Annotated in this window: 60 protein-coding genes, 1 tRNA gene and 1 other RNA gene (2 of these 62 running past the window's edge); 39 read left to right on the top strand and 23 right to left on the bottom strand. The window is 69.0% G+C overall.

Annotated elements, in window-relative coordinates; all coding sequences use genetic code 11:
- The 4 genes in view from MLG_RS11435 to MLG_RS11420 are tightly spaced (at most 17 nt apart) and all read right to left on the bottom strand, a layout consistent with a single transcriptional unit that may run on beyond the window.
- Positions 1-260: the 5' end (the start) of a cryptochrome/photolyase family protein gene (locus MLG_RS11435; RefSeq protein ID WP_011629992.1), read on the bottom strand. It extends 1,180 nt beyond the left edge of the window; only the first 260 of its 1,440 coding nucleotides appear in the window; the start codon lies at positions 258-260; its stop codon lies off the left edge, out of view.
- Between the two features lie 17 nt (positions 261-277).
- Positions 278-1,186 carry a MerR family transcriptional regulator gene (locus MLG_RS11430; RefSeq protein WP_011629991.1) on the bottom strand — a complete coding sequence of 303 codons (909 nt, stop codon included), beginning with the start codon at positions 1,184-1,186 and terminating at the stop codon, positions 278-280.
- Positions 1,180-2,433: an SAM-dependent methyltransferase gene (locus tag MLG_RS11425; RefSeq protein ID WP_011629990.1), complete on the bottom strand. Its 1,254-nt coding sequence runs from the start codon at positions 2,431-2,433 to the stop codon at positions 1,180-1,182. The genes MLG_RS11430 and MLG_RS11425 overlap by 7 nt, the downstream gene beginning before the upstream one ends.
- Entirely contained in the window at positions 2,430-3,785 is a 1,356-nt protein-coding gene (locus MLG_RS11420; protein ID WP_011629989.1) for an NAD(P)/FAD-dependent oxidoreductase, read from the bottom strand. Before MLG_RS11420 ends, MLG_RS11425 begins: the two co-directional genes overlap by 4 nt.
- 128 nt (positions 3,786-3,913) lie before the next feature.
- Here MLG_RS11420 and MLG_RS11415 point away from each other — a divergent pair, with 128 nt between their 5' ends.
- From MLG_RS11415 to trpC, 6 genes are all read left to right on the top strand, one after another.
- Complete coding sequence (locus MLG_RS11415) at positions 3,914-4,714, top strand: TerB family tellurite resistance protein (RefSeq protein ID WP_011629988.1); 801 nt, start codon at positions 3,914-3,916, stop codon at positions 4,712-4,714.
- Between the two features lie 108 nt (positions 4,715-4,822).
- A complete protein-coding gene (locus MLG_RS11410) occupies positions 4,823-5,512 on the top strand; it encodes a phosphoglycolate phosphatase (RefSeq protein ID WP_011629987.1) in 690 nt (229 codons plus the stop codon).
- 114 nt (positions 5,513-5,626) lie between these two features.
- Positions 5,627-7,135 carry an anthranilate synthase component I gene (trpE, locus tag MLG_RS11405; RefSeq protein WP_011629986.1) on the top strand — a complete coding sequence of 503 codons (1,509 nt, stop codon included), beginning with the start codon at positions 5,627-5,629 and terminating at the stop codon, positions 7,133-7,135.
- Positions 7,136-7,138: 3 nt separating this feature from the next.
- Complete coding sequence (locus MLG_RS11400) at positions 7,139-7,717, top strand: aminodeoxychorismate/anthranilate synthase component II (protein WP_011629985.1); 579 nt, start codon at positions 7,139-7,141, stop codon at positions 7,715-7,717.
- A 5-nt stretch (positions 7,718-7,722) separates the two neighbouring features.
- Entirely contained in the window at positions 7,723-8,739 is a 1,017-nt protein-coding gene (gene trpD / locus MLG_RS11395) for an anthranilate phosphoribosyltransferase (protein WP_011629984.1), read from the top strand.
- Positions 8,740-8,741: 2 nt separating this feature from the next.
- Positions 8,742-9,545, top strand: coding sequence for an indole-3-glycerol phosphate synthase TrpC (gene trpC, locus MLG_RS11390; protein WP_011629983.1), 804 nt, complete (start codon positions 8,742-8,744; stop codon positions 9,543-9,545).
- A 30-nt stretch (positions 9,546-9,575) separates the two neighbouring features.
- On the opposite strand, the gene crp is transcribed toward trpC, so the two are convergent.
- The gene (gene crp / locus MLG_RS11385) at positions 9,576-10,232 is read right to left on the bottom strand and encodes a cAMP-activated global transcriptional regulator CRP (RefSeq protein ID WP_011629982.1); all 657 of its coding nucleotides are present in this window, start codon (positions 10,230-10,232) and stop codon (positions 9,576-9,578) included.
- A 162-nt stretch (positions 10,233-10,394) separates the two neighbouring features.
- Between crp and MLG_RS11380 the strand changes: the two genes are divergently transcribed.
- The 6 genes from MLG_RS11380 to MLG_RS11355 all read left to right on the top strand — a co-directional run bounded on the left by MLG_RS11380 (position 10,395) and on the right by MLG_RS11355 (position 13,357).
- Complete coding sequence (locus MLG_RS11380; RefSeq protein ID WP_011629981.1) at positions 10,395-10,805, top strand: OsmC family protein; 411 nt, start codon at positions 10,395-10,397, stop codon at positions 10,803-10,805.
- Between the two features lie 121 nt (positions 10,806-10,926).
- Complete coding sequence (gene speD, locus MLG_RS11375) at positions 10,927-11,748, top strand: adenosylmethionine decarboxylase (protein WP_011629980.1); 822 nt, start codon at positions 10,927-10,929, stop codon at positions 11,746-11,748.
- Positions 11,749-11,755: 7 nt separating this feature from the next.
- Positions 11,756-12,067: a (2Fe-2S) ferredoxin domain-containing protein gene (locus MLG_RS11370; protein ID WP_011629979.1), complete on the top strand. Its 312-nt coding sequence runs from the start codon at positions 11,756-11,758 to the stop codon at positions 12,065-12,067.
- A 315-nt stretch (positions 12,068-12,382) separates the two neighbouring features.
- Complete coding sequence (gene rplM, locus MLG_RS11365; protein WP_011629978.1) at positions 12,383-12,811, top strand: 50S ribosomal protein L13; 429 nt, start codon at positions 12,383-12,385, stop codon at positions 12,809-12,811.
- A 23-nt stretch (positions 12,812-12,834) separates the two neighbouring features.
- The gene (gene rpsI, locus MLG_RS11360) at positions 12,835-13,227 is read left to right on the top strand and encodes a 30S ribosomal protein S9 (protein WP_011629977.1); all 393 of its coding nucleotides are present in this window, start codon (positions 12,835-12,837) and stop codon (positions 13,225-13,227) included.
- Positions 13,228-13,283: 56 nt separating this feature from the next.
- Positions 13,284-13,357, top strand: a tRNA-Gln gene (locus tag MLG_RS11355).
- 1,425 nt (positions 13,358-14,782) lie between these two features.
- On the opposite strand, the gene MLG_RS11350 is transcribed toward MLG_RS11355, so the two are convergent.
- Positions 14,783-15,577 carry a class I SAM-dependent methyltransferase gene (locus MLG_RS11350; RefSeq protein WP_011629976.1) on the bottom strand — a complete coding sequence of 265 codons (795 nt, stop codon included), beginning with the start codon at positions 15,575-15,577 and terminating at the stop codon, positions 14,783-14,785.
- Between the two features lie 114 nt (positions 15,578-15,691).
- On the opposite strand from MLG_RS11350, the gene MLG_RS11345 reads away from it, so the two are divergent.
- Positions 15,692-17,500 carry a PHA/PHB synthase family protein gene (locus MLG_RS11345; RefSeq protein ID WP_011629975.1) on the top strand — a complete coding sequence of 603 codons (1,809 nt, stop codon included), beginning with the start codon at positions 15,692-15,694 and terminating at the stop codon, positions 17,498-17,500.
- A 629-nt stretch (positions 17,501-18,129) separates the two neighbouring features.
- Here the strand turns inward: MLG_RS11345 and MLG_RS11340 are convergent.
- Positions 18,130-18,366, bottom strand: coding sequence for a flagellar basal body rod C-terminal domain-containing protein (locus MLG_RS11340; protein ID WP_011629974.1), 237 nt, complete (start codon positions 18,364-18,366; stop codon positions 18,130-18,132).
- A gap of 107 nt (positions 18,367-18,473) precedes the next feature.
- Between MLG_RS11340 and purE the strand changes: the two genes are divergently transcribed.
- Positions 18,474-18,968: a 5-(carboxyamino)imidazole ribonucleotide mutase gene (gene purE / locus MLG_RS11335; RefSeq protein WP_011629973.1), complete on the top strand. Its 495-nt coding sequence runs from the start codon at positions 18,474-18,476 to the stop codon at positions 18,966-18,968.
- Complete coding sequence (locus MLG_RS11330; RefSeq protein WP_011629972.1) at positions 18,965-20,113, top strand: 5-(carboxyamino)imidazole ribonucleotide synthase; 1,149 nt, start codon at positions 18,965-18,967, stop codon at positions 20,111-20,113. The genes purE and MLG_RS11330 overlap by 4 nt, the downstream gene beginning before the upstream one ends.
- A 43-nt stretch (positions 20,114-20,156) precedes the next feature.
- Here the strand turns inward: MLG_RS11330 and MLG_RS11325 are convergent, their stop codons facing one another.
- The 12 genes from MLG_RS11325 to MLG_RS11270 all read right to left on the bottom strand — a co-directional run bounded on the left by MLG_RS11325 (position 20,157) and on the right by MLG_RS11270 (position 28,872).
- A complete protein-coding gene (locus MLG_RS11325) occupies positions 20,157-20,525 on the bottom strand; it encodes a hypothetical protein (protein WP_011629971.1) in 369 nt (122 codons plus the stop codon).
- A 99-nt stretch (positions 20,526-20,624) separates the two neighbouring features.
- Positions 20,625-20,918, bottom strand: a complete 294-nt coding sequence (locus tag MLG_RS11320; RefSeq protein ID WP_049753676.1) for an HPr family phosphocarrier protein — start codon at positions 20,916-20,918, stop codon at positions 20,625-20,627.
- Between the two features lie 62 nt (positions 20,919-20,980).
- Positions 20,981-21,838 (bottom strand): RNase adapter RapZ, encoded by an 858-nt coding sequence (gene rapZ / locus MLG_RS11315; protein WP_041718601.1) that lies wholly within the window; start codon positions 21,836-21,838, stop codon positions 20,981-20,983.
- 54 nt (positions 21,839-21,892) lie between these two features.
- Positions 21,893-22,363, bottom strand: coding sequence for a PTS IIA-like nitrogen regulatory protein PtsN (gene ptsN, locus MLG_RS11310; RefSeq protein WP_041718600.1), 471 nt, complete (start codon positions 22,361-22,363; stop codon positions 21,893-21,895).
- A gap of 60 nt (positions 22,364-22,423) precedes the next feature.
- Complete coding sequence (gene hpf, locus MLG_RS11305; RefSeq protein WP_011629967.1) at positions 22,424-22,765, bottom strand: ribosome hibernation-promoting factor, HPF/YfiA family; 342 nt, start codon at positions 22,763-22,765, stop codon at positions 22,424-22,426.
- Between the two features lie 24 nt (positions 22,766-22,789).
- The gene (locus tag MLG_RS11300; protein WP_041718044.1) at positions 22,790-24,295 is read right to left on the bottom strand and encodes an RNA polymerase factor sigma-54; all 1,506 of its coding nucleotides are present in this window, start codon (positions 24,293-24,295) and stop codon (positions 22,790-22,792) included.
- A gap of 152 nt (positions 24,296-24,447) precedes the next feature.
- Entirely contained in the window at positions 24,448-25,173 is a 726-nt protein-coding gene (gene lptB / locus MLG_RS11295; protein WP_011629965.1) for an LPS export ABC transporter ATP-binding protein, read from the bottom strand.
- Positions 25,170-25,697 (bottom strand): lipopolysaccharide transport periplasmic protein LptA, encoded by a 528-nt coding sequence (gene lptA, locus MLG_RS11290; RefSeq protein WP_011629964.1) that lies wholly within the window; start codon positions 25,695-25,697, stop codon positions 25,170-25,172. Before lptA ends, lptB begins: the two co-directional genes overlap by 4 nt.
- Positions 25,684-26,262 (bottom strand): LPS export ABC transporter periplasmic protein LptC, encoded by a 579-nt coding sequence (lptC, locus tag MLG_RS11285; RefSeq protein ID WP_011629963.1) that lies wholly within the window; start codon positions 26,260-26,262, stop codon positions 25,684-25,686. Before lptC ends, lptA begins: the two co-directional genes overlap by 14 nt.
- Positions 26,246-26,821 (bottom strand): KdsC family phosphatase, encoded by a 576-nt coding sequence (locus MLG_RS11280; RefSeq protein WP_011629962.1) that lies wholly within the window; start codon positions 26,819-26,821, stop codon positions 26,246-26,248. The genes lptC and MLG_RS11280 overlap by 17 nt, the downstream gene beginning before the upstream one ends.
- Before the next feature lie 9 nt (positions 26,822-26,830).
- Positions 26,831-27,856 carry a KpsF/GutQ family sugar-phosphate isomerase gene (locus MLG_RS11275; protein WP_011629961.1) on the bottom strand — a complete coding sequence of 342 codons (1,026 nt, stop codon included), beginning with the start codon at positions 27,854-27,856 and terminating at the stop codon, positions 26,831-26,833.
- A gap of 32 nt (positions 27,857-27,888) precedes the next feature.
- On the bottom strand, positions 27,889-28,872 hold the full coding sequence (locus MLG_RS11270; protein ID WP_011629960.1) for a calcium/sodium antiporter: 984 nt from the start codon (positions 28,870-28,872) through the stop codon (positions 27,889-27,891).
- Between the two features lie 178 nt (positions 28,873-29,050).
- Between MLG_RS11270 and MLG_RS11265 the strand changes: the two genes are divergently transcribed.
- From MLG_RS11265 to hisC, 10 genes are all read left to right on the top strand, one after another.
- Entirely contained in the window at positions 29,051-29,881 is an 831-nt protein-coding gene (locus tag MLG_RS11265; protein WP_011629959.1) for an ABC transporter ATP-binding protein, read from the top strand.
- The gene (gene mlaE / locus MLG_RS11260) at positions 29,878-30,657 is read left to right on the top strand and encodes a lipid asymmetry maintenance ABC transporter permease subunit MlaE (RefSeq protein ID WP_011629958.1); all 780 of its coding nucleotides are present in this window, start codon (positions 29,878-29,880) and stop codon (positions 30,655-30,657) included. Before MLG_RS11265 ends, mlaE begins: the two co-directional genes overlap by 4 nt.
- A gap of 30 nt (positions 30,658-30,687) precedes the next feature.
- Complete coding sequence (mlaD, locus tag MLG_RS11255) at positions 30,688-31,149, top strand: outer membrane lipid asymmetry maintenance protein MlaD (protein WP_011629957.1); 462 nt, start codon at positions 30,688-30,690, stop codon at positions 31,147-31,149.
- Between the two features lie 14 nt (positions 31,150-31,163).
- Complete coding sequence (locus MLG_RS11250) at positions 31,164-31,787, top strand: MlaC/ttg2D family ABC transporter substrate-binding protein (RefSeq protein ID WP_011629956.1); 624 nt, start codon at positions 31,164-31,166, stop codon at positions 31,785-31,787.
- The gene (locus MLG_RS11245; RefSeq protein ID WP_011629955.1) at positions 31,784-32,113 is read left to right on the top strand and encodes an STAS domain-containing protein; all 330 of its coding nucleotides are present in this window, start codon (positions 31,784-31,786) and stop codon (positions 32,111-32,113) included. The genes MLG_RS11250 and MLG_RS11245 overlap by 4 nt, the downstream gene beginning before the upstream one ends.
- 120 nt (positions 32,114-32,233) lie before the next feature.
- Positions 32,234-32,476 (top strand): BolA family protein, encoded by a 243-nt coding sequence (locus MLG_RS11240; protein WP_041718043.1) that lies wholly within the window; start codon positions 32,234-32,236, stop codon positions 32,474-32,476.
- 4 nt (positions 32,477-32,480) lie between these two features.
- Positions 32,481-33,737 (top strand): UDP-N-acetylglucosamine 1-carboxyvinyltransferase, encoded by a 1,257-nt coding sequence (gene murA, locus MLG_RS11235; RefSeq protein WP_011629953.1) that lies wholly within the window; start codon positions 32,481-32,483, stop codon positions 33,735-33,737.
- 30 nt (positions 33,738-33,767) lie between these two features.
- Positions 33,768-34,415, top strand: a complete 648-nt coding sequence (gene hisG, locus MLG_RS11230; protein WP_011629952.1) for an ATP phosphoribosyltransferase — start codon at positions 33,768-33,770, stop codon at positions 34,413-34,415.
- Positions 34,416-34,475: 60 nt separating this feature from the next.
- On the top strand, positions 34,476-35,792 hold the full coding sequence (gene hisD, locus MLG_RS11225; RefSeq protein WP_011629951.1) for a histidinol dehydrogenase: 1,317 nt from the start codon (positions 34,476-34,478) through the stop codon (positions 35,790-35,792).
- On the top strand, positions 35,789-36,886 hold the full coding sequence (gene hisC / locus MLG_RS11220; RefSeq protein ID WP_011629950.1) for a histidinol-phosphate transaminase: 1,098 nt from the start codon (positions 35,789-35,791) through the stop codon (positions 36,884-36,886). The genes hisD and hisC overlap by 4 nt, the downstream gene beginning before the upstream one ends.
- On the opposite strand, the gene MLG_RS11215 is transcribed toward hisC, so the two are convergent.
- Positions 36,878-38,104 carry a S1C family serine protease gene (locus MLG_RS11215; protein ID WP_011629949.1) on the bottom strand — a complete coding sequence of 409 codons (1,227 nt, stop codon included), beginning with the start codon at positions 38,102-38,104 and terminating at the stop codon, positions 36,878-36,880. The genes hisC and MLG_RS11215 overlap by 9 nt on opposite strands.
- A 106-nt stretch (positions 38,105-38,210) precedes the next feature.
- On the opposite strand from MLG_RS11215, the gene MLG_RS11210 reads away from it, so the two are divergent.
- The 6 genes from MLG_RS11210 (at position 38,211) to MLG_RS11185 (ending at position 42,959) form a co-directional block, all read left to right on the top strand.
- A complete protein-coding gene (locus tag MLG_RS11210) occupies positions 38,211-38,969 on the top strand; it encodes a Nif3-like dinuclear metal center hexameric protein (protein WP_041718042.1) in 759 nt (252 codons plus the stop codon).
- Positions 38,970-39,243: 274 nt separating this feature from the next.
- Positions 39,244-39,843, top strand: a complete 600-nt coding sequence (gene petA / locus MLG_RS11205; RefSeq protein WP_011629947.1) for a ubiquinol-cytochrome c reductase iron-sulfur subunit — start codon at positions 39,244-39,246, stop codon at positions 39,841-39,843.
- Complete coding sequence (locus tag MLG_RS11200; RefSeq protein WP_456297483.1) at positions 39,840-41,084, top strand: cytochrome b; 1,245 nt, start codon at positions 39,840-39,842, stop codon at positions 41,082-41,084. Before petA ends, MLG_RS11200 begins: the two co-directional genes overlap by 4 nt.
- Positions 41,084-41,818, top strand: a complete 735-nt coding sequence (locus MLG_RS11195; protein ID WP_011629945.1) for a cytochrome c1 — start codon at positions 41,084-41,086, stop codon at positions 41,816-41,818. The genes MLG_RS11200 and MLG_RS11195 overlap by 1 nt, the downstream gene beginning before the upstream one ends.
- 78 nt (positions 41,819-41,896) lie before the next feature.
- On the top strand, positions 41,897-42,520 hold the full coding sequence (locus MLG_RS11190) for a glutathione S-transferase N-terminal domain-containing protein (RefSeq protein ID WP_011629944.1): 624 nt from the start codon (positions 41,897-41,899) through the stop codon (positions 42,518-42,520).
- A gap of 25 nt (positions 42,521-42,545) precedes the next feature.
- Positions 42,546-42,959 (top strand): ClpXP protease specificity-enhancing factor, encoded by a 414-nt coding sequence (locus MLG_RS11185; RefSeq protein ID WP_011629943.1) that lies wholly within the window; start codon positions 42,546-42,548, stop codon positions 42,957-42,959.
- A 36-nt stretch (positions 42,960-42,995) separates the two neighbouring features.
- On the opposite strand, the gene MLG_RS11180 is transcribed toward MLG_RS11185, so the two are convergent.
- The 3 genes from MLG_RS11180 to MLG_RS11170 form a co-directional block, all read right to left on the bottom strand.
- Complete coding sequence (locus MLG_RS11180) at positions 42,996-43,586, bottom strand: phosphoheptose isomerase (protein ID WP_011629942.1); 591 nt, start codon at positions 43,584-43,586, stop codon at positions 42,996-42,998.
- A gap of 78 nt (positions 43,587-43,664) precedes the next feature.
- Entirely contained in the window at positions 43,665-44,045 is a 381-nt protein-coding gene (locus MLG_RS11175; protein ID WP_011629941.1) for a YraN family protein, read from the bottom strand.
- On the bottom strand, positions 44,042-45,928 hold the full coding sequence (locus MLG_RS11170; protein WP_011629940.1) for a penicillin-binding protein activator: 1,887 nt from the start codon (positions 45,926-45,928) through the stop codon (positions 44,042-44,044). The genes MLG_RS11175 and MLG_RS11170 overlap by 4 nt, the downstream gene beginning before the upstream one ends.
- 128 nt (positions 45,929-46,056) lie before the next feature.
- On the opposite strand from MLG_RS11170, the gene rsmI reads away from it, so the two are divergent.
- The 8 genes from rsmI to MLG_RS11135 form a co-directional block, all read left to right on the top strand.
- The gene (rsmI, locus tag MLG_RS11165; RefSeq protein ID WP_011629939.1) at positions 46,057-46,905 is read left to right on the top strand and encodes a 16S rRNA (cytidine(1402)-2'-O)-methyltransferase; all 849 of its coding nucleotides are present in this window, start codon (positions 46,057-46,059) and stop codon (positions 46,903-46,905) included.
- A 71-nt stretch (positions 46,906-46,976) separates the two neighbouring features.
- An RNA gene (rnpB, locus tag MLG_RS14985) (RNase P RNA component class A) lies at positions 46,977-47,340 on the top strand.
- A gap of 303 nt (positions 47,341-47,643) precedes the next feature.
- On the top strand, positions 47,644-48,096 hold the full coding sequence (mraZ, locus tag MLG_RS11160) for a division/cell wall cluster transcriptional repressor MraZ (protein ID WP_011629938.1): 453 nt from the start codon (positions 47,644-47,646) through the stop codon (positions 48,094-48,096).
- Positions 48,093-49,046, top strand: coding sequence for a 16S rRNA (cytosine(1402)-N(4))-methyltransferase RsmH (rsmH, locus tag MLG_RS11155; protein ID WP_011629937.1), 954 nt, complete (start codon positions 48,093-48,095; stop codon positions 49,044-49,046). The genes mraZ and rsmH overlap by 4 nt, the downstream gene beginning before the upstream one ends.
- Positions 49,043-49,318, top strand: a complete 276-nt coding sequence (gene ftsL / locus MLG_RS11150; RefSeq protein ID WP_011629936.1) for a cell division protein FtsL — start codon at positions 49,043-49,045, stop codon at positions 49,316-49,318. Before rsmH ends, ftsL begins: the two co-directional genes overlap by 4 nt.
- Positions 49,319-49,340: 22 nt before the next feature.
- The gene (locus MLG_RS11145) at positions 49,341-51,077 is read left to right on the top strand and encodes a peptidoglycan D,D-transpeptidase FtsI family protein (protein ID WP_011629935.1); all 1,737 of its coding nucleotides are present in this window, start codon (positions 49,341-49,343) and stop codon (positions 51,075-51,077) included.
- Positions 51,074-52,570, top strand: a complete 1,497-nt coding sequence (locus MLG_RS11140) for a UDP-N-acetylmuramoyl-L-alanyl-D-glutamate--2,6-diaminopimelate ligase (RefSeq protein WP_011629934.1) — start codon at positions 51,074-51,076, stop codon at positions 52,568-52,570. The genes MLG_RS11145 and MLG_RS11140 overlap by 4 nt, the downstream gene beginning before the upstream one ends.
- Positions 52,567-53,911, top strand: the 5' portion of a protein-coding gene (locus MLG_RS11135; protein WP_011629933.1) for a UDP-N-acetylmuramoyl-tripeptide--D-alanyl-D-alanine ligase. Its footprint extends 11 nt past the window's final position; 1,345 of the gene's 1,356 nt are visible here — the first part of the coding sequence; it begins with the start codon at positions 52,567-52,569; its stop codon lies beyond the right edge, outside the window. Before MLG_RS11140 ends, MLG_RS11135 begins: the two co-directional genes overlap by 4 nt.

Here is a 53,911-nt window from a genome sequence, read left to right as displayed (position 1 = left end):
AGCGCCCGCAGGGTCGCCAGGGCCGGGCCGCGGCGCAGCACCAGTGGGATGCCCGCCTGGGCCAGGGCCGGGCCCAGGGCCTTGAGGCTGTGGTGCAGGTACCAGTGGCTGGCGGCTCCGGGCGGGTACTGCGGGGTCTCCTCCGGCGCGTGGAGATAGACCGCGATCACCGGCCCGCCCCGCCGGGCGGCCTGGTCGAGGGCCGGGTTGTCGGTCAGGCGCAGGTCGCGTCGCAGCCAGACCAGGGTGGCATCGCCCATGGGTGTTGTTGCCCCGCTCAGTCGGTGGGGGTGAGCAGAGCCCGGTCCAGGGTCTGGAGCGCCCGGCTGATGTCCGCGGGCAGGGCCTGGATCGGGGCTACCGCCGCCTCCGCGGCACCGGGGCCGGAGAGGAAGAGGCGGTGGGCGGGGGTGTCGGGCAGTCGGCTCAGCACCGCCTGCAGGCTGCCCCGGTCGGCGCGACAGTCGCCGTACAGGAGGGTCGCGGCCAGGTCCTCGCGCCGGGCCGCCCCGGTGACCACCTCCAGCGGTAGCGGCCGGCCGGTGTAGACCACCCGGTAGCCGTGTTCGACCGCGCACAGGGCAAAGAACAGTGTGGGGATCTCGCAAATCTCGCCGGGGAGGCAGGCACTGAGCACCCGCGGGCCGCGGGCCCGCGCGAGCTGGTGGTGGAAGCGGGCGCCGAGCCGGTGGCGCAGGTAGGCCTCGAGAAAGTGGGCCTGAAGCTGGCGCTCACCCCCGGCGGCCGCCCCCGCCCGATAGTCGTCCAGCAGGGGCAGCAGCAACTCCCGGCCCACCAGCTCCAACGGGTAGAGGGACAGGGCCTCGTTGTAGGCGCGGTCCAGGCTCAGGGCGTCGAGTGCGGTGATGCCCTGGCGGAGTTGATCCCGGTACTGCGTCCAGGGGGTCTCGCCGGAGGGGGCGGCTGTCGCCCCTGCCGGGGCGTTCAGCCCGGCCTCACGGTCCAGCACCTCGCGGGTGCGGCTGATGGGGATGCCTTGCTCCAGCAGTTCCAGGATGCGTTTGATGCGGGCAATGTCCGCCTCGGTGTAGAGCCGGTGGCCCTTGGGGGTGCGCTGGGGCCGGATCAGCCCGTACCGGCGCTCCCAGGCGCGCAGGGTCACGGGGTTGACCCCGGTGAGGGCCGTGGCGGTGCGGATGGGGTATAGACCGTCTACCGTCAGCATGGTGTCTCGGCGATCAAACGCGGTTGCGGTGGGGAGGGAGAGACCTGCATGACCAGTCGCTGCAGGTCAATGTGCCCGGACCGGAAGCCTGCCTCGCAGTATGCCAGATAATAGTGCCACATACGGCGGAAACGGAGGTCGAAGCCCAATGCCTCCAGGGCGGGTGTCGCCGCCTGGAAGCGGGCGTCCCAGTCGGCCAGGGTGCGCGCGTAGTGGGTGCCACTCGCGGCCATGGTGGCCACTTCCAGCCCCGCCGCCCGGGCGTGGCTTCGCAGGTGGCTGCGGCTGGGCAGCATGCCGCCGGGGAAGATGTAGCGCTGGATGAAATCCGGGTGGGCGCGGTAGCTCTCGAAGGCGTCCTCGCGGATGGTGATGATCTGCGCCAGCGCCCGCCCCCCCGGCCGTAGGCAGCGGTGCACCGTTTCGAACCAGGTCTGCCAGTGGGCCTCGCCCACGGCCTCGAACATCTCGATCGAGACCACGTGGTCGTACTGCCCGCTCAGGGCCCGGTAGTCCTGCAGACGCAGCACCACGCGGTCCTCCAGCCCGGCCTTTCGGATGCGCTCCCGGGCCCACGCCAGTTGGTTGGGTGAGAGGGTGACGCCGGTGACGCGCAGGCCGGCCCGGGCGGCCGCCTCCGCGAACCCGCCCCAGCCGCAGCCGATCTCCAGCACGTGCTCCCCCGGCCGGGCCGCCAGCGTCTGCAGGATGGCGGTGTATTTGGCGTCCTGGGCCTGTGCCAGGTCCATGGCCGGGGCCGCGTACCAGGCGCCGGAGTAGGTCATGCCGGGGTCCAGCCAGAGCCGGTAAAAGGCATTGCCCAAGTCGTAGTGGGCCATGATGTTACGCCGCGCGCCGCGCCGGGTGTTGGCCCGGGCGCGATGAAACAGCCACAGGGTCAGGCGGGTTAGCCAGCGGCCACGCAGCCGGTAGTTGTAGGCGCTGTGGTTGGCGTTGAGCAGCTCCAGCAGGCGGGCGGTCTGCGGGCTGTCCCAGTCACCGGCTATGTAGCTCTCCGCCAGGCCCAGGTCGCCGCGGTGCAGCAGGCAGCGGATGAGTCGCAGCGGCCGGTGCAGCACCCAGGTGGCCTCCGGGCCGGGCGCCGGCGCGGTGACGGTGATGGATTCGCCCCCGGGCAGGCGCAGGTGCAGGGTGCCCGCCGCCAGCCGCCGCAGCCAGCGGCCCATGGGCCGCACGCTGCGGGGCAGCGGTGCGCTCAGCCGGGCGCCGCGGCCAAGTTCCGTCATCGCCGCTCCTCCCCCGCGCAGGCGACGGCCCAGTCGGGCGTGCCCTCGGGGCCGATATCGGTTGCGGTGTCGGCGGTCGTGGTCGTCGCCCAGGGCGCGGCGACGCCCAGCCCCCAGGCCACCCGGACGGCGGACTGCACTCCGTCCTCATGGAAACCATAGCCGAAATAGCTGCCGCAGAACCAAGTGTGCCGCCGGCCCTGGAGACGGGGCAGCCCCTGTTGTGCGCGGTGGGTATCACGGTCGAACACCGGGTGACTGTAATGCATCCGCCGCAGCACCTGCTCCTCCCGGACCGGGATGGCGGGGTTGAGGGTGACGAACAGATCACGATGGGTGGTGAGCCCTTGCAGGCGGTTCATCCAATAGGTGACCGAGACCGGTTGCCGGCCCGCCTCGTCCCGCCGCGTCAGGTGGTTCCAGCTGGCCCAGATCGCGCGGCGGCGGGGCATCAGGGCTGGATCGGTGTGCAGCACGGCCTCGTTGCTCTGGTAACGGAAACGGCCGAGCAGTGCGGCCTCGTCGTCACTGGGCTGGGCCAGCATGGCCAGGCTCTCGTCGGCGTGCCCGCCCAGGACCACCTGGTCGAAGTGGCCGAGACACCCGCCATCACCGAAGAGCGTGACGCCGTCGGTTGTCCGCTGCACCCGCCGCACGGGGGTGTTGATATGGTAGGCGTGGAGGGCGGGCAGCATGCGTTGGACATACTCGCGGCCGCCGCCCTGGACGGTGCGCCATTGCGGTCGGTTGCCGAGTCGGATCAGTCCGTGCTGGTCAAAAAAGCGCAGAAAGCGCGCCAGCGGGAACTCGTGCAGGCTGGCCTGGGGGCAGGACCAGATGGCGGCCGCCATGGGCAGCAGGTAGTGGTCGGTGAAACCGCGCCCCAGGCCGCGCTCGCGCAGGTAGTCGCCGAGGGTCAGCCGCTCCGGGACGCCGCGGCGCAGGTAGCCGCGGGCGTGGCGGTTGAAGCGCAGGATATCCACGACCATGCGCAGGAAGCGGGGGCTGAGCAGGTGGCGGCGCCGGGCGAACAGGGTGCCCAGGTTGTCGCCCGACCATTCGATGTCCTCGTCCAGTACCGACAGCGCGAAGGACATGTCGCTGGGCCGGGTGGGGACCCCCAGGTGGCGAAAGAGTGCCGTGAGCCCCGGGTAATTCGGCTCGTTGTAGACAATAAAGCCGGTATCCACCGGGACGGCGCCCTCGGGGAGCATGGCCTCCACGGTATGGGTGTGCCCGCCGACGTAGCCGTTGCGCTCGAACAGCGTGACCCGATAGCGCCGGCTGAGGAGCCAGGCTGCAGTCAGTCCCGAAACACCGCCGCCGACCACGGCGATATGCCCCTCAGCCATGTTGCCGCCCTCCGCTGTGAAAAGATTGTATAACTATTGTACATCACTTGTGCAATTGCAAGCCGGGTGCCCGCCGGCGGCCGGGTGGTTTATCCTTAGCCGCTTTGTGGCAGCGCATTGAGGCGAGGGTGAAGCGTTACTGGCAGGGCTACCTGGCCCGGATCACCGGGCTGCTGCTGGGCGGGCTGCTGGCCGGCGCTGTGGGCGCCGTGGCCGGGTTCGTGTTGGGCTGGGTGGCCGATGGGGTGGTGCGCCATCACCGCTATTTCGGCTGGGTCTGGTCCGGCTGCGACCTGGACGGGCCGGAGCGTCGCTGCGCCGGTGTGCTGTTGGCATTGATGGGGCGGCTGGCGAAGGTCGACGGTCGGGTGAGCGAGGCCGAGGTGGCGGTGACCGAGGCGGTGCTGGCGGAGTTGCGCTTCACCGGCCTGCGCCGGCGTCGGGCGATCACCGTCTTCCGCCGCGGCCGGGACGCCGGTCTGCCGCTGCGGCCGATGTTGCGCGCCCTACGCCGGGGGCTGCGGGCGCGGCCGGAGTGGCGGGCCCGGGTGCTCGCGGCGTTGGTCCGGGTGGCCTCGGCGGACGGGCCGCCGGAGGGGGCCCAGTACCGGCTGCTGGTCCGCGTCTGGCGGGGGTTGGGGCTGTCGCGGCGGGATCTGGATCAGCGCCTGGCCGGCGGTCGCCACCGGCCCGGCCGGGCCGGGGCCGCGGGGGCCCCCGACGGTGTCGCCCGCGCCCGGGCCCTGCTCGGGGTCGGCGCCGATGCCGATCAGGCCGCAGTGCGGCGGGCCTATCGCCGGGCCCTCAGCCGGCACCATCCGGACCGGGTGCAGGCGCGCGGCGGCAGCGAGACGGAGGTGCGCCATGCCGCCAACCGCACCCGGGAGTTACGCGAGGCCTGGGAACTGCTGCGCCGGCACCACACCTGATGGCGGCCTATACCCGGGCGCGGCAGTCCGGCATGCACCGAGGGCCGGGCTTGGGTTAAAGTACGCCTCTATTTATCATTCAACGGCAGTTTTGAGAGCGTTCTTATTATGAAGGCTGACCTGAGCAGGATTCGCGCGGTGCTCTACGATCTGGACGGCACCCTGGTCGATAGCGCACCGGACCTGGCGGTGGCGGTTAACCGCGTGCTGGCCGACCTGGGCCAGCAGCCCCGGGAAGAGAACGAGATTCGCCGCTGGGTGGGCAACGGGGCCCGGCGCCTGATTATGCGGGCCCTGACCGGCGAGCATGAGGGCGATCCCGGTGATGAGCACACGGATCCGGCACTGGAGCAGTTCTTCGAGTACTACGGTGAGCGGGTGGCCGAGCGCAGTCGCCTCTACCCCGGCGTGGCCGAGGGCATCGCCGGGGTGGCCGAGCTGGGTATCGCCCAGGCGGTGGTGACCAACAAGCCGCGCCGGTTTGCCGAGCCGCTGTTGGAGACCCTGGGCATCCGCCGCTATATGGCGACGGTGGTGGGCGGCGAGTGCGCCCCGGTGAAAAAGCCCGATCCGGCCCCGCTGCGTCTGGCCCTGGAGCGGCTGGGGGTGGAGCCCGCACAGGCGTTGATGGTGGGCGACTCGGCGGTGGACGTGGGCGCGGCCCGCAACACCGGCATGAAGGTGATCTGCGTGCCCTACGGTTATAACGCCGGCAATGCCATCGAGGACGCCTTCCCCGATGCCATGGTCAAGAGCCTGGCGGAAATCCCCGCCATGCTGCGCAGTCGGGCGGCCTGATGGGGGCGCTGCTCTCCAGGGTGGATGTGCCCCGGCAGCGCCGGGCCCGCCGTCGATGGTGAGGCCCCGGCGCGCACGGAGGGAGTCACGTCTTGCATTACCTGGAGAGTCAACATGCAACCGGAACAACTGCGTGAACTGGCCGAGGCCGGCTACAACCGCGTCCCGCTGGTGCGGGAGATCCTCGCCGATCTGGACACCCCGCTGTCCACCTACCTGAAGCTGGCCCAGGGGCCCTATTCCTATTTGTTCGAGTCGGTCCAGGGCGGTGAGAAGTGGGGCCGTTATTCCATCATCGGCCTGCCTTGCCGCACGGTGCTGCGGGTATGGGGCCAGGAGGTGGAGGTCAGCGAGGATGACCGGGTGGTGGAACGCATCCCGGTGGACGATCCGCTGGCCTGGATCGAGGCCTACCAGGCCCGCTTCAAGGCGGCCGATCCGCCCGGCTTTCCGCAGATGCCCCGCTTTCTCGGCGGGCTGGTGGGCTACTTCGGCTACGAGACCGTGGGGTATATCGAGCCGCGCCTGGCCGGCCGGGCCAACCGCGACGAGCTGGAGGTGCCCGACATCCTGTTGATGGTCAGCGAGGAGGTGCTGGTCTTCGACAACCTGGCCGGCCGCCTCTACCTGGTGGTGCAGGTGGACCCGGCCGCCGAGGGGGCGCTGACACGCGGGCAGGCGCGCCTGGAGGAGCTGGCCGAGCGGCTGCGCCGCGCCGACTCGGTCTACCAGCGGCGCCGTCCTCCACGGCGGGTGCTGGAGTCGGACTTTCGCTCGAACTTCACCCAGCCGGAGTTTGAGGCGGTGGTGGAGCGTATCCGCGAGTACATCCTGGCCGGCGACTGCATGCAGGTGGTGCCCTCCCAGCGCATGTCGGTGCCCTACCGGGCGGAGCCGCTGGACCTCTACCGGGCGCTGCGCTGCACCAATCCCTCCCCCTATATGTATTACCTGGACCTGGGCGATTTCCACGTGGCCGGCTCGTCGCCGGAGATCCTGGTGCGGCTGGAGGACGACCAGGTGACGGTGCGGCCCATCGCCGGTACCCGACGCCGTGGCCACGACGAGGCCGAGGACCTGGCCCTGGAGGCCGATCTGGTCAGTGACCCCAAGGAGCTGGCTGAGCACCTGATGCTCATCGACCTGGGGCGCAACGACGTGGGCCGGGTGGCGGACACCGGCAGCGTGCGGGTCACCGAGCGGATGGTGGTGGAGCGCTACTCCCACGTCATGCATATCGTCTCCAACGTCACCGGGCGGCTGCGCCCCGGGCAGGGGCCCATGGAGGTGCTGCGCGCTACCTTCCCGGCGGGTACGGTGAGCGGGGCGCCGAAGATACGGGCCATGGAGATCATCGCCGAGGTGGAGCCGGTCAAGCGGGGGGTGTACTCGGGGGCGGTGGGGTACCTGTCCTGGTCCGGCAACCTGGATACCGCCATCGCCATCCGCACCGCGGTGATCAAGGACGGCCGGGTGTACGTGCAGGCGGGCGCTGGGGTGGTGGCCGACTCGGTGCCGCGGCTGGAGTGGAAGGAGACGCTGAACAAGGGCCGCGCCCTGTTCCGCGCCGTGGAGATGGCCGAGCACGGCCTGGATAACCCACCGGCGGTGGAGGCGCACTGAGCCATGCTGTTGATGATCGACAACTACGACTCCTTCACCTGGAACCTGGTCCAGTACCTGGGCGAGCTCGGTGCCGAGGTGGCGGTCTACCGTAACGACGAGATCGACGTGGCGGCGATCCGCCGGTTGGCCCCCGAGCGCATTGTGCTCTCGCCCGGGCCCTGTACCCCCAACGAGGCGGGGGTCTCGCTGGCGGTGGTGCGCGAGCTGGCCGGCACTGTGCCCATCCTCGGGGTCTGTCTCGGCCATCAGGCCATCGGCCAGGCCTTCGGCGGCGAGGTGGTGCGGGCGCGCCAGGTCATGCACGGCAAGACCTCGCCGATCCACCACAACGGCCGGGGCGTGTTCCGCGGGCTGGACAACCCGCTGGAGGCCACCCGCTACCATTCCCTGGTGGTGCGCCGGGAGACCCTGCCGGAGTGCTTCGAGATCACCGCCTGGACGGCGCTGGCGGACGGCCGGCTGGACGAGATCATGGGCATGCGGCATCGTGAGCTGCCGGTGGAGGGGGTGCAGTTCCACCCGGAATCCATCCTGACCCGCCAGGGGCATGAACTGCTGAAGAACTTTCTCGAGGGGTGACGACCATGGACATGCAGGGCGCGATTCGGCTGGTGACCGAGGGCACCGACCTGACCGAGGCGGAGATGACGGAGGTCATGCGCCAGATCATGACCGGTGAGGCCACCCCGGCGCAGATCGGTGGTTTTCTTATCGGCCTGCGCATGAAGGGCGAGACCGTGGCCGAGATCACCGCCGCCGCCCGGGTGATGCGCGAGCTGGCCACCCGGGTGACGGTGGACGAGCCGCACCTGCTGGACACCTGCGGCACCGGTGGCGACGCCAGTCACACCCTCAACGTCTCCACCGCCTGCGCCTTCGTGGCGGCGGCCGGTGGTGCGCGGGTGGCCAAGCACGGCAACCGATCGGTCTCCTCGAGCTGCGGCAGTGCCGATGTGCTGGAGGCGGCCGGCGCCCGGCTGGACCTGAATGCCGATCAGGTCGCCGAATGCATCCGCCGGGTGGGCGTGGGTTTCCTGTTCGCCCCGCAGCACCATTCGGCCATGAAGCACGCCATCGGGCCGCGCCGCGAGATGGGCGTGCGGACCCTGTTCAACATCCTCGGGCCGCTCACCAACCCGGCCGGCGCGCCGCACCAGCTGCTGGGGGTCTATAACAAGCACTGGGTGGTGCCGGTGGCGGAGACCCTGCGGGCGCTGGGCAGCCGCCGGGTGCTGGTGGTGCATGCGGACGATGGCCTGGACGAGATCAGCATCGGCAGCGACACACTGGTGGCGGAGCTGAATGAGGGCGAGATCCACGAGTACCGCATTACCCCGGAGCAGTTCGGTCTGCCCCGGGCCGAGCTGAGCGACCTGCAGGTGGGTACGGCCGAGGAGAGCCTGGCCCTGATCCGCGAGGCCTTCGCCGGTTGGGAGGGCCCGGCCTTCAACATCATCGCCATCAATGCCGGCGCCGCACTCTACGCCGCCGAGAAGGCGCCGACCCTGGATGCCGGTGTCGCCGGGGCCGCGGAACTGCTGCGCAACGGCTCGGCCCTGCGCAAGCTGGAGGCCTTTGTGCGCTGCACGCGGGAGGTGTGACCATGGCCGGCACCCCGGATATCCTGAAAAAGATCCTCGCCCGCAAGGCCGAGGAGGTGGATGAGCGCCAGGCCCGGCTGCCGCTGGAGAAACTCTCGGCCCGCGCTGCCGAGGCCGATCCGCCGCGGGGCTTCGCCCGGGCCCTGGCCGATCGGGTGGCGACCGGCCGGGCCGCGGTGATTGCCGAGATCAAGCGGGCCTCTCCCAGCCAGGGGGTGATCCGCGATCCCTACGATCCGGCCACCATCGCCCGCGGCTACGAGGCCGCCGGCGCCGCCTGTCTGTCGGTGCTGACCGACTGCGACTTCTTCCAGGGCGACGACGAGCACCTGCGGGTGGCCCGGGCCGCCTGCGGTCTGCCGGTGTTGCGCAAGGACTTCATCATCGACCCCTGGCAGGTGCTGGAGGCGCGGATGCTGGGCGCCGACTGCGTGCTGTTGATCGCCGCCGCCCTGGACGACGGGCGCATGGCCGAACTGCACGACCTGGCGGGGTCGCTGGGCATGGATGTGCTGGTAGAGGTGCACGACGCCGATGAATTGGCCCGTGCCGCGCGACTCAAGCCGCGCCTGCTGGGGATCAACAACCGTGACCTGCGGACCTTCGAGACCCGGCTCGAGACCACCCTCGACCTGTTGCATCAGGTGCCTGCGGGCAGTCTGCTGGTGACTGAGAGCGGTATTCACACCCCGGCGGATGTGGCCCGCATGCGGGCTGCGGGGGTGGACGCCTTTCTGGTGGGGGAGGCCTTTATGCGCTCGCCGCAGCCCGGGGATGCACTGCAGGAGTTGTTCACCACGGCCTGACCGCGCCGGCGGCCGCCCCGGGACGGCCTTTTAGGCGCTGTGATCGACCGGACGCTCGAAGACCACGATGTTCTTGCCCTGGACCGCGAGCTGGTCCTCCTCGTCCAGGGTCTTCAGCACCCGGCCCACCATCTCGCGGGAGCAGCCGACGATGCGCCCCAGCTCCTGGCGGGTGATGCGCACCTGCATCCCGTCGGGGTGGGTCATGGCCTCGGGCCGGCTGGCGAGATCGCGCAGGGCGCTCATGATGCGGCCGGCCACGTCCAGGCAGGCCAGGTCGTGGATCTTCTGCTGGGCCCGCCGCAGGCGGTCGGCGAGCTGGCCCGCCAGCATCTCCATCAGCTCCGGGTACTCCCGGTTGAGCTCGAGGAAGCGGTCGTAGGGGATCTCGGCCACCTCGCAGGCCCCGCGTGCCCGCACCCAGGCCCCGCGCGGCATCCCCTGGCGAAACAACCCCAAGGCCCCAAAGAAGCTGCCGGCGTAGAGGTAGTCGATGATGACTTCGCGGTGGCTGCTTTCATCCATGAAGATCGTGATGCTGCCGGAGTTGAGGTAGCACAGCGTCTCTGAGGCCTCCCCCGCCATCATGATCGAGGCCCGGGGGGCATAGAGATGGCGCTCACTCTGTGCCAGCAGCTGCTGGATACAGTCGGGGTTCTGGCCCGCCATGGATGCATTCATAATCATGTTAGGGTTGCCTCGTGCCGCGCATACGGCGTTGCGAAGGGGACTCTAATTATAAGTGACCTGCGACAGATCGCGACGCATCGCCTGTTCAGAGCGGCGCACCGTGGATATACTCCGCACTCTTATCGGTATTATTAGTCATTGGTATAGGTGGGAGTTGCCATGAAGGCAAGCGTGAAATGGCTTGGCAACGCCGCTTTCGAGGCGGAGACCGGCAGCGGCCACACCCTGGTGATGGACGGGCCGGCGGATGCGGGCGGTGAGAATCGCGGCCCGCGGCCGATGGAAATGCTGCTGCTGGGCACGGCCGGCTGCTCTGCCTTCGATGTGGTGCACATCCTGCAGCGGGGCCGCCACCCGGTGGCGGACTGCCAGGTGCGCGTCGAGGCGGAGCGCGCGGAGCAGCCCCCCAAGGTGTTCACCCGCATCCACCTACACTTCCAGGTGGCCGGCGAGGGGCTCTCGGAGAAGGCCGTCGCCCGGGCGGTGCAGCTCTCCGCCGAGAAGTACTGCTCCGCCTCGATCATGCTGAGCAAGGCCGCAAAGGTGACGCACAGCCACGAACTCGTCTGAGCGGGCCGGGGCGCAACGTCCGGTGGGGGCTGGCAGTGGGCCCCGGGTCAGGCATAATACCGCGCCCGCCGCCTGTGCGCGGCGGTACCGATCACCACGGGCCGGACTGGAGGACGGGCAGTTGGCAGAACACGGTTCCAGGGTGAGCCTGCACGGCTTCAATAACCTGACCAAGTCCCTGAGTTTCAATATCTACGACGTCTGCTACGCCAAGACCGCGGAGCAGCGGCATGCCTATATCGAGTACATCGATGAGGTCTACAATGCCGAACGTCTGACCCAGATCCTGACCGATGTGGCCGACATCATCGGGGCGAATATCCTCAATATCGCCCGGCAGGACTACGAGCCCCAGGGGGCCAGCGTGACCATCCTCATCTCCGAGGAGCCGGTCAGCGAGGCCGTGGCGGAGGCCGCCGACCAGGTCGGGCCCGGGCCGCTGCCGGAGACGGTGCTGGGCCACCTGGACAAGTCGCACATCACCGTGCACACCTACCCGGAGAGCCACCCGGATCACGGTGTCAGCACCTTCCGCGCCGACATTGATGTCTCCACCTGCGGGGTGATCTCGCCGCTTAAGGCGCTGAATTACCTGATTCACAGCTTCGACTCCGACATCGTCACCATGGACTACCGGGTGCGCGGCTTCACCCGTGATGTGCGCGGCCGCAAGCATTTCATCGACCACGACATCAATTCCATCCAGAACTACCTGGCGGACGATACCAAGGAGCGTTACCACACCATCGATGTGAACGTGTTTCAGGAGAACCTGTTCCACACCAAGATGATGGTGCGGGAGCTGGACTTGGAGAACTACCTGTTCGGCGAGTCAGCCGGCAATCTGGAACCGGCCGAGCGCCGCGAGATCGAACGCCAGCTTCGACGGGAGATGACCGAGATCTTCGCCGGTCGCAACCTGGCGCCGGATCAGGAGGTTTGATCCGCCTATGTCCTATTACCGTCGCCACATGTTTTTCTGCACCAACCGGCGGGAGGGCGATGAGCGCCCCTGCTGCTGCAATCGAGGCGGTGCAGAGGCCAAGGACTATGTCAAAGCCCGCGCCAAGGCCCTGGGGCTGACCGGGCCGGGGGGGCTGCGGGTCAACGCGGCCGGTTGCCTGGACCGTTGCGAGGAGGGGCCGGTGGCGGTGGTCTACCCGGAGGGTGTCTGGTACACGTGGGTGGATGAGGAGGACCTGGACGAGCTGGTCGACGAGCACTTGGTCCACGGGCGCGAGGTGGAAAGGCTGAAGCTATGAGGCGGCGACCAGCGGCGCTGTGCCGGTGCACAAGGGCGACGCGCCGGGTGGGACAATGCGCCACACCCCGCGCGGTTGACCCATCTGCTGCGTCGCAAGAAAATAACACTCGTCCGGTTGGCCACATGGTTTGGCCAGTCGGTCTTCTCCTCCATCCTCCTTTGGTGTGTTAGGCGCGGCACCCTCTGCCGCGCCTTTTTTTTATCCGTGCGGCGCGCAGACGCCTCAAACCGCCAATCGGGTGTTGTCTGACGCGGCCGTTTCCGCTAAGATTCCCGCCTTTCCTGAGGGAGCACAGGCTTCGGAGTACGGTTCATGAAGACCTACAGCGCAAAGCCCGCAGACGTACAGCGCGACTGGTACGTGGTAGACGCCAACGGCAAGACCCTGGGCCGTCTGGCCAGCGAAGTCGCCTATCGCCTGCGTGGTAAACACAAGCCCGAATACACCCCCCACGTCGACACCGGCGACTACATCGTCGTGGTCAACGCCGAGAAGATCGCCGTGACGGGGAACAAGGCCAGTGACAAGATGTACCATCAGCACACTGGCTACATCGGCAACATGAAGAGCATCAGCTTCGAGAAGCTGATCGACAAGGCGCCTGAGCGCGTGATCGAGAAGGCCGTCAAGGGCATGCTGCCCAAGAACCGGCTGGGTCGCGCGATGATCAAAAAGCTCAAGGTCTACGCCGGCGGCGAACATCGGCATGCTGCCCAGCAGCCGCAGCCGCTCGATATCTGATTGGATCAGGAACGGTAAACGTCATGGCGGAACAGCAGTATTACGGCACCGGTCGTCGCAAGACCTCCAGCGCCCGGGTCTTCTTGCGCCCCGGCAGCGGAGACATTAAAGTAAACGGGCGCTCGCTGGACGAGTACTTCGGTCGCGAGACGGCGCGCATGATCGTCCGTCAGCCGCTGGAGTTGGTCGACGCCACCGAGCAGTTCGACGTGCAGGTGACCGTTGCGGGCGGCGGCCCCAGCGGCCAGGCCGGCGCCATCCGTCACGGCATCACCCGCGCCCTCGTCCAGTACGATGAGGCGCTCAAGCAGCCGCTGAGCAAGGCAGGCTACGTCACCCGTGACGCCCGTATGGTCGAGCGTAAGAAGATCGGCCTGCACAAGGCGCGCCGCGCCACTCAGTTCAGCAAGCGCTGATCGGCTGTATCCGGGTCGCTCCGGCGGCCCCGCCCGGTACGCCGGGCCCGCTTTATTGGGGGATCGTCTAGCGGTAGGACTACGGACTCTGACTCCGTCAACCCAGGTTCGAATCCTGGTCCCCCAGCCAACAAGGGGCTCCATCCCACGGGATGGGGCCCTTTTATTTTAGTGATAGCCCCATCCTCGCAAGGGCCGAAGGCTTTCCCCGTCATCGCAAGGGCCGAAGGCTTTCCCCCCGTCATCGCGAGGGCCGAAGGCCCGTGGCGATCCAGAGGGGTAGACTGCCACGTCGGCTTCGCCTCCTCGCAGTGACGGTGGGGGCCACCACCCCCGTCATCGCGAGGAGCGTAGCGACGCGGCGATCCACACCCCGGCATGGACTGCCACGCCCCTTCGGGGCTCGCAGTGACGGTGGGGGCCACCACCCCCGTCATCGCGAGGAGCGTAGCGACGCGGCGATCCACACCCTGGCGTGGACTGCCACGCCCCTTCGGGGCTCGCAGTGACGGTGGGGGCCACCACCCCCGTCATCGCGAGGAGCGCAGCGACGCGGCGATCCACACCCCGGCGTGGGCTGCCACGCCCCTTCGGGGCTCGCAGTGACGGTGGGGGCCACCACCCCTGTCATCGCGAGGAGCGCAGCGACGCGGCGATCCACACCCCGGTATGGACTGCCACGCCCCTTCGGGGCTCGCAGTGACGGTGGGGGCCACCACCCCCGTCATCGCGAGGAGCGCAGCGACGCGGCGATCCACACCCCGGCGTGGACTGCCACGCCCCTTCGGGGCTCGCAGTGACGGTGGGGGCCACCACCCCCGTCATCGCGAGGAGCGCAGCGACGCGGCGATCCACACCCCGGCGTGGGCTGCCACGCCCCTTCGGGGCTCGCAGTGACGGTGGGGGCCACCACCCCTGTCATCGCGAGGAGCGCAGCGACGCGGCGATCCACACCCCGGTATGGACTGCCACGCCCCTTCGGGGCTCGCAGTGACGGTGGGGGCCACCACCCCCGTCATCGCGAGGAGCGCAGCGACGCGGCGATCCACACCCCGGCGTGGACTGCCACGCCCCTTCGGGGCTCGCAGTGACGGTGGGGGCCACCACCCCCGTCATCGCGAGGAGCGCAGCGACGCGGCGATCCACACCCCGGTATGGACTGCCACGCCCCTTCGGGGCTCGCAGTGACGGTGGGGGCCACCACCCCCGTCATCGCGAGGAGCGTAGCGACGCGGCGATCCACACCCTGGCGTGGACTGCCACGCCCCTGCGGGGCTCGCAGTGACGGTGGGGGCCACCACCCCCGTCATCGCGAGGAGCGCAGCGACGCGGCGATCCACACCCCGGTATGGACTGCCACGCCCCTTCGGGGCTCGCAGTGACGGTGGGGGCCACCACCCCCGTCATCGCGAGGAGCGCAGCGACGCGGCGATCCACACCCCGGCGTGGGCTGCCACGCCCCTTCGGGGCTCGCAGTGACGGATGATGGGTCGGGGGCTCGCAGTGACGGTGGGGGCGCCCCCATCCCCGTCATCGCGCGCCCTTCGCGGCACCCTTAATCCCCGGCGAGCCCCCGGTAGACATCGAACCGGGTGCTGCGCCCGGGCAGTTGCCAGTCCGGTGCCTTGCCGGCCAGTGGGGCGGCCCGCCCGGGGCGTTTGACCACCACCCGGGCGGTGGCGCTGGCGCGGGCGAGCGCGAGCAGGGCGACCTCGTCCACCGGGGCCAGGCCCGGCCAGTCGGGCAGCTCCCGCAGCGCCTGCAGGTCCTTGCGGACCGCGCCGCGCGTGCTTCCGGCCGGGTACATCGGGTCGAGACAAATCACCTCGGGCCGTTCCGCCGGGGTCAGCTCGGCCAGCCACTGCAGGCTGTCCGCCTCCACCAGGTGCAGGCGGGCGGCCAGCTCGGGATGGCTGCGTCGCGCCCGGCGCAGGCCGTCGGCCAGCAGTGCGGCGATCACCGGGTGGCGCTCTATCAGGGTGACCCGTGCGCCGAGGGCGGCCAGTACCATGGCGTCCCGACCGAGGCCGGCGGTGGCGTCGACGATGCGCAGCGACCGCCCCCCGCGCAGCCCGCAGGCCCGGGCCAGCGTCTCCCGTTTCAGGCTGGCCTGGCGCAGGCGCTGGCCTTGCCGGCCCTCGTCCAGGCTCACCCGTATCGGGCCGGGCGCGTTCGACCCACTGCTGCGCAGGGCCAGGCCGTTGCGGCTATGGTGTAGAAAGAGGGCGGGCGTCTCGGGGGGCTCGGTGAGCAGCGGCAGGTCGAGCCGGTGGGCCAGGGCGGCGGCGGCTGCCGGCTCGTCGGGGTCGCTCAGGACGCCCCGTAATGGCCGGTGGTTGCGGTTGATCATTGACAGCGGGCTCCCGGTTTCTTGTCGCTGCGCCGGCCACTACAGTACTATGCGCGAACGCTTTTGGAAGCGCTGCCCAAAAACCGGCGGCGCCCAGCCCTGGGAGGTGCATGCATGGCGAACAATAAACCCACGGAGCCCGGCGCTCTGGAAACGTCCGAACTCTCGGAAGCGCTGTCGGAGATCGCAACCACCAGCCAGAAGCTGGTCAACGACTTCCTGGCCAAGGAGCAGACCGAGCACCACATCTCGGTGGAGGATGCTCTGGCCATGAGCAAGCCGTTCCAGGAGTGGGCCGCCCGTGCGATGGCCGACCCGGTGCGCCTCTGGCAGTCGCAGATGGCCTTCTGGCAGGACTATGCGACTCTCATGCAGAACTCCGCGCTGCGCTTCTGGGGGTTCCAGTCCGACCCCGTGGTCAGCCCGTCCAAGGGGGACCGGCGGTTCAAGAGCGAACACTGGGAGGACAACCCGCTGTTCGACTTTATCAAGCAGTCTTACCTGCTGAGCGCCGACTACCTGCACCGCACGGTGAAGGAGACCGAGGGCCTGGACGACCGCACCGCGCAGAAGGTCGATTTCTACACCCGCGCCTTCATCGACGCCATGTCGCCCACCAACTTCGTGGCGACCAACCCCGAGGTGCTGGAGAAGACCCTGGAAACCCGGGGTGAGAACCTGATCAAGGGCCTCAAGAACATGCTTGAGGACCTGTCCCGGGGCGGTGGCAAGCTGAACATCCGTATGACCGACCTGGACGCCTTCGAGGTGGGCGAGAACGTCGCCACCACGCCGGGCAAGGTGGTCTACCAGAACGACCTGATCCAGCTGATCCAGTACCAGCCGCAGACCGAGAAGGTCCACAAGCGGCCCATGCTGCTGACGCCGGCCTGGATCAACAAGTACTACATCATGGACCTGTCGCCCAAGAACTCCATGGTCAAGTGGCTGCTGGAGCAGGGCCACCAGGTGTTCATGATCTCGTGGAAAAACCCCACGGAGAAGGAGGCGGACAAGACCTTCGAGGACTACATGCTTGAAGGGCCGCTGGCGGCCATGGATGCGGTCAACGAGATCACCGGCAGCCGGGAGTTGAGCTGCGTGGGCTACTGCCTGGGCGGCACCCTGCTGGCCTGCACCCTGGCCTACCTGGCCGCCAAGGGCGACGACCGCGTGAAGGCCGCCACCTTCCTGACCTGCATGCTCGATTTCGAGTATCCGGGGGAGCTGGAGGTGTTCATCGACGAGGAGCAGATCCAGATGCTCGAGCGCAAGATGGGCGCCAAGGGCTATCTGGAGGGCCAGCAGATGGCCACCACCTTCAACATGCTGCGTGCCAACGACCTGATCTGGTCGTTCTTCGTCAACAACTACCTGAAGGGTGACGAGCCGTTCCCCTTCGACCTGCTCTACTGGAACTCCGACGCCACCAACATGCCGGCGAAGATGCACAGCTTCTATCTTCGCAACATGTACCAGAAGAACCTGCTCAAGCAGCCCGGTGGCATCACCCTGGCCGGCGAACCCATCGATCTGTCCCAGATTAAGGTGCCCGCCTACTTCATGTCGGCCAAGGAGGACCACATCGCCCCTTGGAAGAGCACCCTCCGCGGTCCGCAGTTGCTTTCCGGGCCCACTAAGTATGTGCTGGGCGGCTCCGGCCACATCGCCGGGGTCATCAACCCGCCGTCGCGGAATAAATACGGCTACTGGACCTCCACCAAGAAGACGGTGGATCAGGACGAGTGGCTGGAGAGCGCCAAGCACTTTGAGGGGTCCTGGTGGAACGACTGGGGCAAGTGGCTGGCCCATAAGGGCGGTGCCAAGGTCGAGGCGCCGCAGCAGTTGGGCAGCGAGCAGCACCCGCCTATCGAGGACGCCCCCGGCAGCTACGTCAAGGAGCGTCACGACGACCCGAAATGAGCGCTCGGGGCTGGCCGGCGGCTTACGCCGCCGGCCCTGTCGGGGCGGATCGTCCCGTCATCGTGAGCCCCCCGCCCCGCTGCGCGGGCGCGAATCAGCGAGGAACGGGGCACCCCCGTCATCGCGAGCCCCCCTCCCCGCTGCGCGGGCGCGAATCAACGAGGAACGGGGCACCCCCGGTCATCGCGAGGGCCGAAGGCTTTCTCCCCGTCATCGCGAGGGCCGAAGGCCCGTGGCGATCCAGAGGGGTAGACTGCCGCGTCGGCTTCGCCTCCTCGCAGTGACGGTGGGGGTGGGTCCGCGTTCGCAGTGAGGGTAGGGGGCGCCCGCAGCGTCTGGCCAAGTTCATCAAGAGGGCCGAAGGCTTCCTCCCCGTCATCGCGAGGGCCGAAGGCTTCCTCCCCGTCATCGCGAGGGCCGAAGGCTTTCCCCTCGTCATCGCGAGGGCCGAAGGCCCGTGGCGATCCAGGGCGGTAGACTGCCACGTCGGCTTCGCCTCCTCGCAGTGACGGTGGGGGCCTCACCCCCGTCATCGCGAGGAGCGAAGCGACGCGGCGATCCACAGCCCTAAGGGCCGCCTGCCAACGTGTTCGGTTCGGGGGCACTAATGGGGCGGAGCGGGAGCGGGGTCAGGCGCGTTCGTTGAGCAGGGTGCCCAGCAGTTCGTCGGCGGCCTGGACCACCCGCACCGAGGCCTCGCCCTGGCGCTGGTAGCTGAGCGATTGCACCAGGGCGGTGTTGATGTCCTCGGCACCGTCGGCCGTCCGGGCGGTCTCCCGGGCCACGGCCAGGGCGCTGCGCTCCAGGCCGGACTGCGCGGCGTAGACGCCCTGCAGGCCGCTGTTGAAGGCGTTGTTGATGTCCATGGCCACCTCCGGCGGTAATACCCTGTACCCTCCCAGGTTAGCACAAAGCTGTCCTCGTCATTGACAACTGCTATACTGCCCCGTTTTTCACCGGAGGGATAAGCAGGATGAGCGAGTCGCAGCCGTTGGTGGGCGTCATCATGGGCAGTCGCTCGGACTGGGAGACCATGTCGGAGGCCTGCCAGGTTCTGGACGACTTCCAGGTGCCTTATGAGGCCCGGATTGTGTCCGCGCACCGCACCCCGGAGTTGATGCGTGACTATGCGCACCAGGCCGAGGAGCGTGGCCTGAAGGCGATTATCGCCGGTGCCGGCGGCGCCGCCCACCTGCCGGGCATGGTGGCGGCCATGACCACCGTGCCGGTGCTGGGCGTGCCGGTACAGAGCCGCGCGCTGAAGGGGTTGGACTCGCTGCTCTCCATTGTGCAGATGCCGGGCGGCGTGCCAGTGGCTACTCTGGCCATCGGCAGCGCCGGGGCACGCAATGCCGGCCTGCTGGCCTGCAGTATCCTGGCCAACGAGGATGCCGGCCTGCGCGAGCGGTTGCGTGCCTTCCGCGAGCGCCAGGCACAAAAGGTTCTGGAGGACGAGCTGCCGCAATGAGCAAGATACTGTTGCCGGGGGCCACCCTGGGGGTGCTGGGCAACGGCCAGTTGGGCCGGATGTTCGCCCTGGCCGCGCGTCGCATGGGCTATCGGGTGGCGTGCTTCGGCCCGGGCCGGGACAGTCCCGCCGGACAGGTCTGCGACATCGAGGTGACCGCCGACTACCGCGATGAGCAGGCCCTGCGTGACTTTGCCCGCCGGGTGGATGGGGTCACCTTTGAGTTCGAGAATGTGCCGGCCGAGGCCGGTGATCTGCTGGCCGGGTACGTCCCGGTCCGCCCCCACCATACGGTGCTGCACGTGGCCCAGAACCGTTGGCGGGAAAAGACTTGGCTGAGCGAGCAGGGCTTTCCGGTGGGGGCCTTTGCCACCGTGGAGCGGGAGGAGGAACTGGCTGCCGCCCTCGAACGGGTGGGCACGCCCGCGGTGCTGAAGACCGCCGGCTTTGGCTATGACGGCAAAGGCCAAGCGTTGATTCGGGAGCCTTCCGAGGCCGCCTGGGCGTGGGCGGCGATCGGGGGGCAGGCGGCGGTGCTGGAGGCCTTCGTGGATTTCCACATGGAGGTCTCGATGGTGGCCGCCCGCGGCTTGGACGGCAGCTTCACCCACTACGGCGTGCTGGAGAACCGCCACCGTGATCACATCCTCGATCTCACCCTGCCGGAGGCCCCGCTGGGGCCGCAGCTTCGTGAGCAGGCGGAGGATGTCACCCGCGGCATCCTCGAGGCGCTGGATGTGGTCGGGGTGCTCTGCGTGGAGTTTTTTGTCGCCAGTGACGGACGGCTGCTGGTCAATGAGCTGGCCCCGCGCCCCCATAACTCCGGCCACCTGACCTTCGATGCGGCGATGACCAGCCAGTTTGAGCAGCAGGTGCGCGCCCTTTGCGGGCTGCCCTTGGGGGACAGCCGATTGCTGCGGCCGGCGGCCATGGTGAACTTGCTGGGGGATCTCTGGGGCGATGGCGAGCCGGATTGGGCCGCGGCGCTCAAGGACCCGGAGGTCAAGCTCCACCTCTACGGCAAGGCCGAGGCCAAGCCGGGGCGGAAGATGGGCCACGTCACTGCCTTCGGTGAGGACCGCGATGACGCGGCGCGGCGGGCCCTGAGCGCCCGTGAGCGGCTGCAAGCGGGCGCCGGAGGCTGAGAGCGCCACCGCCTGGGGCGCCCGCAGCCGGCGCCTGGCGCCCTCAGCCGGTTTCCCGACTGGGGGCGGGGGCCTCGTCCGCCTCGACGCTGGCGCGCAGCGCCTGCAGCTTGCGCCGTGTCAGTGCCTTGAAGCGCGGCGTGAGCCCGGCATCCTCGTAGATGGGGTCGCCCTGTTCGTCCTCGGCGATCACCCGCTGGCCCTGGACGTACGGGAAGGTGGCCTCAAGTTCATCCAGCGCCGCGCTGAGCAGGTCGGTGATCAGGTCCTCCTCGGAGCGCCCCGGATACATCTCCGCCAGTGCCGCCAGCTTGGCGGCGTCAGCCAGGGGCAGGCGCACCGCGTACTCGTGGGGGGTGCGGCGCTCGCCGGCCGTCTCTTCCCAGCTTTCGACCAACTCCTTCAATTGCATAACGTTCCCCGAATCTGCTGATGGACTCTCGTGTCGGCGGTCCCGTATGGGGCAGTGCCCGCCTCCCTCTATTATGGCTGTCGGGCGCGGTGTTGTGGACTAGTCGTCGCCTTTATCGCCCGGGTGGGGGCTCGGCGCACCGGGGCCTTCGTCGAAGCCATTGGCCACCAGGCGGCTGAGGGCGGCCAGCGCCTCCTCGGCCTGGTCCCCCTCGGCCTCCACCAGGATCTGGCTGCCGCAGCCGGCGGCCAGCATCATCAGCCCCATCACGCTTTTGCCATCCACCGTGCGTTGACCGCGGGTGACCCGGATTTGGCACGGGAACTCTGCGGCCAGGGCGGAAAATTTGCCGGCGGCACGGGCATGCAGCCCGAGTGTGTTCACGATGTCCATTGCCTGGCTGGCCACGGCGGTGGGTCCTTGGTTGGGTTGCGGGTGTTCCTCGGATTGGCAATTCAACGGTTGAGCTCCCTGTGACGTACGCTGATGGCATCCATGCCGGTTGCAAAGCGCCCGGCCAGTTGCTCGGCCAGGTAGACCGAGCGGTGCTGCCCCCCGGTACAGCCGATGGCCACGGTGACGTAACTGCGCGCCGCCTTCCGGAAGGCGGGCAGCCAGGTGGCGATCAGCGCCTCGATCTGCCCGGTCAGCTCCGCCACCTCGGGCTGAGCCTCCAGGTAGTGCTGGACCGGGGCGTCCAGTCCGGTCAGCGGCCGCAGCCGCGGCTCCCAGTGGGGGTTGGGCAGGCAGCGGGCGTCAAAGACGTAGTCGGCATCCGGCGGGATGCCGTGCTTGTAGCCGAACGACTGGAACAGCAGCGACAGCCGCCCGGGGTCGTGCTCGATCCGCTCGCGGACCAGGTCGCGAAGCTGGTGCACGTTGGTGTTGCTGGTATCCAGGGTGAGGTCGGCGCGCGCCCGCAGTGGTGCCAGCAGAGCCTCCTCGCGGGCGATGGCGTCGGCCAGCGCGGCGTCACCGTCGCTGAGCGGGTGGCGCCGGCGGGTCTCACTGAACCGGGTGATCAGGGTCTCGCGGCTGGCAAATAGAAAGAGCACCTCGCTGTTCAGGCCCAGTGCCTGCAGCTCGTCCAGGATCGCCGGGATGCGGTCCAGGTCCTCCGGGCGGTTGCGGGCGTCGATACCCACGGCGTAGCGGCCGCCGCCGGCGGGGCAGGTGTCATTGACGTGTCGGGCGAAGGCGCTGAGCAACCCAATGGGCAGGTTGTCGATGCAGTACCAGCCCTGGTCCTCGAGCGTGTGCAGGGCCACGCTCTTCCCCGACCCGGACAGGCCGCTGATGATGATCAACCGGATGCTCTTCATGAAGATGGTGCTCCGCCCACCGACCGCCGCTCGGGGCGGTCGGTGTTAGCCGGCCGTTTCGCTGCCCTGCCACTCCGATAGCAGCCGGTGCAGGCGTGTGGGGTCTGTGGTGGCGCGAAGCTGTTCGCACAGGCCGCTGTCGCTGAACATCTCCGCCAGGTCGGCGAGGATCTGCAGATGCTCGTCGGTGAAGTGCTCGGGGACCACCAGCGCAAACAGCAGATCCACCGGCTCCCGGTCGAAGGCGTCGAAGTCCACCCCCTGGTCGAGGCGGATCATGGCACCCCGCGCCTGCTCGATGCCCTCCATGCGGGCGTGGGGCAGGGCAACGCCGTGGCCCAGGCCGGTGCTGCCCAGCCGTTCCCGCGCCACCAGCCGGTCGAAGACCTGGGTGGAGGCCAGTGTGGTGTCATCCGCAGTCAGCAGGTCGCTGAGTTGTTCCAGCACGCGCTTCTTGCTGCTGACCTCGGCGTCGCAACGGATGCGGTCCGGAGTGATGAGTTCGGCGATTTTCATGGTGTCGTTCAGCCCGGGGCCGGTGACCGCGACGGCGGTCACCGGCCGATGGTTGAGTGTCTACTCCGCGGCCCCTGCGCCCGCTCCCGCCTTCTGAGCAGCCCCCTCGCGGCGGTGGTGGTCGGTGACCTTCTCCTTGTGCTTGACCAATTGGCGGTCAAGCTTGTCGATCATGCCGTCGATGGCGGCGTACATGTCTTCGTCGGTGGTCTCCGCGTGCAGCCGGTTGCCGCTGATCAGCAGATTGGCCTCGGCCTTCTGCCGGAGTTTTTCCACCGAGAGGATCACGTGGCTGTCCACCACGTTATCGAAATGGCGCTCCAGGCGCTGGAATTTCTCCCGTACATAGGCCTTCAGGGCATCCGTGACATCCACGTGGTGACCGGTGATCTGTATTTGCATGCCGCCTCCTTTCAACGTTGCGATTCAGGCCAGTCGCTTGCGCTCTGACGAGGACGCGATGGCCATAGCCTCACGATACTTGGCTACGGTCCGTCTTGCCACGTTTATGCCCTCCTCCTGGAGGATATTGGCAATACGACTGTCACTGAGTGGTTTGGTGGGGTTCTCATCGGCGATCAGACGCCGGATGCGGGCACGGATGGCGGTGGCGGAGCACTCGCCGCCGTCCACCGTCTGCACATGGCTGGAGAAGAAGTACTTGAACTCCAGGGTGCCCCGCGGGGTGTGCATGTACTTGCGGGTGGTGATCCGGGAGATGGTGGACTCGTGCATGTCCACCGCCTCGGCCACCTCGCGCAGGACCAACGGCTGCATGGCCTCTTCGCCGTGGTCGAAGTAGCCCTGCTGGCGCTCGACGATGCAGCGGGCGACCTTGAGCAGGGTGTCGTTGCGGCTAAGCAGGCTCTTGATGAACCAGCGCGCCTCCTGCAGGTGGTTGCGCAGGGTGGTGTTGTCGCTGCTGTTGTCGGCGCGTTTGATCAGGCTGGCGTAATAGCTGTTGACCCGCAGCCGGGGGGCGGTCGCGGGATTGAGCTCCACCTGCCAGCGGCCGTCGCTGCGCCGGACCACCACGTCGGGGACCACGTACTGGGTCTCGTCGCCACCGATTTGCGAGCCCGGCCGCGGATCGAGGGTCTGGATCAGGCCCAGGACCTCGCGAAGCTGGTCCTGATTGAGCTTCATGCGCCGACAGAGTTGGGCGTACTGGCGCTGTACCAGCATGTCCAGGTGCAGATCCACCAGGCGCCGGGCCTCGGGCAGCAGTGGGGTGTCCGGCGGCAGCTGCTCGAGCTGGATGAGCAGCGCCTCACGCGGATCGCGGGCGGCCACGCCCACCGGGTCGAAGTGCTGGATGCGCCGGAGCACCGCCTCGACCTCATCGGGCTCCACGGCCCACTCCGCCGGCAGGGCGGAGATCAACTCCTCGATGCCGGCGCCCAGGTAGCCGTCGTCGCGCACGGAGTCGATGATGACCTGTGCGATGGCCGCGTCCCGATCGGTGAAGGGGGTGAGCTCCGCCTGCCAGGTCAGGTGGTCGTGCAGGGTTTCACCGCCACCGGAGCGGTTGGCGTAGGGGTCGCGGTCCTCGTCCTCGCTGTCCGGCTGGCTCCAGGGGGTGCTGCCGTCGTAGATGTCATCCCAATTGGAGTCCAGCGGCAGGTCCTCGGGGATGTCGGCCTGCTCCTGGGCGGCGGTCTCCTCGCCCGCGGTCCCGGCCTCGGTGGCCTCCTCGGTGCTGGCCTCGTCCCCGCGCTCGCCCTCCGTGTCCTGGGTCTCGCCCTCTTCGGTGCGCTGTTCGGTCTCCTGCTGGTCCTCTTCGGCGAGTTCCAGCATGACGTTGGACTCGAGCTGCTGCTGGATCTCCATCTGCAGATCCAGGGTGGAGAGCTGCAGCAGGCGGATGGCCTGTTGCAGCTGTGGCGTCATAGTGAGTTGCTGCCCGAGTCGAAGTTGCAGCGATTGTTTCATGACCGTTGCCAAAGGGGGTGCCCCCCATCCGGTTCTTTTGAAGTGTGAATGCGATGTCTTGTCATGGATCTCTTTAATCGTCGCCGCCCGATGGCGTCGGAAGCGACCCGTCACGCGGGTCTGGATGCCCCTAGTTTACAGCGGAATGGCGCCTATAGCCGAAAATGCTCGCCCAGGTAGACCTCGCGCACCGCCTGGTTGGCGAGGACCTCCTCCGCGCTGCCGCGGGCGATGACCCGGCCCTGGCTGAGGATGTAGGCCCGTTCCACGATGCCCAGGGTCTCACGGACGTTGTGATCGGTGATCAGTACACCGATGCCGCGCTCGGTGAGCTGCCGGATGATGTGCTGAATATCGACCACCGAGATGGGGTCGACGCCGGCGAAGGGCTCGTCGAGCAGGATAAACTGCGGGTTGGCGGCCAGGGCCCGGGCGATCTCCACCCGCCGGCGCTCGCCGCCGGAGAGGCTGATGCCGGACTGGTCTGCCAGGTGCGGCACATGGAATTCGTCCAGGAGTTGTTGTAGCTGCTCCCTTCGGGCCCGACGGTCCAGGTCCGGTCGGGTCTCCAGGATGGCCATGATGTTCTGGGCCACGGTCATCTTGCGAAAGACCGAGGCCTCCTGGGGCAGGTAGCCGATGCCCTTGCGGGCGCGGGCGTGCATCGGCAGGGCAGTGATGTCCTCGCCGTTGAGCAGGATCTGACCGCCATCGGCCCGCACCAGGCCCACCACCATGTAGAAGCAGGTGGTCTTGCCGGCGCCGTTGGGCCCCAGCAGGCCGACGATCTCACCGGCATCCACGGTGAGTGAGGCCTCCTCGACCACGGTGCGGCCGCGATAGCGCTTGACCAGCGATTTGGCCTCCAGGCGGCTCATTCCTCGTCCCGCTCCTCCGCCGGGTAGAAGATGGTGCGGGTGCGCCGGTCCTCCCGGCCCTCGACCACTGCCTCCTGGGTCTCCAGATTGACGCGGATCTCGTCGCCGGACATGCGGTTCTCCCGCTGCCAGAGTTCGGCCCCTCCGGACAGGTGCAGGCGCTGCGGCCCGCGACTGTGGTACTCCATGCGCGGGGCTTCGGCATGCACCGTGTCGGTTTGCCCCGGGGGCAGTTGCTCGTAGGTGGCCGGGCCGCCCGCCACCTCCACCCGGTCCAGAACGCGGCGCCCCTCCACGTCGCGGGTGTGCACAACCATGCGATCGCCGGTGATGACCAGGCTGCCCTGGGTCAACACGACAGCGCCGGTGTAGGTGCTGATGCCGCGGACGTTGTCGATCTCGGCGCGGTCGGCCTCCAGATCAATGGGCCGGTCGCGGTCGGGGGTACGGGCTTGCCCCCCGGTGGCCAGCAGCAGACAGAGCAGGCCGGCCAGCAAGGTGGCGGCGCGGTTATGGCAGTTCATGGTGTCCTCTGACCTCGGATTGCAATTCGATCCTTTGCTGGTCCAGCCAAGCTCGGGCCCCCACGCCCTCGGTGTAGGAGGTGTCCTGGCGTAGCACGGCGTGCGCCTCTGTCTCCACCCGGTCGTCACCGGGGTAGAACCACAGCTCGCGGGTCTCCAGTTCCAGCGGCCGGTTGACGGCGCTCTCGGGTCGCCAGAACCGGACCTCCTCGTGCAGCAGGACCCGCTGGCCTTGGTCCCACGCGCTGCCCCGGGGCGCGCTACCGTACCAATTGGCGCCGGCCTCGGCGAACATCTCCACCTCCGGCCGGGCGAAGGACCAGACCCCGCGTTCGGGAAAGTGGTAGAGGTCGTCCGCGCTCAGTCGGTACTGCCAGCGGCCCGTCGCGTCCGCAGCGTGGATGGTGAACCCCTCCATGAAGTAGTCGGCCCGCTCGCGCGTGGGGATCTCCGGGTCGGGGGGCGGCTCGCGGTCGGGACGATCGGCGATCAGCCAGGCGACGCCGATCAACAGGCCCACGGCGATGAGGGTGAACAGCCGGGGGGGGTTAATCCGCGTCTTCATGGGCCTGAAGCAGGGCGTCGAGTTCGCCGCGGGCGGCGAGGATGAGTTCGCACAGCTCGCGCACCGCGCCACGGCCGCCCGGCCGCCGGGTCTGCCAATGGCAGTGCCGGGTGAGCAGCGGATGGCCGTCGGCCACGGTCACGGCCAGGCCGCAGCGGCGCAGGGCGGGCAGGTCCTGCAGGTCGTCGCCCATGTAGGCGCAGGCCTCGGCGGGGATGCCCAGCCCGGACTGCAGCCGCTCGAGATCGATTCCCTTGCGCCCGGAGCCCTGGATGAGCTGTTGGATCCCCAGCTCCGCCGCCCGCCGTTCCAGGATCGGGGAGCGGCGGGCGGTGAGCAATGCCACCTCCACGCCGGACTGCTGCAGCAGCCGGATGCCCTTGCCGTCGTGGATGTGGAAGCCCTTGCACAGCTCGCCGTCGTGGCCCATATAAACGCTGCCGTCGGTGAGCACGCCGTCCACGTCGAGCACCAGCAGGCGCACCCCGGCGGCGCGGGCGAGCACCGCGTCGGTGACCTGGCCGTGGTAGCCGGGGCGGATCTCCGGATTCGCGTTCATGGCATCACTTTACACGACACCGGCGCGCAACAGGTCGTGCATGTTGAGGGCACCGAGCAGCCGCTGGCCGTCATCGGTGACCAGCAGGGCGTTGATGCGGTGGCTTTCCATCAGCTCCAGGGCCTCGGCGGCCAGCGCGTCCGGGCGTACCGTGCGCCCGCCCCGGGTCATCACCTCGCCCACCCGCAGCCGATGGATGTCCAGGCCCTGGTCCAGGCAGCGGCGCAGGTCGCCGTCGGTGAACACGCCCAGGATACGGTCGTCGCCGTCAACGATGGCGGTCATGCCCAGGCCCTTGCGGGTGATCTCCAGCAGGGCCTCGGCCAGCGGTGTGTCCTCGCCCACCCGCGGGATGCGCGTCCCGGTGTGCATCACGTCCTCCACCAGCAGCAGCAGGCGCCGGCCCAGGCGGCCGCCGGGGTGGGAGCGGGCGAAATCGTCGGCGGTGAAGCCGCGGGCCTCCAGCAGGGCGATGGCCAGGGCGTCGCCCATGGCCAGCGACGCCGTGGTGCTGGCGGTGGGGGCCAGGCCCAGCGGGCAGGCCTCCTGGGCGACACTGACATCCAGGTGATCATCGGCGGCGCGGGCCAGGGTGGAGTCGGGGTTCCCGGTGAGCGCGATCAGGGGCACGTGCAGGCGCCGGATCAGCGGCAGGATGGTGGTGATCTCGTTGGTCTCGCCGGAGTTGGACAGGGCCAGCACCACGTCGTCGCGGGTGATCATGCCCAGGTCGCCGTGGCTGGCCTCGCCCGGATGCACGAAGAAGGCCGGGGTGCCGGTGCTGGCGAGGGTGGCGGCGATCTTGCCGGCGATGTGGCCGGACTTGCCCATGCCGGTGACCACCACCCGGCCGCGGCAGGCCAGCATGTGGCGGCAGGCGCGGACGAAGGTGGCGTCCACCCGCTCGGTCAGGGTGCGCACGGCATCGGCCTCCAGCTCGAGCACGGCCTGGCCCAGTGCCCGGAAGCGCTCGTCGCTGGCCGGTTCTCCGGGCTGGCGGCGCTGGCGCTCCACCAGGGTCTTTTGGGCGTTCATTAGCAGTCCTCCGCGGGGCGTGCGTCTTGCGCTTACGGCCCCAGATTGTCCAGGCCCAGCCAGACCAGCCAGGCCACCCAAAGCAGCACCAGGAAGGCCCCGGCGGCCCGGCCCACGTGGCCGCGTTGGCGCAGGCCATGGCTGAGCAGGAAGAAGATCAGGGTGATGCCGGCCATGGTGGCATAATCCCGGCTCAGGATGCCGGGCTCCAGGGCCACCGGGCGCAGCGTGGCGGCCAGGCCGAGTACGCCGAGCAGGTTAAATATATTGGAGCCGATGATATTGCCGATGGCAATATCGCCCTGGCTGCGGCGGGCGGCTGCGAGGCAGGTGGCCAGCTCGGGCAGGCTGGTGCCCACCGCAACCAGGGTCAACCCCACCACGGTCTCGGCCACCCCGGCCCGCTCCGCCAGGCCGGTGGCGGCCCAGACGGCGGTCTGGGCGCTGATCAGCAGCACCACCAAGCCGAGCAGCAGCCAGAGCAGGGCACGGGGCAGCCGGGTGGGGGCGTCTTCCGGCAGGCCGTTCACCGGCGCGACCAGGGCGGCGTCAGCGCCATTTCCGTTGCTGCGGCGGATGATCCAGGCGAGCCAGGCGGTAAGCGCCACCAGCCCGGCCAGCAGCGCGATCCCCTCGGGCCGGTCCAGCCGGCCGTTGAGCATCAGCAGCCAGGTGCCGAGCATGACCAGGGCCATGGCCGGCACCTCCCGCTGCAGGATGCGGCCACGGATCAGCAGCGGGGCGAACAGCGCCGTCAGGCCCAGGATCAGGCCCATGTTGGCGATGTTGGAGCCGATGGCATTGCCCACCGCCAGGCCCGGGCTACCGGCCAGTGCCGCCAGCGCCGAGACCAGCAGCTCCGGCGCCGAGGTGCCGAAGGCGACGATGGTCAGCCCCACCAACAGCGGTGAGAGGCCCAGCAGCGCCGCCGTGGCCGAGGCCCCGAGCACGAAGCGGTCGGCGCTCCAGGCGAGCAGGGCGAAGCTGAGCCCCAATAGGATGATCTGCAGCAACATGGGCGCATTCTAATGCCAATGGGGTGCGAGGGGTGAGGGGGATGCCGACCCGGGCGGCGCTATGTTTGACCGGCGCCGGGGTTGATCGGATACTGCGGCATTCTATGGTAAAAACCCGCGGCCGTGCGGGGGCGCTTCGACGCCCCGCCATCGGGGGCGGGACGGGCAGCGGTCAAGGATGTCTCCAGTGCAGGAAACGAGTGATAAACCGGTCTTGGCCCAGGTGCGCGGACTGCATTTCAGCCGCGGTGGCCGGCCTATTTTCAATGGCGTGGATCTGGACATCCGCCAGGGCCAGGTCACGGCCATCATGGGACCGAGCGGTACCGGCAAGACCACCCTGCTGAAACTGATTGGGGGGCAGCTCCAGCCCGCCGCCGGCCAGATTACGGTGGAGGGCGAGGATGTGCACCGGCTGCGCCGCGCCGAGCTCTACCGGCTGCGCCGGCGCATGGGCATGCTGTTTCAGAGCGGGGCGCTGTTCACCGACCTGAACGTCTTTGAAAACGTGGCCTACCCCATCCGGGAGCACACCCGCCTGCCCGAGCCGCTGGTGCGGGACCTGGTCCTGATGAAGCTGGAGGCGGTGGGCCTGCGCGGTGCCCGCGGACTGATGCCGGCGGAACTCTCCGGGGGCATGGCCCGGCGCGTGGCCATGGCCCGCGCCATTGCCCTGGACCCGCACCTGGTGATGTATGACGAGCCCTTCACCGGACAGGATCCGATCACCATGGGCGTGTTGGTGGACCTCATCCGCCGGCTCAACGATGCCCTGGGGCTGACCTCGGTGGTGGTCTCCCACGATGTGGCGGAGACCCTGAGCATCGCCGACTACGCCTATGTGCTCTCCGGGGGGGAGGTGGTGGCCGAAGGCCCGCCGGAGGCGCTGCACCACAGTGATAACGCCTGGTTGCGCCAGTTCCTCGACGGGGCGCCGGACGGCCCGGTGCCCTTCCATTACCCCGGTCGCACCCTGGCTGAAGACCTGCTGGAGCGTCCGGGACGATGATTACCGCAGCCTTTCGCAACCTCGGTGCCCGCACCCTGGCTGCCCTCGGCGGCGTGGGCCGGGCCCATCTGCTCATGTTCCGCCTGCTGGCCGGGCTGCTGCGGGTGCTGGCCCAGCCGCGCTACATCATTCAGCAGCTCTACGCCGTGGGCGTGCTCTCGCTGGTGATCATCGTGGTCTCCGGGCTGTTCGTCGGCATGGTGCTGGCGCTGCAGGGCTACTACACCCTGGTGGATTTCGGCGCCGCCGAGTCGGTGGGCGTGCTGGTGGCGCTCTCGCTGCTGCGCGAGCTGGGGCCGGTGGTGACCGCGCTGCTGTTTGCCGGGCGGGCCGGGTCCTCACTCACCGCCGAGGTGGGGCTGATGAAGGCCACCGAACAGCTCTCCAGTATGGAGATGATGGCCGTGGACCCGGAGCTGCGGGTGATCGCCCCGCGTTTCCTTGCCTGCGTGGTTGCCGTGCCCCTGCTGGCGGGTATTTTCAGCCTGGTGGGGATCTACGGTGGCTATCTGGTGTCTGTAGGATTGATAGGGCTCGATGGCGGGGCGTACTGGGGCAACATGCAGTCCGCGGTGAGCTTCAGCGACGATGTGCTGAACGGGGTCATCAAGAGTGTGGTCTTCGGCATTGTGGTGGGCTGGATCGCCCTCTACAAAGGTTATGAGGCCGTGCCCACTTCCGAGGGTGTGAGCCGGGCCACCACCCACGGCGTGGTGCACGCCTCGCTGGCCGTACTGGGGCTGGACTTCCTGCTCACCGCCCTGATGTTCGACTGATAACAACCGACCGACGATCCGGGATCAATAATGCAATCGACGCGAACCATGGAGCTTTGGGTAGGGGTGTTTGTGGCCCTAGGGCTGGGAGCGATGTTCCTGCTGGCGCTGGAGGTCAGTGGCCTGGCGGAGTTCCGGGATCGCCCCAGTTACGAGGTCACCGCCCACTTCGATAACGTCGGCGGGCTGCGCGAGAAGGCGCCGGTGAACATGGCCGGGGTGCGGGTCGGCCAGGTCAAGGCCATCGAGCTGGATGCACAGAGTTACCGGGCCCGGGTCGTGTTGGGGCTGGATAGCCGTTTCGACCGGATCCCCGCCGACAGCACGGCCGCGATCTATACCTCCGGGCTGCTCGGTGAGCAATACGTGAGCCTGGATCCGGGCTGGGAGGAGGACTACCTCGCCGCCGGCGACCAGATCACCAGCACCCAGTCCGCCGTGGTGCTGGAACGCATCCTCGGGCAATTCCTCTACAGCCTGGGCGACGATTGAACGGGAGACCCATTATGCGTGTGTTCAAATCCCTATTGACGGCCCTGGTGCTGCTGGTCTGGACCCTGCCGGCCCTGGCTGACGCGCCACCGGGCCCCCGCCAGGTGGTGGAGCAGGTGACCCAGGATGTGTTGGATCTGCTGGAGGAGCAGGCCGACGAGCTGCTCGAGGATCGCGTGGCGCTGTACGAGGCCTTAGAGCCCATCGTCGGCCCCCATGTGGCGGTGGAGCGGGTGGCGGAACTGATCCTGGGGCCGCACTGGCGGCGGGCGGAGCCGGAGCTGCAGGCGCGCTTCGTCACCGCCTTCCAGCGCAGTCTGGTGCGCACCTACGGCAGCACCATCGGCGAGTACCGTGGCCTGGAGGTGCGTGTTCTCGGCGTCCGTCGCGATCCCGCCCGGGAGAACGTGGCCCAGGTGGGCATGGACATCCACACCGGCAGCGGCAGCCCGGCGCGGGTGATCTACGAGATGGAGCGCCAGGACGATGGTCATTGGCGGCTGATCAACCTCACCGCCGAGGGCATCAGCCTGGTGCAGAACTACCGCGAGGATTTCCGCAGCCGGCTGCGCGACCGCACCCTGGAGGAGGAGGTCGCCCGGATGGAGGCGCGTAACGAGGAGGCCGGGCTGGAATGAGTCGGGCCGGAGGGAAGCAGGCGCAGCTGGAATCGACCGGGGAGGCCGGGCGCTTCCAGCTCAGCGGTGATCTGAGCTTCGAGACCGTGCCCGGCCTCTGGGCCGAGGCGGAGCGCCTCTTCCGCGGCAGCGGCGATGTGGAGCTGGACTTGGGCGCGGTGGCCCGCACCGACAGCGCCGGTCTGGCCTTGCTGGTGGCCCTGACCCGCCGCGCCGCCCAGCATGACCAGGCCATCCGTTTCTGCCATTTCCCGGAACAACTGCGCGCCATGGCGCGGCTCAGCGGCCTGGCGGATTTCCTGCAGCTGGCCCCGGAGAAGGCCTAGCGCCCCGTTGCCGGCGGTCGGGGCGTCGGGTTTCTGCCTGACGGCCTGCTCGCGTTATACTGCCGGGCTTCCTGGCGGTGTGCCGCCGAACCGATAGTCCCGAACGGGGTTGGAGATATGATGGAACCGAGCGAAGTCGAGCGTCTGATAACCGACGGCCTGCAGGTGGAGAACATCTCCGTGGCGGGGGACGGGCAGCACTTCGAGGCCCGCATTGTCAGCCCGGAGTTCGCCGACAAGAGCCCGCTGCAGCGCCAGCGCCTGGTCAATGCCGTCCTCAAGGAGCACTTTGACAGCGGCCGGCTGCATGCCCTGGCCATGCAGACCCTGACTCCCGAGGAAGCCGCCCGGCAGGACACCTGAGCCCATGGAGCGACTGCTGATCCGCGGTGGGCGGCGCCTGGAGGGCGAGATCCGCATCTCCGGCGCAAAAAACGCGGCCCTGCCCATTATGGCCGCCACCCTGCTTGCCGACGGCCCGATGACCGTCGGCAACATCCCGCACCTGCACGACATCACCACCACCATGGAGCTCCTCGGGCGCATGGGGGTGGGGCTCACCGTGGATGAACGCATGCGGGTGGAGGCCGACCCGCGCAGCCTGCATAGCTGTCACGCCCCCTATGAGCTGGTGAAGACCATGCGTGCCAGTATCCTGGTGCTGGGGCCGTTGCTGGCCCGCTACGGTGAGGCGCAGGTCTCGCTGCCGGGCGGCTGCGCCATCGGCTCGCGGCCGGTGAACCTGCACGTGGAGGGGCTGCGTGCGATGGGGGCGGAGCTGACGGTGGAGGAGGGTTATATCAAGGCCCGCTGCGACCGGCTGCGCGGGGCGCGCATCGTGTTGGAGCTGGTCACCGTCACCGGGACCGAGAACCTGATGATGGCCGCCGCCCTGGCCGAGGGCACCACGGTGATCGAGAATGCGGCGCGGGAGCCCGAGGTGGTGGACCTGGCCGATTGTCTGAACGCCATGGGCGCGAAGATCCAGGGCGCGGGCACCGATACCCTGACCATCGAGGGCGTGGAGCGGCTCAACGGCATCCATTACGACGTGCTGCCCGACCGCATCGAGTCCGGCACCTACCTGATCGCCGCCGCCATCACCGGCGGTCGGATCAAGCTCAAGGACACCGCCCCGAAGCTGCTGGACGCGGTGCTGGTCAAGCTGGAGGAGGCCGGGGCGCGGATCGAGACCGGCCCCGACTGGATCAGTCTGGAGATGGAGGGCAGGCCCCGGTCGGTCTCCGTGCGCACCGCACCGTACCCCGGCTTTCCCACCGACATGCAGGCCCAATTCTGCGCCCTGGACTGCATCGCCGAGGGTACCGGCACCATCACCGAGACGGTGTTCGAGAACCGTTTCATGCACTGCCTGGAGATGCAGCGCATGGGCGCGGATATCCGCATCGAGGGCAACACCGCCATTCTGCGCGGTGTGCCGGCGCTCAAGGGCGCCCCGGTGATGGCCACCGATCTGCGCGCCTCGGCCAGCCTGGTGCTGGCCGGCCTCGTGGCCCGGGGCGAGACCCGGGTGGACCGGATCTACCACATCGACCGCGGCTACGAGTGCATCGAAGAAAAACTGGCGCAATTGGGCGCCGACATCCGCCGGGTACCGGCCTGACCGGGACCGAACAAGCTGGACGCAACCACCATGTCCGACGCCGAGACCCTGACGCTGGCCCTCTCCAAGGGCCGCATCCTGGATGACACGCTGCCGTTGCTGGCCGACTGCGGTATCCGCCTCACCGAGGATCCGGAGCGCAGCCGCAAGCTCATCTTCGAGACCACGGTGCCCGGGGTGCGGGTGATCGTGGTCCGCGCCACCGATGTGCCGCCCTTCGTGGAACACGGCGGCGCCGACCTGGGGGTGGCCGGCAAGGACGTGCTCATGGAGTACGGCAGCAACGGTCTCTACGAGCCGTTGGACCTGAATATCGCCCGCTGTCGGATGATGGTGGCCGGCCATCCCGGCGCCAATGAGCGCCCCGGCCGGCTGCGGGTGGCCACCAAGTTCGTCAATATCGCTCGCCGCTACTACGCGGAGCAGGGGCGGCAGGTGGAACTGATCAAGCTCTACGGCTCCATGGAGCTGGCGCCGCTGGTGGGCCTGGGCGATGTCATCGTGGACCTGGTGGACACCGGCAACACCCTCCGTGCCAATGGCCTGGAGCCGCTGGAGCACATCACCGACATCAGCTCCCGGCTGGTGGTCAACAAGGCCTCCATGAAGATGAAGCATCGCCGCATCAAGGCCCTGTTGGGCCAGCTGGCAGAGGCCGTGGAGGCCCGCCGCGCCTAGGCGGGGGCCGTCGCCGACAACCGCAATCGCGCAACCGGCAAGCGCAAGCCCGAGGTCAACATGTTCGAGATAAACCGCCTCAGCACCAAGCAACCCGATTTCGACACCGAGTTGGAAAAGCTGGTGAGCTGGGACGCCCACGTGGGCGGGGAACTGGAAGCGACCGTGGCGGAGATCCTGCACGAGGTGCGCCATCGTGGCGATCAGGCCGTGCTCGACTACACCCGCCGCTTCGACCGCAGCCAGGCGCAGAGCGTGGCCGAGCTCGAGGTGCCGGCCGCCCGGCTCAAGCAGGCCCTGGACAAACTGCCCGGCGAGCAGCGCAATGCCCTCCACGAGGCCGCCGATAGGATCCGCCGCTATGCCGAGCGGCAGAAGATGGCGGGCTGGTCCTACACCGAGGAGGACGGCACCGTGCTGGGCCAGCAGGTGACCCCGCTGGACAGCGTCGGCGTCTACGTGCCCGGGGGCAAGGCCGCCTACCCGTCGTCGGTGCTGATGAATGTGGTGCCGGCAAAGGTGGCCGGCGTCGAGCAAATCGTCATGGTGGTACCGGCCCCGGGGGGAGAGCCCAACGAGATGGTGCTGGCCGCCGCCGCCATTGCCGGGGTGGACCGGGTGTTCACCGTGGGCGGGGCACAGGCGGTGGGGGCGCTGGCCTACGGCACCGAGACCATCCCCGCCGTGGATAAGATCGTCGGCCCCGGCAACGCCTTTGTGGCCGAGGCCAAGCGCCGCGTCTTCGGCGTGGTGGGCATCGACATGATCGCCGGCCCCTCCGAGATCCTGGTCATCTGCGACGGCCAGACCGATCCGGAGTGGATCGCCCAGGACCTCTTCTCCCAGGCCGAGCACGACGAGGAGGCCCAGGCCATCCTGGTCTCTCCGGATCCGATGTTCCTGGACCAGGTGCAGACGGCCATGGAGAACGGTCTGCCGGAGATGGAGCGCTCGGACATCATCCGCACCGCGCTGGCAAAGCGCGGTGCGTTGATCAACGTGCGCGACCTGCATGAGGCGGCCGAGGTGGCCAACCGCATCGCCCCGGAGCACTTGGAGCTGTCGGTGGCCGAGCCGGAGAAGCTGGCCGGCTACATCCGCCACGCCGGCGCCATCTTCCTGGGCCGCTACACCGCGGAGGCCCTGGGCGATTACTGCGCCGGGCCGAACCACGTGCTACCCACCTCGCGCACGGCCCGCTTTGCCTCGCCGCTGGGGGTGTATGACTTCCAGAAGCGCAGCAGCCTGATCAACTGCTCGCCGGCCGGGGCGGTGAAGCTGGGCCGGGTGGCCAGCGTGCTGGCCCGTGGCGAGGGGTTGACCGCCCACGCCCGCTCCGCGGAGCTGCGGGTGGAGGACGGGGAGGGCGGACAGTGAGCCGTTCCTCACGCAGCGCCCTGATCGACGCTTGGGTGCGCCCGGAGGTGCGGGCGCTGAGCGCCTACCACGTGCCGCCACCGGCGGACGTGATCAAGCTGGACGCCATGGAGAACCCCTGGCCCTGGCCCGGGGAACTGGTCGAGGCCTGGCAGGCAGCGCTGTCGGAGGTGCCGCTCAACCGCTATCCCGACGCCGGGGCCGGCGAACTGAAGGCCCGGCTGCGCGCGGCCATGGGCATCCCGGAGGGGGCCGCGCTCATGCTCGGCAACGGCTCGGATGAGTTGATCCTGCTCATCAACCTCCTGGTGGCGGGGCCCGGCCGGGTCGTGCTCACCCCGGGGCCGGGTTTCGCCATGTACCGCATCATCGCGGTCAACAGCGGCCTGGGCTACCGCGAGGTGCCGCTGGCCGAGGACTTTGAGCTGGACGAGACGGCCATGCGGGCGGCGCTGCGGGAGGTGCAGCCGGCGGTGGTCTATATTGCCTATCCCAACAACCCCACCGGCAATGCCTTTAATCGCGACGCCCTGGCCCGCGTGATCCACGAGGCCCCAGGCCTGGTGGTGGTGGACGAGGCCTACTACGCCTTCGCCAACGACAGCTTCCTGCCCGATGTGCTGGCCTATCCCAACCTGCTGGTGATGCGCACCGTCTCCAAGGTGGGGCTGGCCGGCCTGCGCCTGGGCCTGGTGGCCGGCCACCCGGACTGGCTTGAGGAACTGGAGAAACTGCGCCTGCCCTACAACATCAGTGCCCTTACCCAGGCCAGTGCCAACTTTGCGCTGGATCACCGCGAGCAACTCGAGCGCAGCGTGGCCGCCATCGTGGCCGAGCGCGGGCGTTTGGCCGAAGGGCTGGCGGCCATTCCCGGGGTGGAACGGGTCTGGCCCAGCGAGGCCAACTTCCTCACCTTCCGGGGCCCGGCCGGGGCCGCCGGCCGGGTGCACAGCGGGCTGCGGGAGCACGGCGTGCTGATCAAGAACCTGGACGGTAGTCACCCGCAGCTCGCCGACTGCCTGCGGGTGACGGTGGGCCGGCCGGAGGAAAACGCCCGCTTCCTGGCGGCGCTGGGCCAGGTGCTGTCAGGGTAACCGCGGCTGCCGTGGGGCCGGCTGCCGCTCGTCCTGGGCCGGGCGTTCTCCCACCGCCACGGTGACCGTGCGCGCCTCGCCATCCCGCAGCAGATCCAGCCGCAGCTCGCTCCCGGGCCGCTTGTCGGTGACCCGCTCCAGCAGCGCCTGGGCATCGGCCGCCGGTTCGCCCTCGATGTGGGTGATGATATCCCCGGGGCGCAGGCCGGCACGGTCCGCCGGGCCCCCGCGCAACACGCCGGAGATGACAATGCCCTGTGCCGCCGCCAGGTCGAAGGACTCGGCCAGCATGGGGGTCAGGCTCTGGGCCTGGACCCCGATCCAGCCGCGCACCACGCGACCCTCCTCGACGATGCTTTGCAGCACCGAGACCGCCAGGTGGGCCGGGATGGCGAAGCCGATGCCCTGGTGGCCCCCGGTGCGGCTGAAGATGGCGGTGTTGATGCCCACCAGCCGGCCCTCGGCGTTGATCAGTGCGCCGCCGGAGTTGCCCGGGTTGATGGCCGCGTCGGTCTGGATAAAGTTCTCGAAGGTGGTCAGGCCGAGCTGATCGCGGCCGGTGGCGCTGACAATGCCCATGGTCACCGTCTGGCCGACGCCGAAGGGGTTGCCGATGGCCAGCACCACGTCGCCCACGCGCAGCGCCCGGTCGTCCGCCAACTGGATCACCGGCAGCCGGTCCAGTTCGATGCGCAGCACCGCGAGATCGGTCTCCGGGTCGCGGCCCACCACACTGGCCAGGGCCTCCCGGCCATCCGCCAGCAGCACCTGGATCTGGTCGGCGTCCTCGATGACGTGGTTATTGGTGATGACGTAGCCCTGTTCGCTGAAGATCACCCCCGAACCCAGGCTGGTCTGCGTGCGCTCCCGCGGCCGGTGGGGCGCGACATCGCCGAAAAAGCGGCGGAAGAAGGGGTCGTCGAACAGTGGGTGCGGCGCCTCCTGCACGGTCTTGGCGGTGTAGATGTTGACCACGGCCGGTTGGGCCTGCTCCACGGCGTCGGCGTAGGACACCGGCCCCGTGCGGGGCTGTATCGGCGGCGCTAGCGTCTGGGTGGCGGGCGCAGCCGCCCCGTTGCCATTGCGGTCGTTCGGCGCGGCGTTGTTACCGGTCTGCATGCCCACCAGGTCCGGGCGCAGGCCGATGATGACCGCCGCCACCAGCAGGCCGATGGCGGTGTAACTGAGCAGGAATCGCAGCAGGCGCGGCACTTTCATCCGGCGGTCTCCAGACCTCTGACGCTGTTATCGGGGCCCGGGGTGGGCGGCCCCGGGGGAGACATTGTAAGGTATGCGCAAACCCAGTGCAGGAGCCCCGTCGTCCATGGCAATGCTCAGCACCCTGATCCGTCAGCTCGACGCCTGGTTGCAGCCGGCCGCGCTCACCGATTACGCCCCCAATGGGCTGCAGGTGGAGGGGCGAGCGGAGGTCACCCACTTGGTCACCGGGGTGACGGCCAGTCAGCGGTTTCTCGAGCGGGCGCTGGCCGCCGGCGCCGACGCGCTGCTGGTCCACCACGGCTACTTCTGGAAAGGCGAGCCCGCCCCCATCGTGGGTATGAAGGGGCGGCGTATCGCCACCCTTTTGCGTGCGGATGTCAGCCTGCTGGCCTACCATTTACCATTGGATGTCCACCCCGAGTTCGGGAACAACGTACGGCTGGGCCAGGTGCTGTGCCTGCCCCCCTCGCGGCCGGTGACCCTGGCCGGGCTGGAGGGGCTGGGCCGGGAGAGCGCGCTGGCCGTCCCCGAGCGGCTGCCGGACTTCGCGGTGCGGGTGGCGCGGGGCCTGGAGCGGGAGCCCCTGGTGGTGGCCGGCGGCGATCATCCGGTGCAGCGGGTGATCTGGTGCACCGGCGGTGGCCAGGACTTCATCCACCAGGCGGCGGCATTGGGAGCGGATACCTACATCAGCGGGGAGATCTCCGAGCGGACCACCCACGCGGCACGGGAGCTGGGGGTGCACTATCTTTGCGCGGGGCACCACGCCACGGAGCGCTACGGCGTGCAGGCCCTGGGAGCGGCCCTGGCGGAGCATCTGGGCGTGGCCCATACCTACGTGGAGGTGGACAACCCGGCCTGAGCGTAACTGCCATACATTCATTTGCGTCAAATTGTCGCAGGAATCCCGGCCAATCATGCGGTCATCCCGCTCATATCAGGGCCGAACTTCGCCGGGTCACGACGCTGGGCCCTGGGCGTTGCCTTGACCTTCTTGGGCGTATATTGGATGCTTAGGCGCCGAAGTTTTGGGCGCCCTTCTCAGGGTTTACTCCAAGAAAGCACAATGGCCCCGGGGCCAACACCGGGATGACCCTAGCGGGTTCCTAACGATCTGACAGTTTCAGAGGTCTTCCATGAAACAGGATGGCGTGGACAAGGGCAGGCGCCGCATCCTCACGGGTGCTGCCACGGTTGTGGGTGGCGTCGGTCTGGCGTTTACCGTGACCCCCTTCATTAAATATTGGCAGCCCAGTGCGCGGGCGCTGGCCGCCGGTGCACCGGTCGAGGTGGATCATAGCAAGCTGGGCGAAGGTCAGCTGCTCAACGTCGAATGGCGCGGGCAGCCGGTCTTCGTGGTCCGGCGCACCGAAGAGCAGTTGGCCGAGCTGCAGAATGTGCGCGGCCGGCTTCGCGATCCCGACTCCGAAGTCGAGGAGCAGCAGCCGGAGTATGCGCGCAACGAGCACCGCTCCCGCGACCCCGAGTTCCTGGTGGTCGTCGGTGTCTGCACCCACCTGGGCTGCTCCCCGGGCTACTATCCGGAGCTCCAGGCCCAACCCTTCGATCCGGACTGGCGCGGCGGGTTCTTCTGCGGCTGCCACGCCTCCCGCTTCGATATCGCCGGGCGGGTCTTCCAAGGGGTTCCCGCGCCGACCAACCTGGTGGTCCCGCGGTACAAGTTTACTGAGCAAAATACCATCCTCATCGGCGAGGACGAGGAGGGCATGGCCTGATGAGCTACAACACAGAAAAAGCTCAGGGTGGGCTCTTGGGGTGGGTTGATGCCCGCTTTCCGCTCACGAAGATGTGGCGGGAGCACCTGAGCGAATACTATGCTCCGAAGAACTTCAACTGGTGGTACTACTTTGGTTCGCTGGCCCTGATGGTGCTGGTCATCCAGATCATCTCCGGGATCTGGCTGACCTTCAACTTCAAGCCGACGGGGGCAGAGGCCTTCACCTCGGTCGAATTCATCATGCGTGACGTGGAATGGGGGTGGCTGATCCGCTATATCCACTCCACCGGCGCCTCGATGTTCTTCCTGGTGGTCTATCTGCACATGTTCCGAGGCATGATGTACGGCTCCTACCAGAAGCCCCGGGAGCTCATCTGGATCTTCGGCTGCCTTCTTCTTCTGGTCCTCATGGCCGAGGCCTTCATGGGCTACGTGCTGCCCTGGGGCCAAATGTCCTACTGGGGGGCGCAGGTCATCATCTCGCTGTTCGGGGCGATTCCCTTCATCGGCGAGCCGCTGGTGGTCTGGATCATGGGTGACTTCCTCATCTCCGAGGCCACCCTGGGCCGGTTCTTCGCCCTGCACGTCGTCGCCCTGCCGCTGGTGCTGATCGCCCTGGTGGTGGCGCACATCCTGGCGCTGCACGAGGTCGGCTCCAATAACCCCGACGGGATCGAGATCAAGAAGCACAAGGACGAGAACGGCAAGCCGCTGGACGGCATCCCGTTCCATCCCTACTACACCGTCAAGGACCTTTTCGGTGTAGGGGTCTTCCTGATCGTCTTCTCCGTGGTGGTGTTCTTCATCCCGGAGGTGGGCGGGTACTTCATCAAGTACGACAACTTCATCCCCGCGGATCCGCTGACGACGCCGAGTCACATCCCGCCGGTCTGGTACTTCGCGCCCCACTACGCGATCCTGATGTCGGTGCCGGACAAGCTGCTGGGCGTGGTGGCCATGGGTGCGGCCATCGCCGTGCTGTTCCTACTGCCCTGGATCGACCGTGGCCGGGTGCGCTCCATCCGCTACCGTGGGCTGGGCTTCAAGATCGCCCTGTTCGCCTTCGCGGCCGCCTTCATCATCCTGGGTTATGTGGGCACGCAGCCGGTCACGCCGATGACCACGATTATCGGCCGCATCTGCGCGCTGGTGTACTTCGGTTACTTCGTCTTCCTCTGGGTCTACACCGCGTTTGATCTGGAGAAGACCAAGCCGGTTCCGGAAAGGGTGACGTCCTGATGATGAAGAGATTCCTGCTTATCGCAATCCTGGCGCTGGCCCCCCTGGGGGCCAGCAGCGCGGCCCCCAAGGGCGACCTGCCGCTGGGCCTGGAGTTCAGTGCCGACCCCTACGACACCGATTCCATCCGGCGGGGTGCGGGGTTGTTCGTCAACTACTGCATGGGCTGCCACTCGGTGGAACTGCTGCGTTGGAACCGGATGGCCGCCGATCTGGGCATGGAGGAGGAGGATGTCATCGAGAACATGATCTTCGGTGACGCCGAAATCCACGACCCGATGATCTCGGCCATGGACCCGGAGGACGGCGAGGCCTGGTTCGGTATCGAGCCGCCGGACCTGTCCCTGACCGGCCGGTCCCTGGGCGCGGACTGGATCTACGCCTTCCTCAACACCTTCTATCGCGACGACATGTCCGCGGTGGGGATCGACAACCTGATGTTGGGCGGTTCGTCGATGCCGCACGTGCTGTCGAGCCTGCAGGGCATGCCGGAGGCGGTGCGGGACGATGACGGCAACATCGTCGATCTGGAGGTGCCTGAGCACCGCCAGGGGGTAATGTCGCCGGAGGAGTACCGGCAGGCCACCGCGGATATCGCGAACTTCCTGGCCTATGCCGCGGAGCCCATCAAGGCCTATCGCATGCAGCTGGGTTTCAAGGTCATTCTGTTCCTGCTGCTGCTGACGGTGTTGTTCTATGCGCTGAAGCGCGAGTACTGGAAGGACGTCCATTAAGGGCGTCGATCACCGGCCCGGCCGCGGCCCTCTGGGCGGCGGCCGGGCGGTTCCGTTTCTGGTCGAGGGGTCTTGCCCATGGGGGCAGTGAACCGACGTTCGGTAATCACACTCTATTCCGATCCCGATGCGCTGGACAGCCATCGGGTCCGTTTCGTTCTGGCCGAGAAGGGTATCGACGCCCATCTGGTCTCGGTTGATCCGCTGGATCCGCCCGAGGACCTGCAGGAGCTCAACCCCTACTGCACCACACCCACCCTGGTGGACCGCGAGCTCTCGCTCTACGACCCGCGGGTGATCGTCGAGTACCTGGACGAGCGCTACCCCCACCCGCCCTTGATGCCGGTGGATCCCGTCTCCCGGGCCAAGGCGCGTCTGGTGGTGTCCCGGGTGGAGACCGACTGGTACCCGCTGGCGGCGCAATTGGCTGAGGGCAAGGGGCGCGGCCTGGCGGCGGTGCGCAAGGAGCTGGCGGAGGGGTTGCTGGCCAGTGACCCGTTATTCAGGGGCTATCCTTTCCTGCTCAGCGAGGAGCTGAGTGTGATGGACTGTGCCGTGTTGCCGGTGCTCTGGCGGCTGCCGGCACTGGGCGTGGAGCTGCCCGGACGGGCGGAACACCTGCACGCCTACATGGAGCGCATGTTTGCGCGGCCATCGTTCAGGAAATCCCTGTCAGATATCGAGAAGACCCTGCGCGACTGAGGTCCGCGGCGGCCCTGGAGTATTGATGACATCGAGTAGACCGTATCTGATCCGCGCGCTGTACGAGTGGATTGTCGATAACGGCCTTACCCCCTACCTGCTGGTCAACGCCGAGCACGAGGGGCTGGTGGCGCCCATGGAGTATGTGGACGCCGGCAAGCTGGTGCTCAACGTGGCGCCGAGGGCCGTGCATAACCTGGCTATGGGCAACGAGGCCGTGGAGTTTTCCGCCCGCTTTGGCGGGGTGCCCCAGGATGTGCGGGTGCCGGTGATGGCGGTGATGGCCATTTATGCCCGGGAGAACGGCCAGGGGATGCTCTTCGGGGAGGCCGACGAGGAGGGGGGTGACGGGCCCTCAAGCGGTGGGCCGGACGACGACGGGCCCAACGGCGGTCCGGATGGCGGCGGCAGCCGCCCCAACCTGCGGGTGGTCAAATAGGCCGGCGGCCCCCGGCCCCGGGTTCCGGGGCGCTGTTCAGGCGCCCCCAAACAGGTGCTGGTCGATCAGGTCGCAGAGGCAGTGGATCGCCAGCAGGTGCACCTCCTGGATGCGTGCGGTGACGTCTGAGGGTACGCGGATCTCCACGTCCCGCTCCGCCAGCAGGCCGGCCATTTCGCCGCCGTCCTTGCCACTCAGGGCCACCACCGCCATGCCCCGCTCGTGAGCGGCGGCCACCGCCGCGTTGACGTTGCCCGACTGGCCGCTGGTGCTGATGGCGAGCAGGATGTCCTGCGCCTGGCCCAGGGCGCGGACCTGCTTGGCGAAGACCTCCTGGTAGCTGTAGTCGTTGGCGATGGAGGTCAGGGTGGAGCTGTCGGTGGTCAGCGCCACCGCCGGCAGGCCGGGGCGCTCCATCTCGAAGCGGTTCAGCAACTCCGATGAAAAGTGCTGTGCGTCGCCGGCGGAGCCCCCGTTGCCGCAACTGAGGATCTTGCCCTCCGCCTGTAGTGCCTGGGCCATCAGGTGGCCGGCGTCGGCGATGGACTCGGTGAGCGCGTCCATCGCCATCTGCTTGGTGCGGATGCTCTCGTGGAAATGCTGAACGATGCGGTCATGGGGGTTCATGCGGCGCTCCCGGCGGTGGTGGCTACGGCACGGGCGCAAGGGTAGCGCCCGGTGGGCGGCTTCGCAAACGGCAAGCGCCTAGCCCGGGGCGGTGAAGGCGTGGCGCAGCCACTGGGGCCGCTCCCCGTCGAAGGTCACCACGTCAAAGCGGCAGACGGCCCGTTGGGTGAGCCGGTGGCGCTGCAGCCAGCGGGCGGCGGCGCGGGCCAGCCGGCGTTGCTTCGCCGGGGTGATGGAGGCCAGTGCGCCACCGTAACCCGGATGGGTCCGCACCCGCACCTCCACGAACACGACCACCTCGCCGTCCCGCATGATGAGGTCGATCTCGCCGGCCCGGCAGCGGAAGTTGCATTCCAGCAGTTCCAGCCCCTGTCCGGTGAGGTGTTCCAGGGCCCGGCGCTCGCCCCGGTTGCCGGTCTCCAGGTGAGGGGCGGGGGCGGATGGCCGGCGGCGGTTCACAGGCCCAGGTCCTCGCCGTTCTCCTCCTGCAGCAGCTCCGGGCCCTCATGGGTGTAACGGGCCGGCAGCAGGCCGCGCTGAATCCGCCCTCGCTCGTCCATACTCAGGCGGCCGCTGAAGCCGTCGATACGCTCGCCGCCCCTAGCCTGCAGCAGTTCCACGTAGGGGACGAGGCGGTAGGCATCCACGCCGAGGGCGAACAGCCGGCCGTGGCTGGCAATCGGCTCTGGCCACAATGCCTCCAGGGTGGCGCGGTCCAGGCCGTCGTCGGTGCGGACGCCAGCGTCCAGCATCCAGGGTGTCTCCATGAAGAGCACCCCATCCAGGTCCGCCCACAACTCCGGGTCGTCCCCGGTGCTGTGGATGTGCGAGGTGGCCAGTACCGGCAACCCGACGCCCTGGTGGTAGTGCAGTTGCGTCACCAGCAGACGGGCCTGCCCGGTGGTGGCCCCCAGGAACAGAAAGTCGGCGTCCTGGCGTCGCCGATCCACATGCTCGACGCTGCGCTGCAGGGTGGCGCGCACCTGCCGGGCGCGCCGGTCGCCGATGTCGAGATTGAGCAGTGCCCGCAGCGGGCCGGCGTGGTCCGCCTGGTCGGTGGCGAAGCGTTGCGCCTCGAGCACCTCGCCGCCGGCTGCCTCGAAGGTCTGGCTGAAGGCCTCAGCCAGGCGTCGGCCCCAGTCGCTGTCGGGCACCAGCACCAGGGCCCGTTGCCAGCCGGTCCGGCGCGCCTGACGCGCCGCTTCCGCGGCGTCATCCTCCGGGGCGAGCCCGAACTGGTAGAGCCCGGCCCGGCCCTCCACGCCGCCTGACAGGGTGTTTAGCGCCAGCACCGGCACCGGCAGTTCCTCCGCACCCGCCAGGGCATCCACCTGGCCTTTCTCCAGCGGGCCGATGACCAGTTCCGCGCCGTCCGATACCGCCCGCCGGTAGAGCGCCACGATGTCGCGACCGGCGCTGTCCAGGATGCGCAGGTCGGGGCCGTCACCCTCCGCCGCCAGATGGGCGGCCATGATGCCGTCGCGTATGGCGCGCCCGGCGTCCGCCAGGGGGCCGGTGAGCGGCAGCAGGACGGCGATCTCGGTGGGGTCGATCATCTTCTCACGGTATTCGCCGACGATGCGGTCGGTCACATAGGGCCCACCGGGGTGGGACGGAAAGCGCCGTTCCCAGCGGGCGAGGGCGTCATCCAGCTGGCGGGGCTCGAGCCGGTAATTACGGACGAGCCAGGCGAGCTCCACCCAGCCACCGAATCGGTCGGCGGAGACCGGCCGGCGGTCGCGCAGGCTGTTCAGCGGGGCGTTGTCGAGGAGGGCCCAGATCTGTTCATGGTTGTGGGTCAGTGCCTGTTCGTCATCGAGCCGGTCGCTGCGCTCTACCCGTGCGCGGACCGCGTCCAGCGGCAGGTCCAGTCGCTCCAGGGCCTGGGCGCGGACCTGATAGTAGCGCTCGGCGAAGGCCTCTGGTGGGGGCGCCATGGGCTGGATGATGCGCCAAGCCTGGAGGGTATGCCCGCCGGCCAGCAGCAGGCTGGCCTCGAGCAGGGCCAGGCGCTCCCGTTGGTCAACGTCCAGCGGTCGCTCTGCCAGCGTCTCCCGGAGCTCGTCCGCCTCCCGGGTCTGGCTGCGGTCCGCCGCTATCTCCGCCAGCCGGATCCTCCAGTCGTCCGCCCGGTCGTGGTTCGGCGCCAGTTCTAGGGCGCGCTGGAGCTGTGCCACGGCCGCCTCGGCCGCGCCCCGCCGGGCGGCCAGTTCGCCCTGTTCGGCCAGGGCCTGCGCCCGTTCCGTGGGCGGGATGTCGGGCTCCGGGGCCGGCGGCTCCGGCGGCGCGCAGGCATAGAGCAGGGCGGTCAGCAAGAGCAGGGGTAACAGGCGGTAGCGCATGGTGATCATCTCTGGCTGGCGGCGCCGCGGGTTGAGGGGGTGGTGCCCGGTGCGGGCATGGTCCTTTGGGGGCGGAGCTGGTACAACGCTCATCCTGAACCGAAAAGTATCATTACTGGGAGCTTGCCGTGTCAAACCTCCAGGGCACCCTTTACGTGGTGGCCACACCCATCGGCAACCGGGGCGACATCAGCGAGCGGGCCCGTCGGGTGCTGGCCGGGGTGGCGGTGGTGGCCGCCGAGGACACCCGCCGCTCCGGCCAGCTCCTCAGCCATTATGGCATCAGTGCCCGGCTGGTGAGCCTGCACGAGCACAATGAGGATCGCCAGGTCCCCCGGCTGTTGGCGCGTCTGCAGGCCGGCGAGGACATCGCGCTGATCTCCGATGCCGGGACCCCGCTGGTCAGCGACCCGGGCTACCGGCTGGTCAGCGCCTGTGCCTGGGCCGGCGTGCGGACCAGCCCGGTGCCCGGGCCCAGTGCGGTCATGGCTGCGCTCTCGGTGGCGGGCCTGCCCACCGACCGCTTCTGCTTCGAGGGTTTTCTGCCTGCGCGCCCCGGCCCGCGCCGCAAGGCCCTCGCCGCGCTGGCCGCGGAGCCGCGCACCCTGGTGCTGCTGGAGTCGAGCCACAGGATACTGGACAGCCTGCGAACAGTGGCCGAGGTGTTCGGGCCCGAGCGCCCCGCGGTGGTGGCTCGGGAGCTCACCAAGACCTGGGAGACCGTGCTGCGGGGGCCGGTGGGCGCGCTGGTTCAGCGGCTGGAGGCGGACCCCGATCAGCGTCGGGGCGAATTCGTGCTGCTGTTGGCCGGGGCACCGGCGACGGCCAGCGATGATGAGACGCTGTTGCACACCCTCCGGCCGCTGCTCGCCGAACTCCCTGTCAAGCGGGCGGCGCGGGTGGCGGCTCAGATCACCGGGGCCCCGCGCAACCGGCTCTACCAACTGGCGCTGCGGGAGAAGGGCGTGGAGGGTTAAGATGTGCCCGGTGTGCCTGCCCGGCGCCAGGGCCATTCCGACCGCCGGCGAAAACGGGTACAATGGGCGCAGGAGTCGGCCGGGCAGCCGCTGCGGCCCGGGTCGCGAGACCCGGTGCGCGGAGGAAAGTCCGGGCTCCACAGGGCAGGGTGCCAGGTAACGCCTGGGGGGCGTGAGCCCACGGAAAGTGCCACAGAAAACAAACCGCCGATGGCCCTTCGGGGCACAGGTAAGGGTGAAACGGTGCGGTAAGAGCGCACCGCGCGACTGGTAACAGTTCGCGGCACGGTAAACCCCACCCGGAGCAAGACCAAATAGGGGAGCAATGGCGTGGCCCGCGCTGCTCCCGGGTAGGTTGCTAGAGGCAGGTGGTGACACCTGTCCCAGAGGAATGGCTGTCCCCGACAGAACCCGGCTTACAGGCCGACTCCACCTCCTTCCCACCGGAATTTTTCGGTTTATCCTGAGGAATTCCCGTCGAACCAGCACGTTGTGCGGCCATAGTTCGTGCATTTTCTGATGCACGACGGCCAACCTTCTGATTAGTTTCCGGAAACGTAATGCCTCCCCCTCGGTCTGACGCCCCACTTTGGGGTTCGTTGGTAACTTATTGTTGTGAAAGAAATATTCAGGCCCCTTTTGCCTTGACACCGGTTGTCGCCGCTACCTATAGTGTCGGAAAGTGGGTCAAGGTGGCATGAAGTGGTTTAATTGTGGGCTTGGGGGGCATAGCCGGCCGTGTTCAGGGGGGTCACACATCTCAATCTCGACGCCAAAGGGCGCATGGCGTTCCCGAGCCGTTATCGGGACCGTCTAATGGGCCTTTGCGACGGCGAGGTGGTGGCGACCATCGATTACGAGTCCCCCTGCCTGATGCTCTATCCGCTCCCGGACTGGGAGGTGCTGGAGCGGGATCTGGTCAAGCTCCCCAGCCTCAATCCACAGGCACGGCGCCTGCAGCGCCTGCTGATCGGCCACGCCCATGACCTGCAACTCGATGGCAGCGGGCGCGTGCTGCTGCCGCAGCCGTTGCGTGACTACGCCAATCTGGACAAGAAGATTGTGCTGGTGGGCCAGGTCCACCGGTTTGAGCTCTGGGATGCCGAGGCCTGGGAGCAGGCCCGCACCGACTGGCTGGACGAGGCGCGCCAGGACGGCGTTCCCGACGAACTGGGGAGTCTGACGCTGTGAACGGCGGGCCGGCGGGGCAGGACGCACACCGGCCGGTGCTGCTGGACGAGGCCCTGGACGCCCTGGCCATTCGTCCGCACGGGGTCTATGTGGATGGCACCTTCGGCCGGGGCGGCCATGCGGCCGGCATCCTTGCGCGTCTGGGGCCGGAGGGGCGCTTGTGGTTGGTGGACCGGGATCCGGAGGCCATCGCCGTGGCTCGGGCCCGGCACGGGGACGACCCCCGCTGCACCATCGCCCATGGCCGTTTCGATGAATTGCCCGGGCGGCTGGAGGCGGCCGGATTGCTGCATCGGGTGGACGGCCTGCTGCTGGACCTGGGGGTGTCGTCGCCGCAACTGGACAGTGCCGAGCGCGGTTTCAGCTTCATGCGCGAGGGGCCGTTGGACATGCGCATGGACACCAGCCGCGGGGTGACGGCTCGGGAATGGCTGGAGCAGGTGGACGAGAAGACCCTGAGCCGGGCGCTGCGTGACTACGGTGAGGAGCGGCACAGCCGCCGGATCGCCCGGGCGTTGATCCGGGCCCGCGAGGACGGGGCACTGCCGGAGACCACCGGTGCCCTGGCCCGGCTGATTGCTGAGAACGTACCCGGGCGGCCGGAGCCGGGCAAACACCCGGCCACCCGCAGCTTTCAGGCCCTGCGCATCGCCATCAATGGCGAGCTGGAGGCCCTGGATGCCCTGCTGGAGCGGATCTGTGATCTGTTGGCCCCGGGGGGGCGACTGGTGGTGATCAGCTTTCACTCGCTGGAGGACCGGCGGGTCAAACGCTACATCCGCAAGCAGTCCACCGTGGGCGATTTGCCGCCCAGCGTGCCGGTGGCGCCGGAGGCGCTGCAGCCGCGCCTGCGGTCCGTGGGCCGGGCGCTGCGCCCGGGGGAGGCCGAGCAGGCGGCCAATCCTCGGGCCCGCAGCGCGGTGATGCGGGTGGCGGAGCGGCTGCCATGAGCCGCGGCATGGCCATTGCGCTATGCCTGGGGCTCGTGGTCGCCGTCCTCGGCTCGGCGCTGGGCGTGGTCGCCAGCAAGCACCAGCACCGCAGCCTGTTCATGGAGTTGCAGGGGCTGTCCGCCGAGGCGGACCACCTCAATGTGGAGTGGGGCATGCTGCAACTGGAGCAGGGCACCTGGGCCGGGCACGGCCGGGTGGAGCGTGTGGGCCGGGAGCGTCTGGGCATGGTGATGCCCGGGCGCGAGGACATTGTCATCATTCGCCCCTGACGGGGTGGGGAGTGGGGATTCGATGAGCAGGCGAGCGCAGAAGACCGCCATGCCCCAGGTTGCCGGCTGGCGCCTGGGCGTGGTGGCGCTCGTCTTTTTCCTGCTGGTCGGCGCTCTGATGTGGCGGGCGGTGGAGCTGCAGGTGTTGGACCGGCAATTCCTGCAGACCCAGGGCGAGGCCCGGCAGATGCGCACCCGCGCCATGCCGGCCCATCGTGGCGTGATCACCGACCGCCACGGTGAACCGCTGGCGATCAGCTCGCCGGTGGATTCGGTGTGGGCCGACCCGGGTCAGTTGTTGGACCACCCCGAGGCCGTCACCGCGCTGGCGGAACTGGTGGGCATGCCGCGTGCCCGCCTGCAGCGGCGGCTGGAGGCACGGCCGGGTAGTGAGTTCGCCTGGGTCCGGCGCCAGGTCTCGCCCGAGCAGGCCGAGGCCGTGCGCCGCGCGGCCCTGCCGGGGGTGGCGCTGCAGCAGGAGTACCGCCGTTTTTACCCCTCCGGCGAGGTCAGCGCCCACCTGCTGGGCTTCACCAACATCGACGACCAGGGTCAGGAAGGCCTGGAGCTCACCTATGACGCCTGGCTGCGCGGCGAGCCGGGTCGCAAGCGGGTCATCCAGGACCGTCTGGGGCGGGTGGTGGAGGACGTGGAGCTGTTGCGCGAGCCCCGCGCCGGCCGCGATCTGGCGCTGAGCATCGATCGCCGCCTGCAGTATCTGGCCTACCGGGAACTGAAGGCCGCGGTGCGTGAGCACGATGCCCGCGGCGGCTCGCTGGTGCTGCTGGACGTGGAATCCGGCGAGGTGCTGGCGATGGTCAACCAGCCCGGCTTCAATCCCCACCGGCGCAACGAGATCGGCAACGGGGTTCAGCGTAATCGTGCCATTATCGACGCCTATGAACCCGGCTCCCTGATCAAGCCCTTCACGGTGCTGGCGGCGCTGCGTGAGGGGGTGGTCCGGCCGGAGACCTCCCTGTCGACCAGCCCCGGCACGCTGCGGGTGGGGCGCCATACCATCCGCGATATCCGCGATTACGGCGAGATCGACGTCACCACCCTGCTGCAGAAGTCCAGCAATGTCGGGGCCGTGCGCCTGGCCCTGGAGATGGAGCCGGACGCTCTCTGGGGGCTGCTGCTGGAGATGGGCTTCGGGGCCAGCACCTTCGTCGGCTTCCAAGGCGAGGCCACTGGCCGGGTGAGCAGCATGCCGCCGCGGGACGAAGTGCAGCGGGCGACCCTCTCCTTCGGCTACGGACTCACCGCCACCCCGCTGCAGATCGCTCGCGCCTATGCCACCCTGGCCGCCGCCGGCGTCCAGCGCCCGGTGAGCCTGCTCCACCGCAATGGCCAGCCACCGGAGTCGGAGGAACAGGTCCTGGACCCCGCGCTCTCCCGCCAGGTGCTGGAGATGCTCGAGACGGTGACCCAGCCCGGCGGCACCGGGACCCGCGCAGCAGTGCCGGGGTACCGGGTCGCCGGCAAGACCGGCACCGTGCGCAAGGCCGGGCCCACCGGCTATGGCGAGGACGATGGCTACATCGCCATGTTTGCCGGGGTGGCACCGGTGAGCCGGCCACGTCTGGCCATGGCGGTCCTGGTGGACGGGCCGCGGGGCGATGAATACTACGGCGGCCAGGTGGCGGCACCGGTCTTCGGGCAGGTCATGGCCGGCGCGCTGCGGTTGATGAACATCGCCCCGGATGGCGATGCGCTGCCCTCCGGCCTCATCGTTGCGGGCGGGGAGGGGCGGCCATGATGCGGCTTAGGACACTCCTCCAACCCTGGCTCGATCTCACCGATGCCGACGACCGCCCGGTCGGCGGGTTGGCGGTGGATAGCCGGGACATCGAGCCCGGCTTCGTCTTTGTGGCCCTGCGCGGTTCCCGGCATCACGGGCTGGGTTATCTCGGGGACGCCCTGGCCGCCGGTGCCGGGGCAGTGCTCTGGGAGCCGGCCGGGGACGTGGCGCCCGAGCCGGATGAGCGCACCGCCGCTGAGCGCGCCGGGGTCCCGCTGATCGCGGTGCCGGACCTGGGTCGGCGGCTCGGTCCCATTGCCGCGCGGCTGTACGGCGACCCCAGCGCGCGGATGCGCGTGGTGGGGGTCACCGGCACCGACGGCAAGACCTCCGTCACCCAGTACCTGGCGCAGTTGCTCGACCGCGAGGCCCATCGCTGCGGGCTTGTCGGCACCCTCGGCAGCGGCTTCCCGGATTCCCTTCAGCCCGGCACCCATACCACGCCCGATGCGGCGAGCGTGCAGCGGACGCTGGCTCGGTTACACCGTCAGGGCGCCGCCCAGGTGGCCATGGAGGTCTCCTCCCACGCCCTGGACCAGCACCGGGTGGCGGGCGTCCGGTTCCACACCGCGGTGCTCACCAACCTGGGGCGCGATCACCTGGACTACCACGGCGACCTGGCCGGGTATGCCGAGGCGAAATCGCGCCTGTTCGGGGTCCCCGGGCTGCAGTGGGCGGTGCTCAACCTGGACGACGCCTTCGGGCGGCAGGTGCACGGGGCCCTGGCCGGCGGCACCCGGGCGCTGGGCTACAGCCTCGCCGGCCACCCCCAGGCCGGGGTGCGCGGCGAGGGGTTGGTGCTGGAGCCGCAGGGCCTGCGCCTGCGGCTAAGCACCGAGTGGGGCGAGGCGCCGGTGCAGGCCCCGTTGCTCGGTGCCTTCAACGCCGCCAACGTGCTGGCGGTCGCGGCCGCGGCCCTGAGCCTGGGCGTGGCCCTGCCGGTGATCGTCGAACGCCTGGCCGGCCTGCGGCCGGTGCCCGGGCGGATGGAGCCCTTCACCCGCCCCGGGCGGCCCAGCGTGATCGTTGACTATGCCCACACCCCGGCGGCCCTGCGCGGCGCCCTGGCGGCCGTGCGGGCCCACTACCGGGGCGCGGTCTGGCTGGTCTTCGGCTGTGGCGGTGACCGCGACCGGGGCAAACGGCCCCTCATGGGCGAGGCGGCCGCGGAACTGGCCGACCGCGTGGTGCTCACCGACGACAATCCGCGCCGGGAGGACCCGGACCGGATCATTGACGACATCCGCCAAGGCGCCCCCGGTCGCGACTGGCCGGTACTGCGCGACCGCGCCGGCGCCATCCGCCACGCGGTGGAACGGGCCGGCCCCGAGGACGTGGTGCTGGTGGCCGGTAAGGGCCACGAGACCGTGCAGCAGATCGGCGACCGGTGCCTGCCGTTCAGTGACCGCGAGGCCGTGGTCCAGGCCCTGGGCGAGGAGGAGGGCGCATGAGCCGTTTTACCCTGCAGGAAGTGGCGGAATGGACTGGCGGCACCCGCCATGGTGACGCCGTCACCGTGGGCGAGGTCGGACTCGACAGCCGGGGCCTGGCGCCGGGCGGGCTCTTCGTCGCCATGGCCGGCGAGCGGGTGGACGGCCACGACTTCATCGCCGACGCGGCCCGGCGCGGCGCCGCCGCCGCCCTGGTGGAACGGGACGGCGACTGGCCCCTGCCGGTGGTGCGGGTGGCGGACACCCGCGCCGCATTGCAGGCCCTGGGCGCTGCCTGGCGCCGCCGGCTGGCGGCGCGGGTGGTGGGGGTGACCGGGAGCAACGGCAAGACCACGGTCAAGGAGATGATCGCCGCCATCCTGGCCCGGCGCGGTGCCACCCTGGCCACCCGGGGGAACCTCAACAACGAACTCGGTGTCCCCCTGACGTTGCTGCGGCTGGACCGCGAGCACCGCTACGCCGTCATCGAGATGGGGGCGAACGCCCCCGGCGAGATCGCCCGCCTCACCGCCATTGCGGCCCCGGAGGTCGCTGTCATCACCAACGCCGGCCCGGCGCACCTGGAGGGGTTTGGCGATCTGGCCGGGGTGGCCCGGGCCAAGGGCGAGCTCTTCCTGGGCCTGCCCGACGCGGGTGTGGCGGTGGTGAATGCCGACGACCCCCAGGCGCCGACCTGGTACGCCCTGGTGGGCGACCGCCGCTGCCTGCGCTTCGGTCGTGGCGCCGATGCCGACGTCCGTGCCACCGCCGAGACCGCTGGCGGTCACTTCGAACTGCAGATCCCCGGCGGCCGCCACCCGGTGCGCCTGCCGCTCCCGGGGCGGCACAACGTCATGAACGCCCTGGCCGCGGCGGCGGTGGCGGTGGCGCTGGAGGTGCCGCTGGGCGACATCGTCGCCGGCCTGGAGGCCTGCTCCGGGGTGGCCGGACGGCTGCAGTGGCGCACCGGGCGCGAGGACTGCCGGATCCTGGACGATACCTATAACGCCAACCCGGCCTCGCTGCAGGCGGCGCTGGATGTGCTGGCCGCCGAGCACGGCGAGCGCTGGCTGGTGTTGGGGGATATGGGCGAACTGGGCGCCGGCGCCGAGGCGCTGCACGCCGAGGCCGGCGAGGCGGCGCGCCGGGCCGGGGTCCACCGGCTGTTCGCCGTCGGGACGCTGGCGGCGGCCGCGGCCCGGGCCTTCGGTGAGGGCGGCCGCCATTTCGATGACCGGGACAGCCTGCTGGCGGCGCTGCTCGCCGAGCTGTCCGGCGAGGTGCGGGTGCTGGTGAAGGGCTCGCGTTTCATGGGTATGGATCGCATCGTCGCCGGGCTGGCCGGCGGCGATGAGCAAGCGG

This window comes from Alkalilimnicola ehrlichii MLHE-1 (assembly GCF_000014785.1).
Classification (GTDB): domain Bacteria; phylum Pseudomonadota; class Gammaproteobacteria; order Nitrococcales; family Halorhodospiraceae; genus Alkalilimnicola; species Alkalilimnicola ehrlichii.
The sequence above is the reverse complement of the archived record's forward strand: the minus strand, read 5'-3'. Positions and strand labels throughout refer to the sequence as shown.

Bases quoted from the DNA above. Each gene is read 5' to 3' on its own strand.
- MLG_RS11280 (WP_011629962.1), bottom strand. From the start codon at position 26,821: ATGAACGCGAATCCGGAGATCCGCCCCGGCTACCACGGCCAGGTCACC.
- MLG_RS11340 (WP_011629974.1), bottom strand. From the start codon at position 18,366: ATGGACATCAACAACGCCTTCAACAGCGGCCTGCAGGGCGTCTACGCC.
- MLG_RS11170 (WP_011629940.1), bottom strand. From the start codon at position 45,928: ATGCGCTACCGCCTGTTACCCCTGCTCTTGCTGACCGCCCTGCTCTAT.
- MLG_RS11425 (WP_011629990.1), bottom strand. From the start codon at position 2,433: ATGACGGAACTTGGCCGCGGCGCCCGGCTGAGCGCACCGCTGCCCCGC.
- MLG_RS11350 (WP_011629976.1), bottom strand. From the start codon at position 15,577: ATGATCAACCGCAACCACCGGCCATTACGGGGCGTCCTGAGCGACCCC.
- hisD (WP_011629951.1), top strand. From the start codon at position 34,476: ATGTTCGAGATAAACCGCCTCAGCACCAAGCAACCCGATTTCGACACC.
- MLG_RS11140 (WP_011629934.1), top strand. From the start codon at position 51,074: ATGATGCGGCTTAGGACACTCCTCCAACCCTGGCTCGATCTCACCGAT.
- mlaD (WP_011629957.1), top strand. From the start codon at position 30,688: ATGCAATCGACGCGAACCATGGAGCTTTGGGTAGGGGTGTTTGTGGCC.
- MLG_RS11185 (WP_011629943.1), top strand. From the start codon at position 42,546: ATGACATCGAGTAGACCGTATCTGATCCGCGCGCTGTACGAGTGGATT.
- MLG_RS11400 (WP_011629985.1), top strand. From the start codon at position 7,139: ATGCTGTTGATGATCGACAACTACGACTCCTTCACCTGGAACCTGGTC.
- MLG_RS11420 (WP_011629989.1), bottom strand. From the start codon at position 3,785: ATGGCTGAGGGGCATATCGCCGTGGTCGGCGGCGGTGTTTCGGGACTG.
- purE (WP_011629973.1), top strand. From the start codon at position 18,474: ATGAGCGAGTCGCAGCCGTTGGTGGGCGTCATCATGGGCAGTCGCTCG.
- MLG_RS11380 (WP_011629981.1), top strand. From the start codon at position 10,395: ATGAAGGCAAGCGTGAAATGGCTTGGCAACGCCGCTTTCGAGGCGGAG.
- MLG_RS11190 (WP_011629944.1), top strand. From the start codon at position 41,897: ATGGGGGCAGTGAACCGACGTTCGGTAATCACACTCTATTCCGATCCC.
- MLG_RS11270 (WP_011629960.1), bottom strand. From the start codon at position 28,872: ATGTTGCTGCAGATCATCCTATTGGGGCTCAGCTTCGCCCTGCTCGCC.
- rplM (WP_011629978.1), top strand. From the start codon at position 12,383: ATGAAGACCTACAGCGCAAAGCCCGCAGACGTACAGCGCGACTGGTAC.
- MLG_RS11430 (WP_011629991.1), bottom strand. From the start codon at position 1,186: ATGCTGACGGTAGACGGTCTATACCCCATCCGCACCGCCACGGCCCTC.
- rpsI (WP_011629977.1), top strand. From the start codon at position 12,835: ATGGCGGAACAGCAGTATTACGGCACCGGTCGTCGCAAGACCTCCAGC.
- lptB (WP_011629965.1), bottom strand. From the start codon at position 25,173: ATGAGCCGCCTGGAGGCCAAATCGCTGGTCAAGCGCTATCGCGGCCGC.
- MLG_RS11180 (WP_011629942.1), bottom strand. From the start codon at position 43,586: ATGAACCCCCATGACCGCATCGTTCAGCATTTCCACGAGAGCATCCGC.
- trpD (WP_011629984.1), top strand. From the start codon at position 7,723: ATGGACATGCAGGGCGCGATTCGGCTGGTGACCGAGGGCACCGACCTG.
- lptC (WP_011629963.1), bottom strand. From the start codon at position 26,262: ATGAAGACGCGGATTAACCCCCCCCGGCTGTTCACCCTCATCGCCGTG.
- crp (WP_011629982.1), bottom strand. From the start codon at position 10,232: ATGATTATGAATGCATCCATGGCGGGCCAGAACCCCGACTGTATCCAG.
- hpf (WP_011629967.1), bottom strand. From the start codon at position 22,765: ATGCAAATACAGATCACCGGTCACCACGTGGATGTCACGGATGCCCTG.
- MLG_RS11210 (WP_041718042.1), top strand. From the start codon at position 38,211: ATGGCAATGCTCAGCACCCTGATCCGTCAGCTCGACGCCTGGTTGCAG.
- MLG_RS11320 (WP_049753676.1), bottom strand. From the start codon at position 20,918: ATGGACATCGTGAACACACTCGGGCTGCATGCCCGTGCCGCCGGCAAA.
- lptA (WP_011629964.1), bottom strand. From the start codon at position 25,697: ATGAACTGCCATAACCGCGCCGCCACCTTGCTGGCCGGCCTGCTCTGT.
- ftsL (WP_011629936.1), top strand. From the start codon at position 49,043: ATGAGCCGCGGCATGGCCATTGCGCTATGCCTGGGGCTCGTGGTCGCC.
- murA (WP_011629953.1), top strand. From the start codon at position 32,481: ATGGAGCGACTGCTGATCCGCGGTGGGCGGCGCCTGGAGGGCGAGATC.
- trpE (WP_011629986.1), top strand. From the start codon at position 5,627: ATGCAACCGGAACAACTGCGTGAACTGGCCGAGGCCGGCTACAACCGC.
- mlaE (WP_011629958.1), top strand. From the start codon at position 29,878: ATGATTACCGCAGCCTTTCGCAACCTCGGTGCCCGCACCCTGGCTGCC.
- MLG_RS11325 (WP_011629971.1), bottom strand. From the start codon at position 20,525: ATGCAATTGAAGGAGTTGGTCGAAAGCTGGGAAGAGACGGCCGGCGAG.
- MLG_RS11265 (WP_011629959.1), top strand. From the start codon at position 29,051: ATGTCTCCAGTGCAGGAAACGAGTGATAAACCGGTCTTGGCCCAGGTG.
- MLG_RS11345 (WP_011629975.1), top strand. From the start codon at position 15,692: ATGGCGAACAATAAACCCACGGAGCCCGGCGCTCTGGAAACGTCCGAA.
- MLG_RS11240 (WP_041718043.1), top strand. From the start codon at position 32,234: ATGGAACCGAGCGAAGTCGAGCGTCTGATAACCGACGGCCTGCAGGTG.
- trpC (WP_011629983.1), top strand. From the start codon at position 8,742: ATGGCCGGCACCCCGGATATCCTGAAAAAGATCCTCGCCCGCAAGGCC.
- MLG_RS11215 (WP_011629949.1), bottom strand. From the start codon at position 38,104: ATGAAAGTGCCGCGCCTGCTGCGATTCCTGCTCAGTTACACCGCCATC.
- petA (WP_011629947.1), top strand. From the start codon at position 39,244: ATGAAACAGGATGGCGTGGACAAGGGCAGGCGCCGCATCCTCACGGGT.
- MLG_RS11330 (WP_011629972.1), top strand. From the start codon at position 18,965: ATGAGCAAGATACTGTTGCCGGGGGCCACCCTGGGGGTGCTGGGCAAC.
- MLG_RS11300 (WP_041718044.1), bottom strand. From the start codon at position 24,295: ATGAAACAATCGCTGCAACTTCGACTCGGGCAGCAACTCACTATGACG.
- MLG_RS11370 (WP_011629979.1), top strand. From the start codon at position 11,756: ATGTCCTATTACCGTCGCCACATGTTTTTCTGCACCAACCGGCGGGAG.
- MLG_RS11245 (WP_011629955.1), top strand. From the start codon at position 31,784: ATGAGTCGGGCCGGAGGGAAGCAGGCGCAGCTGGAATCGACCGGGGAG.
- MLG_RS11195 (WP_011629945.1), top strand. From the start codon at position 41,084: ATGATGAAGAGATTCCTGCTTATCGCAATCCTGGCGCTGGCCCCCCTG.
- MLG_RS11275 (WP_011629961.1), bottom strand. From the start codon at position 27,856: ATGAACGCCCAAAAGACCCTGGTGGAGCGCCAGCGCCGCCAGCCCGGA.
- MLG_RS11250 (WP_011629956.1), top strand. From the start codon at position 31,164: ATGCGTGTGTTCAAATCCCTATTGACGGCCCTGGTGCTGCTGGTCTGG.
- hisG (WP_011629952.1), top strand. From the start codon at position 33,768: ATGTCCGACGCCGAGACCCTGACGCTGGCCCTCTCCAAGGGCCGCATC.
- MLG_RS11410 (WP_011629987.1), top strand. From the start codon at position 4,823: ATGAAGGCTGACCTGAGCAGGATTCGCGCGGTGCTCTACGATCTGGAC.
- MLG_RS11145 (WP_011629935.1), top strand. From the start codon at position 49,341: ATGAGCAGGCGAGCGCAGAAGACCGCCATGCCCCAGGTTGCCGGCTGG.
- ptsN (WP_041718600.1), bottom strand. From the start codon at position 22,363: ATGAAAATCGCCGAACTCATCACTCCGGACCGCATCCGTTGCGACGCC.